The sequence below is a fragment of the Ruegeria sp. HKCCD6647-2 genome, from assembly GCF_057221075.1.
This window is the reverse complement of sequence record NZ_JBWVBD010000004.1, coordinates 332,445-384,715: the sequence shown is the minus strand read 5'-3', so window position 1 is coordinate 384,715 and position 52,271 is coordinate 332,445. Positions and strand designations below refer to the sequence as shown.

66 protein-coding genes (2 of these 66 cut by a window edge) are annotated in these 52,271 nt (G+C 58.4%); 33 read left to right on the top strand and 33 right to left on the bottom strand.

The features are described from left to right. Nucleotides 1-380, top strand: partial view of a GntR family transcriptional regulator gene (locus tag AC2TDJ_RS13400; RefSeq protein ID WP_480842940.1) — the 3' portion only. Its footprint begins 268 nt before the window's first position; 380 of the gene's 648 nt are visible here — the last part of the coding sequence; its start codon lies beyond the left edge, outside the window; the stop codon is at nt 378-380. A 113-nt stretch (nt 381-493) separates the two neighbouring features. Further along, complete coding sequence (locus AC2TDJ_RS13395) at nt 494-1,624, top strand: lytic murein transglycosylase (RefSeq protein WP_480842939.1); 1,131 nt, start codon at nt 494-496, stop codon at nt 1,622-1,624. A 4-nt stretch (nt 1,625-1,628) separates the two neighbouring features. Here AC2TDJ_RS13395 and AC2TDJ_RS13390 read toward each other — a convergent pair whose 3' ends face one another. Then, complete coding sequence (locus AC2TDJ_RS13390) at nt 1,629-2,591, bottom strand: acetyl-CoA carboxylase carboxyltransferase subunit alpha (protein ID WP_480842938.1); 963 nt, start codon at nt 2,589-2,591, stop codon at nt 1,629-1,631. Nucleotides 2,592-2,978: 387 nt separating this feature from the next. On the opposite strand from AC2TDJ_RS13390, the gene AC2TDJ_RS13385 reads away from it, so the two are divergent. Continuing rightward, entirely contained in the window at nt 2,979-3,812 is an 834-nt protein-coding gene (locus tag AC2TDJ_RS13385) for an AraC family transcriptional regulator (protein ID WP_480843037.1), read from the top strand. Nucleotide 3,813: 1 nt separating this feature from the next. Here AC2TDJ_RS13385 and AC2TDJ_RS13380 read toward each other — a convergent pair whose 3' ends face one another. Further along, on the bottom strand, nt 3,814-4,410 hold the full coding sequence (locus tag AC2TDJ_RS13380) for a LysE family translocator (RefSeq protein WP_480842937.1): 597 nt from the start codon (nt 4,408-4,410) through the stop codon (nt 3,814-3,816). Nucleotides 4,411-4,482: 72 nt separating this feature from the next. Between AC2TDJ_RS13380 and AC2TDJ_RS13375 the strand changes: the two genes are divergently transcribed. Both AC2TDJ_RS13375 and AC2TDJ_RS13370 read left to right on the top strand, forming a co-directional pair. After that, complete coding sequence (locus AC2TDJ_RS13375; protein ID WP_480842936.1) at nt 4,483-4,935, top strand: Lrp/AsnC family transcriptional regulator; 453 nt, start codon at nt 4,483-4,485, stop codon at nt 4,933-4,935. A gap of 120 nt (nt 4,936-5,055) precedes the next feature. Then, complete coding sequence (locus tag AC2TDJ_RS13370) at nt 5,056-5,637, top strand: PA14 domain-containing protein (protein WP_480842935.1); 582 nt, start codon at nt 5,056-5,058, stop codon at nt 5,635-5,637. A gap of 53 nt (nt 5,638-5,690) precedes the next feature. On the opposite strand, the gene AC2TDJ_RS13365 is transcribed toward AC2TDJ_RS13370, so the two are convergent. After that, nucleotides 5,691-6,653, bottom strand: coding sequence for an L-malyl-CoA/beta-methylmalyl-CoA lyase (locus AC2TDJ_RS13365; RefSeq protein WP_480842934.1), 963 nt, complete (start codon nt 6,651-6,653; stop codon nt 5,691-5,693). A 295-nt stretch (nt 6,654-6,948) separates the two neighbouring features. Here AC2TDJ_RS13365 and dgcN point away from each other — a divergent pair, with 295 nt between their 5' ends. The 3 genes from dgcN to AC2TDJ_RS13350 all read left to right on the top strand — a co-directional run bounded on the left by dgcN (nt 6,949) and on the right by AC2TDJ_RS13350 (nt 9,927). Continuing rightward, nucleotides 6,949-7,950, top strand: a complete 1,002-nt coding sequence (gene dgcN, locus AC2TDJ_RS13360; protein ID WP_480842933.1) for an N-acetyltransferase DgcN — start codon at nt 6,949-6,951, stop codon at nt 7,948-7,950. Nucleotides 7,951-8,024: 74 nt separating this feature from the next. After that, entirely contained in the window at nt 8,025-8,990 is a 966-nt protein-coding gene (gene dgcA, locus AC2TDJ_RS13355) for an N-acetyl-D-Glu racemase DgcA (RefSeq protein WP_480842932.1), read from the top strand. A gap of 76 nt (nt 8,991-9,066) precedes the next feature. Beyond that, nucleotides 9,067-9,927 (top strand): D-amino-acid transaminase, encoded by an 861-nt coding sequence (locus tag AC2TDJ_RS13350; protein WP_480842931.1) that lies wholly within the window; start codon nt 9,067-9,069, stop codon nt 9,925-9,927. 49 nt (nt 9,928-9,976) lie between these two features. Here AC2TDJ_RS13350 and AC2TDJ_RS13345 read toward each other — a convergent pair whose 3' ends face one another. The 3 genes from AC2TDJ_RS13345 to AC2TDJ_RS13335 all read right to left on the bottom strand — a co-directional run bounded on the left by AC2TDJ_RS13345 (nt 9,977) and on the right by AC2TDJ_RS13335 (nt 11,468). Continuing rightward, complete coding sequence (locus AC2TDJ_RS13345) at nt 9,977-10,291, bottom strand: DUF1244 domain-containing protein (RefSeq protein WP_480842930.1); 315 nt, start codon at nt 10,289-10,291, stop codon at nt 9,977-9,979. Nucleotides 10,292-10,403: 112 nt separating this feature from the next. Continuing rightward, nucleotides 10,404-10,643, bottom strand: a complete 240-nt coding sequence (locus tag AC2TDJ_RS13340) for a DUF6868 family protein (RefSeq protein ID WP_480842929.1) — start codon at nt 10,641-10,643, stop codon at nt 10,404-10,406. Nucleotides 10,644-10,730: 87 nt separating this feature from the next. Further along, nucleotides 10,731-11,468 carry an N-formylglutamate amidohydrolase gene (locus AC2TDJ_RS13335; RefSeq protein ID WP_480842928.1) on the bottom strand — a complete coding sequence of 246 codons (738 nt, stop codon included), beginning with the start codon at nt 11,466-11,468 and terminating at the stop codon, nt 10,731-10,733. 117 nt (nt 11,469-11,585) lie between these two features. Between AC2TDJ_RS13335 and pyk the strand changes: the two genes are divergently transcribed. The 7 genes from pyk (at nt 11,586) to AC2TDJ_RS13300 (ending at nt 17,196) form a co-directional block, all read left to right on the top strand. Then, nucleotides 11,586-13,031: a pyruvate kinase gene (pyk, locus tag AC2TDJ_RS13330; RefSeq protein WP_480842927.1), complete on the top strand. Its 1,446-nt coding sequence runs from the start codon at nt 11,586-11,588 to the stop codon at nt 13,029-13,031. A 245-nt stretch (nt 13,032-13,276) separates the two neighbouring features. Continuing rightward, a complete protein-coding gene (locus AC2TDJ_RS13325; RefSeq protein WP_480842926.1) occupies nt 13,277-13,714 on the top strand; it encodes a universal stress protein in 438 nt (145 codons plus the stop codon). 12 nt (nt 13,715-13,726) lie between these two features. Beyond that, a complete protein-coding gene (locus AC2TDJ_RS13320; protein WP_480842925.1) occupies nt 13,727-15,277 on the top strand; it encodes an alanine/glycine:cation symporter family protein in 1,551 nt (516 codons plus the stop codon). 184 nt (nt 15,278-15,461) lie between these two features. Further along, a complete protein-coding gene (gene rpmI, locus AC2TDJ_RS13315) occupies nt 15,462-15,662 on the top strand; it encodes a 50S ribosomal protein L35 (RefSeq protein ID WP_005981143.1) in 201 nt (66 codons plus the stop codon). Nucleotides 15,663-15,677: 15 nt separating this feature from the next. Continuing rightward, nucleotides 15,678-16,043 (top strand): 50S ribosomal protein L20, encoded by a 366-nt coding sequence (gene rplT, locus AC2TDJ_RS13310; RefSeq protein ID WP_039523695.1) that lies wholly within the window; start codon nt 15,678-15,680, stop codon nt 16,041-16,043. A gap of 256 nt (nt 16,044-16,299) precedes the next feature. After that, nucleotides 16,300-16,467, top strand: a complete 168-nt coding sequence (locus AC2TDJ_RS13305; protein ID WP_480842924.1) for a hypothetical protein — start codon at nt 16,300-16,302, stop codon at nt 16,465-16,467. Between the two features lie 45 nt (nt 16,468-16,512). Then, a complete protein-coding gene (locus AC2TDJ_RS13300) occupies nt 16,513-17,196 on the top strand; it encodes a phosphatase PAP2 family protein (protein ID WP_480842923.1) in 684 nt (227 codons plus the stop codon). Between the two features lie 307 nt (nt 17,197-17,503). Here AC2TDJ_RS13300 and AC2TDJ_RS13295 read toward each other — a convergent pair whose 3' ends face one another. Together AC2TDJ_RS13295 and AC2TDJ_RS13290 are read right to left on the bottom strand one after the other, a co-directional pair. Beyond that, nucleotides 17,504-17,965 carry a hypothetical protein gene (locus AC2TDJ_RS13295; RefSeq protein ID WP_480842922.1) on the bottom strand — a complete coding sequence of 154 codons (462 nt, stop codon included), beginning with the start codon at nt 17,963-17,965 and terminating at the stop codon, nt 17,504-17,506. Between the two features lie 139 nt (nt 17,966-18,104). Continuing rightward, nucleotides 18,105-19,496, bottom strand: coding sequence for an aminotransferase family protein (locus AC2TDJ_RS13290; protein WP_480842921.1), 1,392 nt, complete (start codon nt 19,494-19,496; stop codon nt 18,105-18,107). Nucleotides 19,497-19,715: 219 nt separating this feature from the next. On the opposite strand from AC2TDJ_RS13290, the gene AC2TDJ_RS13285 reads away from it, so the two are divergent. Next, nucleotides 19,716-21,344 (top strand): acyl-CoA synthetase, encoded by a 1,629-nt coding sequence (locus tag AC2TDJ_RS13285; RefSeq protein ID WP_480842920.1) that lies wholly within the window; start codon nt 19,716-19,718, stop codon nt 21,342-21,344. Here the strand turns inward: AC2TDJ_RS13285 and AC2TDJ_RS13280 are convergent. From AC2TDJ_RS13280 to hmgA, 8 genes are all read right to left on the bottom strand, one after another. Then, nucleotides 21,341-21,670, bottom strand: coding sequence for a DOPA 4,5-dioxygenase family protein (locus tag AC2TDJ_RS13280; RefSeq protein ID WP_480842919.1), 330 nt, complete (start codon nt 21,668-21,670; stop codon nt 21,341-21,343). The genes AC2TDJ_RS13285 and AC2TDJ_RS13280 overlap by 4 nt on opposite strands. A 117-nt stretch (nt 21,671-21,787) precedes the next feature. Then, nucleotides 21,788-22,330: a VOC family protein gene (locus tag AC2TDJ_RS13275; RefSeq protein ID WP_480842918.1), complete on the bottom strand. Its 543-nt coding sequence runs from the start codon at nt 22,328-22,330 to the stop codon at nt 21,788-21,790. 5 nt (nt 22,331-22,335) lie between these two features. Further along, nucleotides 22,336-22,533, bottom strand: a complete 198-nt coding sequence (locus AC2TDJ_RS13270; protein WP_480842917.1) for a DUF2783 domain-containing protein — start codon at nt 22,531-22,533, stop codon at nt 22,336-22,338. Between the two features lie 5 nt (nt 22,534-22,538). Next, nucleotides 22,539-24,149, bottom strand: a complete 1,611-nt coding sequence (locus AC2TDJ_RS13265) for an FAD-dependent oxidoreductase (protein ID WP_480842916.1) — start codon at nt 24,147-24,149, stop codon at nt 22,539-22,541. A gap of 134 nt (nt 24,150-24,283) precedes the next feature. Further along, the gene (locus AC2TDJ_RS13260) at nt 24,284-25,234 is read right to left on the bottom strand and encodes an MBL fold metallo-hydrolase (RefSeq protein WP_480842915.1); all 951 of its coding nucleotides are present in this window, start codon (nt 25,232-25,234) and stop codon (nt 24,284-24,286) included. A gap of 10 nt (nt 25,235-25,244) precedes the next feature. Then, nucleotides 25,245-26,504, bottom strand: a complete 1,260-nt coding sequence (gene fahA, locus AC2TDJ_RS13255; RefSeq protein WP_480842914.1) for a fumarylacetoacetase — start codon at nt 26,502-26,504, stop codon at nt 25,245-25,247. Nucleotides 26,505-26,511: 7 nt separating this feature from the next. Continuing rightward, nucleotides 26,512-27,144, bottom strand: a complete 633-nt coding sequence (maiA, locus tag AC2TDJ_RS13250) for a maleylacetoacetate isomerase (RefSeq protein ID WP_480842913.1) — start codon at nt 27,142-27,144, stop codon at nt 26,512-26,514. After that, nucleotides 27,141-28,496 carry a homogentisate 1,2-dioxygenase gene (gene hmgA, locus AC2TDJ_RS13245; protein ID WP_480842912.1) on the bottom strand — a complete coding sequence of 452 codons (1,356 nt, stop codon included), beginning with the start codon at nt 28,494-28,496 and terminating at the stop codon, nt 27,141-27,143. The genes maiA and hmgA overlap by 4 nt, the downstream gene beginning before the upstream one ends. 57 nt (nt 28,497-28,553) lie before the next feature. On the opposite strand from hmgA, the gene AC2TDJ_RS13240 reads away from it, so the two are divergent. The 3 genes from AC2TDJ_RS13240 (at nt 28,554) to AC2TDJ_RS13230 (ending at nt 31,386) form a co-directional block, all read left to right on the top strand. Further along, nucleotides 28,554-29,006: a MarR family winged helix-turn-helix transcriptional regulator gene (locus AC2TDJ_RS13240; RefSeq protein WP_480842911.1), complete on the top strand. Its 453-nt coding sequence runs from the start codon at nt 28,554-28,556 to the stop codon at nt 29,004-29,006. 61 nt (nt 29,007-29,067) lie between these two features. Then, nucleotides 29,068-30,303 carry an adenylate/guanylate cyclase domain-containing protein gene (locus AC2TDJ_RS13235; protein ID WP_480842910.1) on the top strand — a complete coding sequence of 412 codons (1,236 nt, stop codon included), beginning with the start codon at nt 29,068-29,070 and terminating at the stop codon, nt 30,301-30,303. Nucleotides 30,304-30,438: 135 nt separating this feature from the next. Next, nucleotides 30,439-31,386, top strand: coding sequence for a hypothetical protein (locus AC2TDJ_RS13230; protein WP_480842909.1), 948 nt, complete (start codon nt 30,439-30,441; stop codon nt 31,384-31,386). Between the two features lie 68 nt (nt 31,387-31,454). Here AC2TDJ_RS13230 and AC2TDJ_RS13225 read toward each other — a convergent pair whose 3' ends face one another. Continuing rightward, complete coding sequence (locus tag AC2TDJ_RS13225) at nt 31,455-32,264, bottom strand: division plane positioning ATPase MipZ (protein ID WP_480842908.1); 810 nt, start codon at nt 32,262-32,264, stop codon at nt 31,455-31,457. A 217-nt stretch (nt 32,265-32,481) separates the two neighbouring features. On the opposite strand from AC2TDJ_RS13225, the gene AC2TDJ_RS13220 reads away from it, so the two are divergent. The 4 genes from AC2TDJ_RS13220 to AC2TDJ_RS13205 all read left to right on the top strand — a co-directional run bounded on the left by AC2TDJ_RS13220 (nt 32,482) and on the right by AC2TDJ_RS13205 (nt 36,213). Further along, complete coding sequence (locus AC2TDJ_RS13220) at nt 32,482-33,369, top strand: AEC family transporter (RefSeq protein ID WP_480842907.1); 888 nt, start codon at nt 32,482-32,484, stop codon at nt 33,367-33,369. Nucleotides 33,370-33,552: 183 nt separating this feature from the next. Continuing rightward, complete coding sequence (locus AC2TDJ_RS13215) at nt 33,553-35,148, top strand: MFS transporter (protein ID WP_480842906.1); 1,596 nt, start codon at nt 33,553-33,555, stop codon at nt 35,146-35,148. Beyond that, entirely contained in the window at nt 35,145-35,297 is a 153-nt protein-coding gene (locus AC2TDJ_RS13210) for a hypothetical protein (protein ID WP_480842905.1), read from the top strand. Before AC2TDJ_RS13215 ends, AC2TDJ_RS13210 begins: the two co-directional genes overlap by 4 nt. Before the next feature lie 64 nt (nt 35,298-35,361). Continuing rightward, entirely contained in the window at nt 35,362-36,213 is an 852-nt protein-coding gene (locus AC2TDJ_RS13205) for a DUF4396 domain-containing protein (RefSeq protein ID WP_480842904.1), read from the top strand. 97 nt (nt 36,214-36,310) lie between these two features. Here the strand turns inward: AC2TDJ_RS13205 and rpmE are convergent, their stop codons facing one another. Together rpmE and rplS are read right to left on the bottom strand one after the other, a co-directional pair. Next, nucleotides 36,311-36,532, bottom strand: a complete 222-nt coding sequence (rpmE, locus tag AC2TDJ_RS13200) for a 50S ribosomal protein L31 (protein WP_480810483.1) — start codon at nt 36,530-36,532, stop codon at nt 36,311-36,313. Nucleotides 36,533-36,543: 11 nt separating this feature from the next. Beyond that, on the bottom strand, nt 36,544-36,927 hold the full coding sequence (gene rplS / locus AC2TDJ_RS13195; protein ID WP_480843036.1) for a 50S ribosomal protein L19: 384 nt from the start codon (nt 36,925-36,927) through the stop codon (nt 36,544-36,546). Nucleotides 36,928-37,308: 381 nt separating this feature from the next. Here rplS and AC2TDJ_RS13190 point away from each other — a divergent pair, with 381 nt between their 5' ends. Next, nucleotides 37,309-38,109 (top strand): glycoside hydrolase family 25 protein, encoded by an 801-nt coding sequence (locus AC2TDJ_RS13190; RefSeq protein WP_480842903.1) that lies wholly within the window; start codon nt 37,309-37,311, stop codon nt 38,107-38,109. Here AC2TDJ_RS13190 and trmD read toward each other — a convergent pair. The 11 genes from trmD to ffh all read right to left on the bottom strand — a co-directional run bounded on the left by trmD (nt 38,106) and on the right by ffh (nt 44,933). Then, nucleotides 38,106-38,909 carry a tRNA (guanosine(37)-N1)-methyltransferase TrmD gene (gene trmD, locus AC2TDJ_RS13185; protein WP_480842902.1) on the bottom strand — a complete coding sequence of 268 codons (804 nt, stop codon included), beginning with the start codon at nt 38,907-38,909 and terminating at the stop codon, nt 38,106-38,108. The two genes, AC2TDJ_RS13190 and trmD, sit on opposite strands and share 4 nt — an antisense overlap. Then, nucleotides 38,906-39,721: a hypothetical protein gene (locus tag AC2TDJ_RS13180; RefSeq protein ID WP_480842901.1), complete on the bottom strand. Its 816-nt coding sequence runs from the start codon at nt 39,719-39,721 to the stop codon at nt 38,906-38,908. Before AC2TDJ_RS13180 ends, trmD begins: the two co-directional genes overlap by 4 nt. After that, nucleotides 39,721-40,224 (bottom strand): ribosome maturation factor RimM, encoded by a 504-nt coding sequence (gene rimM, locus AC2TDJ_RS13175; RefSeq protein WP_480842900.1) that lies wholly within the window; start codon nt 40,222-40,224, stop codon nt 39,721-39,723. The genes AC2TDJ_RS13180 and rimM overlap by 1 nt, the downstream gene beginning before the upstream one ends. Further along, a complete protein-coding gene (locus AC2TDJ_RS13170) occupies nt 40,217-40,366 on the bottom strand; it encodes a hypothetical protein (RefSeq protein ID WP_480842899.1) in 150 nt (49 codons plus the stop codon). Before AC2TDJ_RS13170 ends, rimM begins: the two co-directional genes overlap by 8 nt. 4 nt (nt 40,367-40,370) lie before the next feature. Beyond that, nucleotides 40,371-41,006: a 5,6-dimethylbenzimidazole synthase gene (gene bluB / locus AC2TDJ_RS13165; RefSeq protein ID WP_480842898.1), complete on the bottom strand. Its 636-nt coding sequence runs from the start codon at nt 41,004-41,006 to the stop codon at nt 40,371-40,373. A 12-nt stretch (nt 41,007-41,018) separates the two neighbouring features. Continuing rightward, the gene (rpsP, locus tag AC2TDJ_RS13160; protein WP_480842897.1) at nt 41,019-41,414 is read right to left on the bottom strand and encodes a 30S ribosomal protein S16; all 396 of its coding nucleotides are present in this window, start codon (nt 41,412-41,414) and stop codon (nt 41,019-41,021) included. A gap of 67 nt (nt 41,415-41,481) precedes the next feature. After that, a complete protein-coding gene (locus tag AC2TDJ_RS13155) occupies nt 41,482-41,778 on the bottom strand; it encodes a chorismate mutase (RefSeq protein WP_480842896.1) in 297 nt (98 codons plus the stop codon). Further along, nucleotides 41,775-42,326, bottom strand: coding sequence for a GNAT family N-acetyltransferase (locus AC2TDJ_RS13150; protein ID WP_480842895.1), 552 nt, complete (start codon nt 42,324-42,326; stop codon nt 41,775-41,777). The genes AC2TDJ_RS13155 and AC2TDJ_RS13150 overlap by 4 nt, the downstream gene beginning before the upstream one ends. Continuing rightward, a complete protein-coding gene (locus tag AC2TDJ_RS13145; RefSeq protein ID WP_480842894.1) occupies nt 42,323-42,874 on the bottom strand; it encodes a GNAT family N-acetyltransferase in 552 nt (183 codons plus the stop codon). The genes AC2TDJ_RS13150 and AC2TDJ_RS13145 overlap by 4 nt, the downstream gene beginning before the upstream one ends. Beyond that, the gene (locus AC2TDJ_RS13140) at nt 42,871-43,383 is read right to left on the bottom strand and encodes a GNAT family N-acetyltransferase (protein ID WP_480842892.1); all 513 of its coding nucleotides are present in this window, start codon (nt 43,381-43,383) and stop codon (nt 42,871-42,873) included. Before AC2TDJ_RS13140 ends, AC2TDJ_RS13145 begins: the two co-directional genes overlap by 4 nt. A gap of 41 nt (nt 43,384-43,424) precedes the next feature. After that, the gene (gene ffh / locus AC2TDJ_RS13135; protein ID WP_480842890.1) at nt 43,425-44,933 is read right to left on the bottom strand and encodes a signal recognition particle protein; all 1,509 of its coding nucleotides are present in this window, start codon (nt 44,931-44,933) and stop codon (nt 43,425-43,427) included. Between the two features lie 268 nt (nt 44,934-45,201). On the opposite strand from ffh, the gene AC2TDJ_RS13130 reads away from it, so the two are divergent. Then, nucleotides 45,202-45,732 carry a prolyl-tRNA synthetase associated domain-containing protein gene (locus AC2TDJ_RS13130; protein ID WP_480842888.1) on the top strand — a complete coding sequence of 177 codons (531 nt, stop codon included), beginning with the start codon at nt 45,202-45,204 and terminating at the stop codon, nt 45,730-45,732. Here the strand turns inward: AC2TDJ_RS13130 and AC2TDJ_RS13125 are convergent, their stop codons facing one another. Next, entirely contained in the window at nt 45,733-46,473 is a 741-nt protein-coding gene (locus AC2TDJ_RS13125; protein WP_480842886.1) for an aspartate/glutamate racemase family protein, read from the bottom strand. A 76-nt stretch (nt 46,474-46,549) separates the two neighbouring features. Further along, nucleotides 46,550-47,131, bottom strand: a complete 582-nt coding sequence (locus tag AC2TDJ_RS13120; RefSeq protein ID WP_480842884.1) for an FMN-dependent NADH-azoreductase — start codon at nt 47,129-47,131, stop codon at nt 46,550-46,552. A gap of 120 nt (nt 47,132-47,251) precedes the next feature. On the opposite strand from AC2TDJ_RS13120, the gene AC2TDJ_RS13115 reads away from it, so the two are divergent. The 4 genes from AC2TDJ_RS13115 (at nt 47,252) to AC2TDJ_RS13100 (ending at nt 49,905) form a co-directional block, all read left to right on the top strand. After that, a complete protein-coding gene (locus AC2TDJ_RS13115) occupies nt 47,252-48,130 on the top strand; it encodes a LysR family transcriptional regulator (RefSeq protein ID WP_480842882.1) in 879 nt (292 codons plus the stop codon). Then, nucleotides 48,127-49,041, top strand: coding sequence for a DMT family transporter (locus tag AC2TDJ_RS13110; protein WP_480842880.1), 915 nt, complete (start codon nt 48,127-48,129; stop codon nt 49,039-49,041). The genes AC2TDJ_RS13115 and AC2TDJ_RS13110 overlap by 4 nt, the downstream gene beginning before the upstream one ends. Before the next feature lie 59 nt (nt 49,042-49,100). Further along, nucleotides 49,101-49,379: a hypothetical protein gene (locus AC2TDJ_RS13105; RefSeq protein WP_480842878.1), complete on the top strand. Its 279-nt coding sequence runs from the start codon at nt 49,101-49,103 to the stop codon at nt 49,377-49,379. A 112-nt stretch (nt 49,380-49,491) separates the two neighbouring features. Further along, nucleotides 49,492-49,905: a universal stress protein gene (locus AC2TDJ_RS13100; RefSeq protein ID WP_480842876.1), complete on the top strand. Its 414-nt coding sequence runs from the start codon at nt 49,492-49,494 to the stop codon at nt 49,903-49,905. Here the strand turns inward: AC2TDJ_RS13100 and AC2TDJ_RS13095 are convergent. After that, entirely contained in the window at nt 49,885-50,241 is a 357-nt protein-coding gene (locus tag AC2TDJ_RS13095) for an ArsR/SmtB family transcription factor (protein ID WP_480842874.1), read from the bottom strand. The genes AC2TDJ_RS13100 and AC2TDJ_RS13095 overlap by 21 nt on opposite strands. Before the next feature lie 231 nt (nt 50,242-50,472). On the opposite strand from AC2TDJ_RS13095, the gene AC2TDJ_RS13090 reads away from it, so the two are divergent. From AC2TDJ_RS13090 to AC2TDJ_RS13075, 4 genes are all read left to right on the top strand, one after another. Beyond that, the gene (locus AC2TDJ_RS13090) at nt 50,473-50,805 is read left to right on the top strand and encodes an AtpZ/AtpI family protein (protein ID WP_170387173.1); all 333 of its coding nucleotides are present in this window, start codon (nt 50,473-50,475) and stop codon (nt 50,803-50,805) included. 2 nt (nt 50,806-50,807) lie between these two features. Further along, nucleotides 50,808-51,566: a F0F1 ATP synthase subunit A gene (locus AC2TDJ_RS13085; protein ID WP_480842872.1), complete on the top strand. Its 759-nt coding sequence runs from the start codon at nt 50,808-50,810 to the stop codon at nt 51,564-51,566. A 48-nt stretch (nt 51,567-51,614) separates the two neighbouring features. Next, nucleotides 51,615-51,839 carry a F0F1 ATP synthase subunit C gene (locus AC2TDJ_RS13080; RefSeq protein ID WP_005981269.1) on the top strand — a complete coding sequence of 75 codons (225 nt, stop codon included), beginning with the start codon at nt 51,615-51,617 and terminating at the stop codon, nt 51,837-51,839. Between the two features lie 86 nt (nt 51,840-51,925). Continuing rightward, a protein-coding gene (locus tag AC2TDJ_RS13075; protein WP_480842870.1) for a F0F1 ATP synthase subunit B' crosses the window boundary here: on the top strand, nt 51,926-52,271 show its 5' portion. It continues 206 nt past the right edge of the window; only the first 346 of its 552 coding nucleotides appear in the window; it begins with the start codon at nt 51,926-51,928; the stop codon falls past the right edge of the window.

The window sequence follows — 52,271 nt, the reverse complement described above, 5'->3', positions numbered from 1 at the left end:
GCGCCTTGCTCGAGGTCGAACTGGCCAGCCGGGCGCTGCCCCGGGCCCATATGGCGCTGATCGACCGGTTGCAGAGTATCAACATGACCGTGGCCGAAATGGTCACCAAACGCGATGCGGTCGGGTATATTCGGACCAATCTGGAATTTCACCGCACGCTTTACCTGCGGGCGCAGGCTCCGGCGATGCTGGCCATGGCTGAAACCGTCTGGCTGCAGCTCGGACCAACAATGCGCGCGCTTTATGGTCGGTTGCGGCGCACAGAGCCGCCCCATTATCACAAGCTGATCATCGCCGCCCTAAAGGCCGGGGACGAGCCCGGGTTGCGGCTGGCTGTGCGCTCGGACGTGACGCAGGGCCTGCGTCTTCTGGTGAGTTGAGCGGCTTATCGCCGACTGCTTCAGAACTTGAATGTGACAGGCTGTCTTTCTGGTCTGGTTGGCGCGGCTGCGCTATTCTGAGGCAAATCACATAACAAGAGCAGATTTCAGACATGATCAATCGACGGACCTTTTCTATTGGGCTTGGGTCAACGGTTCTGGCCGCCTGTTCCGGGGGCAGCGTACCGACGCGAGCGCCCGCATCGCGCATGCAGGCTGTGCCGAACGCAGGGTGGGATGCTTGGGTTGCAAACTTCAAAGGGCGTGCAGCGTCGCAGGGCATCTCGCAGACGACCATCAACCGGGCCTTTCAGGGCGCCGGTTACCTGCCCGAAGTGATCCAGCGCGACCGCAACCAGGTCGAGTTCAAACGTTCGCTTGAGGATTACCTTGCCATCGCCGCCTCGGACGAGCGGATCGGCACCGGCAAGCAGATGTTGGTCCGCCACGCGGGAACTCTGTCGCAGATCGAGGCGCAATACGGCGTCGACAAAGAGGTCATCGTGGCTGTTTGGGGTCTGGAAAGCCGGTATGGCGCCCGACGTGGTGACGTGCCGGTGGTCTCGGCCCTGTCGACGCTGGCCTATGACGGGCGGCGCGGACAGTTCTTTGAAAGCCAGTTGATGGCAGCAATGAAGATTCTGCAAAACGGAGACACCACGCCCGACAACATGACCGGTAGCTGGGCCGGTGCCATGGGTCATACACAGTTCATTCCCACGTCCTATCTGGCCTACGCTGTAGATTTCACCGGCGATGGGCGACGCGATATCTGGTCCGAGGATCCAGCGGATTCGCTGGCTTCGACCGCGGCCTACCTGGCTCGTGCAGGTTGGGCGCGTGGACAACCCTGGGGCGGAGAAGTCGGCACCGTTTGTGGTTCACCCATTGCGGTTTTACAGCCGCAAAAACCGGGTCCGCGTATTGCCGTGTTCCGCAATTTTCAGGTGATCAAACGTTACAACAACTCGGACAGCTATGCGATTGGGGTGGGCCATCTGTCCGACCGGATCGCTGGCGGCGCGCCGTTTCAGGCCTCGTTCGGGCCGGACGCGAACGGGTTGACGCTTGAAGATCGCAAAGAGCTACAGCGCCGCCTGACTTCGGCGGGCTATGACACGCAGGGCGCGGACGGTGTTATTGGCGGTAAGACCACGGCGGCAATCACCGGCTACCAGCGTGCCAATAGGCTGCCTCAGACCGGTGAGCCATCGGTTGCTTTGCTGCGCAGGTTGGGCGGCTGACAGGTTACGCCGCCAGCCCCTTCGAGCCGATATCCAGGAATTTCTGACGGCGGTCCTTGATCAGGGTCGCCGCGTCCATGCCGTCCAGTTCTTTCAACATGAGGGTAATAGCGTTCCGAACGGATTCGACCGTGGCGGGACGATCCCGATGGGCGCCACCTTTGGGTTCTTCGATGACTAGGTCGCAAACCCCCAGCTTTCGCAGGTCCTGCGCGGTCAGACGCAGTGCTTCGGCCGCCTCGCGCATCTTTTCGGCATCCTTCCACAGGATCGACGCGCAACCCTCGGGCGAGATTACTGAATAGACCGAGTGTTCCAGCATCGCCACACGATTGGCGGTGGCAAAGGCCACAGCCCCGCCCGAACCACCCTCGCCGATGATTACCGAGACCAGCGGTACACCGATTTTCAGGCACATTTCGGTGGAACGCGCGATGGCTTCGGACTGGCCGCGTTCCTCGGCACCCTTGCCGGGGTAGGCGCCTGCGGTGTCGATCAAAGTGATGACCGGTAGGTTAAAACGCCCGGCCATTTCCATCAGGCGGACGGCCTTGCGATAACCCTCGGGCCGCGCCATGCCGAAATTCCGTTCGATCCGCGATTTGGTGTCCGAGCCCTTTTCGTGACCGATCACCATCACCGGCTGATCGTTGAACCGTGCCAACCCACCGATCACCGCCAGGTCGTCGGCAAAGTTCCGATCTCCGGCCAGCGGGGTAAATTCCGTGAACAGCGCCTCGACATAGTCCTTGCAGTGCGGGCGTTCCGGATGACGCGCTACCTGACATTTCCGCCACGGTGTCAGGTCCTTATACAGCTCGTCCAGCAACTTGGCGGCTTTTGCATCCAGCGCGGCGGCTTCCTCGGCCACGTCCATCTCTTCATTGGCGCGGGCCAACGCGCGCAATTCCTCGGCCTTGCCTTCGATCTCGGCCAGTGGTTTTTCGAAATCCAGATACTGGGTCATGACGCCTCACTTGCGTGAAATTTCCTAGCTATATGCCGTTGGGCGCTTCCAGATGCAACTATAAGGAAAATCTGTGCCACCCGGAGTCGCGGAAACTGTTGATCACGCAGTGAATATCTTTGTGAAGGCGTTTCAGTACGGGCCAATTCGATTAGCAATAAGGTTCTATCGACGGGGCCAAAACTTGAATGTCAAGCAAAGGCACATTCGCCAAGTCGATCCTGATAGCTGGCAAGCGGCGGGTTCCAAAGCAACCGTCCGGGAGCAAGCTTCATTCTCGATCCAGTGCGCCCAAGCGGTTGAGCGTTTTCACACAACGAAACTTAGCAAGATTTGTGGATAGAGATTATGCAACCACGAAGAGGTAAGGAAAAAGGAAGAATGCCGATGACGACCGGCTATGAAGACCGTGTTTTGCGGGTGCTGGCCTATATCCATGAAAACCCTGCCGGGGACCTGTCTCTGGATGCTCTGTCGGATGTCGCTGCCATGTCACGGTTTCACTGGCACCGGGTCTTTCGCGCCATTACAGGCGAGACCTGCGCGCAGGCTGTGCGTCGTGTCAGGTTGCATCGCGCGGCCTATATGCTGGTCGCGTCCGACAAAGCGGTTCCACAGATCGCAACTGAAATCGGCTATCCGAACCTGAAGTCCTTTGCGCGCGCCTTTTCCGAAGCCTACGGCAATAGTCCCGCCGCGTTTCGTAAGGCGGGGCAGTTTCTGCCAAGTAGACCGCAATTCAGAACAGGAGATTATCCGATGCATCCCGTTGTTACCCGAGAAGAGCCCGTTCGCCGCATTGTCGCACTGCCGCACAAGGGAAACTATGGAGAAATTGGCAAAAGCTTTGAGGCGTTTGGTGCCATGTGCGAATCCCGCAACCTGTGGCCTCAGCTCGGGCCGGTTATCGGCGTTTACCTCGACAGCCCCGAGGACGTGCCCGTCGACGAGCTTCGCAGTTATGCCGGGGCGGAATTCCAAGGTGAAGCTGTGCCTGACGACATGGAAGAGGTGAAAATCCCTGGTGGCAAGACTGCTGTTCTGACGTACAGGGGCCCATACTCCGGAATTCAGGCCGCCTATCAATCCCTGTTCGGCAACTGGTTGCCAACGTCCGGAGAAGAACCGGCGGATCAGCCTTGTTATGAAATCTACCTGAACAATCCGCGCGACACGGCGCCCGAAGAGCTGTTGACCGAAATCTGCCTGCCTTTGAAATAGGTCAGTTCGGCAACAGAACCGGGTAAAGCGAAGCCACCAGAAGGCCTGCCATCGTCCAGTTGAACATCAAAAGGCGGCGTGGGTTCGTCAGTATCCGCGCCATCTGTTGTCCCAAAACCGTCCAGGTACTGACCGATGGCAGGTTGATTGCACCAAATACCAGCGCAACAATGATAACGGCACTCAGCGTCTGGCCGGGGGCATAAGCCGTGGTGGCGGTCAATGCCATGGCCCAGGCTTTGGGATTAACCCACTGGAACGCAGCCGCCTGCAGGAATGTCATGGGGGTTCCTGTTGCATCCGTACGGCTTGCCGGGGCGGCATGGGCGATTTTCCATGCGAGATACAAAAGATAGACGACCGCCACAACTCTGAGCGCTGAGTAGCTTGCCGGGTATCTGTCAAACATCTGAACCAACCCGATGCCAACCAGAAGCACCATGAAAGTAAACCCCAGTCCGATCCCCAGCATATGGGGGATGGTTCGGCGAAATCCGAAATTGGCGCCAGAAGCCATCAGCATCAGGTTGTTTGGACCCGGTGTAATGGATGAAACAAAAGCAAAGGCGATCAGGGCGAGCAGGATGTCGGAGGTCATTGCGGGATATTTCCCTAAAATGCGGCGAATGAAATTGCGATTATGTGCGTAGTCGAGCTAATCTCGCAACTGATGGCTAAAGATGATGAAATAAACCGTCAAATATTGCGGGAGCTGACTCGCGATGGACGCATCAGCAACCTGGATCTGGCGGATCGCGTTGGTTTGTCGCCTTCGGCCTGCCTGCGCCGGGTTCAGGAACTGGAACGGTCAGGTGTGATCTCGGGCTATCGCGCCGTCCTGAACCCCACGGCGATGGGGGTCGGGTTCGTCGCCTATATCGGTGTCGGTCTGGGCGAGCACACAAAAGCCGCACAAGAGGGGTTTGAGCGCGCCTTGCAACTGGCTCCGGAAGTGGTGGAGTGTCACAACATCACCGGAACGATCGAGTACCTGCTGCGGGTCGAATGTGCCGATTTGCCATCTTACAAGACGTTTCATACCGAGGTGCTGGGAACACTGCCGCATGTGACCTCGATCACGTCTTACGTGGTCATGGGATCGCCGAAAGACCTGCGGGCTTGATGGTGGAATTGTGATTTCTAACCATCTTGCGGGCTTAAATCTCAGGCCCTAGTGTCATCTCAAATCCGTCGCCCACATGGTAGAGACTACCGCAAGAGGCGCTCAGTCAGGGAGATGACCATGAAACCTATTCGAACCGGAGCGTTCGCTGCAGCCATGGCGATGGTCGCCAGTGCGGTTTTTGCGGCACCGCTGAAACTGCAACCCGCCAGCCCTCAGCCGTCCAACCCTCAGGCCGGGCTGAACGTCAAATACGCATGGGAGGGTAACCCTCCTCGTAAGATCCAGACCGTGGCCAAAGCCAAGCAGATGATGAAGAAGGCCAAACCCGGAGCGCCGCTGCGGGGATTGGACTACCGCGATACGAATGAAGGCGACCCGGTTCTGACCTACAATGAGGCTTTCAACGTCGCGGCCGAGGTAACCGGTTACATCCGCTTTGATGCGCCCGGAGTCTACGAGCTGGAAACCTGGTCGAATGACGGCATCGATGCATGGGTTGGTGGTCAGCAGATCGGGTATTTCAACGGTCGTCAGGGCTGTGAAGCCAATCAGCGGACGGAAGTCGAGGTGCCTCAGGCCGGATGGTATCCGCTCAAGATCAATTATTTCCAGAAATACGGAACATCTTGCCTGATGATGAAATGGGGAAAGCAGGGGGAACGGTTTACCTGGACCCCCAATAACGTCTTCGGGCGCTGACCGCGTTATTGCCGGACCGCAAGAATGGCGCCCGACCGGGCGCCTTCTTTTTCTCAGCCGTTGGCCGCGATCAGTTCGGCCTGCGCCACGATCACTTCCGCCTGTTTGATCGACGCGATATCGACAAGCCGGCCCTTATAGACAGTTGCGCCTTCACCGTTGGCCTTGGCCTGTTCCATCGCGGCTAGGATCTCGCGCGCTTCCGAGACTGCTTCGTCCGAAGGGGTGAATACCTGATTGGCCAGAGCGATCTGCTTGGGGTGAATCGCCCATTTGCCGACCATACCCAAAGTGGCCGAGCGTTTGGCCTGCGCGATATACCCTTCGTCATCCGAGAAATCGCCAAACGGGCCGTCGACCGGCAACACGCCGTGGGTGCGGCAGGCGGCGACGATGGCGGCCTGTGCCCAATGCCACGGATCGGACCAGTGCTTTTCGCCCTCGCGCAGCATGTAGTAGTTTTCCTGCGTCCCGCCGATTCCGGTAGTCTGCATTCCCATTGATGCGGCAAAATCGGCGGCGCCCAGACTCATTGCCTGCAGGCGCGGCGATGCGGCCGCGATTTCCTCGACATGGGCAATACCCGCGGCGGATTCGATGATGACTTCGAAAGAGATCGGTTTGCTGCGGCCTTTGGCGCGCTCGATTGCCGTGACGAGCGCATCAACTGCATAAACATCCGCTGCGCACCCAACCTTGGGGATCATGATCTGATCCAGCCGGTCGCCAGCCTGTTCCAGCACATCGACCACATCACGATACCAATACGGCGTGTCCAGCCCATTGATGCGGACGGACATGTATTTGTTGCCCCAGTCGACTGTATTCAACGCCTCGATCACATTGGCACGTGCGGCATCCTTATCCGAAGGCGCTACCGAGTCCTCCAAATCGAGGTTGATGACATCCGCTGCCGAGGCCGCCATTTTGGGGAACAGTTTGGTGTTCGAACCCGGGCCAAAGAGCTGACAGCGATTGGGCCTGGCAGGTGCGGCGGGTTGAATGCGAAAGCTCATCTGGACCTCACGAGGGTAATGAAATTACGTTTTTGGTTGTCCATTGGGTATTAAATTGCGCGGATGTGTGCAAGGTGTATTGTGCACCTGCGGCAATGCTTGCGCAGCATCGTTCAATTTGCTGCCTTGCATCGCCTGTCATTACCCGATTTTCCACAAGATGTCGGAGAATCTTCGGCAAAACTAACAAACCTCGCAAGATTATCCCGTGCCCTCGCTTTAGGTGGCGCAAAAACGAGAAACCCTCGTGATACAAAGTCTCTAGCATTGGGCGGAATCACAGGAGTGAAGCGCGATGATCGAGACACCTTATCTGCTATTTCTGGGCGACGCGCCCGACCAGCTGGCCGCCAAGGTTGCGGTCGGAATCAAGGATTGGCGCCCTGAGAACGCCGTTGGCCAGTACCGGATGGACGGATGCAAGGCGGATCTGGGTCTGAAAGACATGGATCTGGTGGAAGCTCGCGAAGCCGGGGCCAAGACGCTTGTCATCGGCGTCGCCAACCGCGGTGGTGTCATCAGCCAGGAGTGGAAGAAGGTTCTGGTGACCGCGTTGGAAGAGGGGTTCGATCTGGCCTCGGGCCTGCACAATCTGCTGCGGGACGAGCCTGACCTCGTGGCCGTGGCAGAGGCGACGGGTCAAAAACTGCACGACGTGCGTATCCCCGAAGTTGACTATCCGATTGCGAACGGCATCAAACGCACCGGAAAACGGTGCCTTGCCGTCGGGACAGACTGCTCGGTTGGCAAGATGTACACGGCCATGGCAATGGACGCCGAGATGCGCAAGCGGGACATGAAGGCAACATTTCGTGCCACGGGGCAGACAGGCATTCTGATTACCGGCGATGGTGTGCCGCTGGACGCGGTAATCGCGGATTTCATGGCCGGCGCGGTCGAATGGCTGACCCCGGACAATGACGAAAATCACTGGGATCTGATCGAAGGACAGGGGTCGCTGTTCCACGTGTCCTACTCTGGTGTGACCATGGCTCTGATCCATGGCGGCCAGCCCGACGCACTGATCCTTTGCCACGAACCGACTCGCGCCCACATGCGGGGTCTGCCGACTTACCAGTTGCCATCGCTGGAAGCTCTGCGGGATACGGCGCTTCAAATGGCGCGCGTAGCAAACCCCGATTGCAAGGTCGTTGGAATCTCGGTCAATACGCAGCACATGAGCGAGGACGACGCGACGGACTACCTGGCAGCTTTGGAAGCCGAGATGGGCCTGCCGGCAACCGATCCCTTCAGGTTCGGATCGGGCAAGTTGGTCGACGCGCTGGCTGCGGTCTGATCTAACGGACACGCCGGTGGCGGGGTGGTCCGCCTCCGGCGGGAGTATTTGGAAAAAGATGAAGGAGCGGGCGCGTGCGAATTGAGGTTTCTCGCGATGTGTTTCGGCTGGCGCAGGTGTTCACGATCTCGCGCGGATCGCGCACCGAAGCGAAGGTGCTGACGGTCCGGTTGTCGGATGGAACGCATCAGGGCTGGGGCGAATGCGTGCCTTATGCGCGATATGGCGAGACACTGGAGTCGGTAGAGGCCGAGATCGCGGGATTGCCCGCGGAGTTTTCCCGCGAACAGTTGATGGATTTGCTACCAGCAGGCGCCGCGCGAAACGCGGTCGATTGTGCCTTGTGGGATCTTGAGGCCAAACGCGCGGGCAAACGGGCGTGGGACCTGGTCGGGCTGGAAAAACCTGGTCCTGAAATCACGGCCTATACCCTGTCGCTGGACACTCCTGAAGCCATGCAGGCGCAAGCGGCTGAAAATGCGCATCGTCCACTGCTGAAAATCAAGCTGGGCACGCCGGACGACATGCCCCGGCTAGAGGCCGTGCGCGCCGGTGCGCCGGATGCAAGGATCATTGTCGACGCAAATGAAGGCTGGTCGGCGGAGGTTTATGCCGATCTTGCCCCGCATCTGGTGCGGCTGGGCGTTGCGCTGGTGGAACAGCCGCTGCCCGCCGGGGAGGATGACGCTCTGATCGGGATGGATCGGCCCGTTCCGGTGTGCGCCGACGAGTCCTGCCATGACCGCACGAGCTTGCCTGCGCTAAAAGGCAAGTATGACGTAGTCAACATCAAGCTGGATAAGACCGGCGGCCTGACCGAGGCGTTGAAACTGCGCGCGGCGGCATTGACCGAAGGCTACGATATCATGGTGGGATGCATGGTCGGCAGTTCCCTGGCGATGGCACCTGCGACTCTGGTGGCGCAGGGTGCGATGGTGACAGACCTTGACGGCCCGCTGCTTCTGGCCGAAGACCGCGACAACCCGCTGATTTTTGATGACGCCGGAGTGCACCCGCCCAAAGCGGGCCTATGGGGGTGACGAACGCCCGGAAAATGGTCCGGCGGATCATTTTCAGTGAGGAACGGGCGAAGCCCTGAGACGAAAAGGATATGACATGACCCGCACCGTTTACGTGAATGGAGAATACCTGCCCGAGACCGAAGCCAAGGTGTCCATCTTTGACCGTGGTTTTCTGTTTGCAGACGCGGTTTACGAAGTCACCAGCGTTCTGGGCGGCAAGCTGATCGATTTCGAAGGCCATGCCGTGCGGCTAAAACGGTCACTGGATGAGCTGGAGATGGCAGAGCCTTGCAGCAAGGAAGAGCTGCTGAGTATTCACCGCAAGTTGGTGGTACTGAACGGGATCGAAGAAGGTTTGATCTATCTGCAGGTCTCGCGCGGCAGCGATGGAGACAGGGATTTCGTGTTCCCGGACGCGGCCACCAAGCCGTCACTGGTCCTGTTTACGCAGAACAAGCCCGGTCTGGCCGACAGCCCCGCGGCCAGGAAGGGCGCCAAGGTCATCTCGATCGAGGACATCCGCTGGGGTCGCCGCGATATCAAAACGGTGCAGTTGCTGTATCCGTCGATGGGTAAGATGATGGCGAAGAAAGCGGGCTGTGACGATGCGTGGCTGGTTGAAGACGGGTATGTGACCGAAGGCACCAGCAACAACGCCTATTTCGTCAAGAACGGCAAGATCGTCACCCGGCCGCTGTCCAACGACATTCTGCATGGCATCACCCGTAAGGCGGTGCTGCGGATGGCGGCCGAGGCTCAGATGGAAATCGAAGAACGCCTGTTTACCATCGACGAAGCCAAAGAGGCGGACGAGGCCTTCACCACCTCGGCCAGTGCTTTTGTCATGCCGGTGGTCGAGATCGACGGGGTAGCGCTGGGCGATGGCACTCCGGGTCCGATCGCAACGCGTTTGCGCGAGATTTATCTGGACGAAAGTCGCAAGGCCGCAATCTGATCATGAAAGGCCCGCCGGAATCGCGGGCCTTTCGCTTTCCGAGTAGGCGTCAGTCCTTCTTGCCCACGTTTTCTTCGAAGGCGACCTTGAAGGCGGCCTGTTTTTCTGGGCTCGCCTCGGTCTGATAGTTGGATTTCCATTCATCCATGGTCATGCCATAAAAAATCTCGCGGGCCTCTTCCTTACCCATCTCGATCCCTTTTTCGTTGGCGGCCTCCTGATACCAGCGCGACAGGCAGTTTCGGCAGAACCCGGCGAGATTCATCATATCAATATTCTGCACGTCGGTGCGGTCTTCCATCAGGTGTTTCTGCAAACGGCGGAAAGCAGCGGCCTGAAGTTCGATCTCGGTTTGCTGGTCCATTGTCGGGCTCCGAATGATTGTCTTGCGTTCGGTGCATGACCTAACAATCCGAAAGCTCTGTTACAATGAACAGGAGGGCCCCAGAGGCCCCTCGGGTATCCAGATTGGGATGCTATGCCAGTTTCAGGGCCAGCCATGGCATCATGCAGAAAATGATGGTCAGGATCTTGTAGTTCGCAAGATACCGGAAATAGGCCCGTTTTACGTCTGCCCGATCCATTTGGAACATTCTGCCGTGAATGCCTGCTACCCAGTCCTGCAGTGCCACGATCATCACCGTGCTGAACAGCAATACCGCGATGTTAAGGACCGTCATCCAGCCGAAGACGGTCGTCAGGAATTCCTGAGTCATGGTCGTCTCCTTTCCCTTAATATATGGGTATCGGAGAATTCGCTCACAATAACGTGAGGCCTGAAAACGCCTGGCCGTGACCCTACGTCACAAACCGCTTTCAGCAAGGGCGTCCTGCAAAATGGTGGCCAGGCGTTCTGCCCACTCTCGCTGCCCTTTGTGATCCGCGATCAGGTCATTCCGCAGCTCAATCAGCGCGTTCGGGCGCCCAAAACTCGTGCAATGCTTGTCGATGGCATCACCGGGCAGAACACCCGTATAGGGTTCGTTGATGCCGACACACAAGTCGCCTTCGGCTTCGAGGCGATTGATCAGCGGGCGCGAGAAACGCTCGTCCGCCGTATGCAGAATTCCGATATGCCAGGGCCGGGGTTCGCGTCCTCGCAATTGCCGGGTGAAAGAGTGCATCGACACGATCACCGCATGAGACAGCGCCGCCATCCTGGCCAGCGCATCATGATAGGGGCGGTAGCACATGTTCAGACGCCGTTCGCGCTCGGCTGCGTCGGCGTGGCGGTTTCCGGGGATGATCGACCCGTCATAGAGCTTCATCAGCAGGGTCGGGTCATCCTCTCCCCGGTTTGGATCGATCACTAGGCGCGAGAAATTGGCGGCGATAACCGGCGCGTTCATAATCTCACCCAAATGCTTCGAGACCTCGTAGGCGCCCACGTCATAGGCAATGTGGCGTTCCATATCTTCGCGCGGCAAGCCAAGGTCGCCGCCGTTGACCTCGGGCGGGACAGTGTTGGTCGCATGATCGCAGGTAATCAACCAGCGCGAGGGGCGATCCGCGCCGTGAACAAAAAACGGAGTGTATGTCATCAGCCTGTCATCTAGTTTGCCGCAGGTGTAGGACAGTTGCTTCGGAAAGGGAATTGCGCAATAAGCAGCTCAAGCACTGTTTGCGGTAACATCGACTGTTTGAGGAGAGCAATACCAATGCGACGCCTGAGAAATGTGAAAATCGTGGCGACGCTGGGTCCCGCGTCCAATGACTATGACACCATCCGCGCATTGCACGAGGCGGGGGCGGATGTTTTCCGTCTGAACATGAGCCACGGCAGCCACGATGAAATCCGCGAACGCCACAGGATCATCCGGCAAGTTGAGAAAGATCTGGACAGCCCGATTGCGATACTGGCGGACCTGCAGGGACCCAAGCTGCGCGTAGGCGTTTTTGCCAATGATGCTGAGGAACTGGAAGAAGGGGCTGCATTTCGACTGGATCTTGATCCCGAACCTGGTGACATCAATCGTGTCTGCCTGCCTCACCCGGAGATTTTTGCCGCGCTGGAGCCCGGCGCCCGGTTGCTGGTGAACGATGGCAAGATTCGATTGATCGTGCAGGACTGCGGTCAGGATTTTGCAAATTGCACGGTCGAGGTTGGCGGAACGATCTCGAACCGCAAGGGCGTGAACGTCCCTGACGTCGTTCTGCCGCTGGCGGCGCTTTCGGCGAAAGATCGCGACGATCTGGAGTTTGTTTGTCAATTGGGTGTGGACTGGTTGGCACTTAGCTTCGTGCAACGCGCAAAGGACGTGTTCGAAGCCCGCGCCTTGGCCGATGGCCGCGCTTCGATTCTGTCCAAGATCGAAAAGCCCGCTGCCGTTGAGGCGTTTGAGGACATCCTGGATGCTTCGGACGGGATCATGGTGGCGCGGGGTGACTTGGGTGTCGAACTGCCGGTTTCGGCGGTGCCGCCGATCCAGAAGCGATTGGTGCGCAAATGCCGTGCGGACGCCAAGCCGGTGATCGTGGCAACGCAAATGTTGGAAAGCATGATCGAAAGCCCGATGCCGACACGGGCCGAGGTGTCGGACGTGGCGACCGCAATCTATGAAGGTACGGATGCCATTATGCTCAGCGCGGAATCGGCGGCGGGTTCGTATCCGATCGAGGCTGTCCAGACCATGAACAAGGTTGCGATCGAGGTCGAGGCCGACCCAACCTACACGCAGATCATTGCGGCATCGCGGTCGGCACAAGGAACGACCATAGCCGATGGCATCGTTGCCGCTGCCCGCGAGATCGCCGAAAAGACAGACATCAAGGCCATCTGCTGCTTTACGCAAAGCGGCACGACGGCGCTGTTGACGGCGCGTGAGCGCCCGGGCGTTCCGATCATCGCCATGACCCCCGCCAAAGGTACCGCACGGCGGCTGTGCCTGAGCTGGGGATGCCATTGCGTCATGACCCCCGAACTAGAGCGGTTCAAGGGCGCGGTCGTCGCCGCCGCCCGTGCTGCCCGGTCCGACGGTTTTGCGTCTGAATCGGACCAGATCGTTGTCACTGCAGGCGTGCCGTTCAACGTGCCGGGAACCACAAACATCCTGCGGATCGCGCCTTGTGACGAACGCCTGATATACAACACCGATCCGGGTTGAGTCTGACATGCGGGCATAGTGTTTCACGGTGATACTTCACGAGAATGCCTAATTTTTAATCGAAAAATATCATTAAAAATCAATATCAAGCCGAATTCTGGGTTGAGTTCGGCGATATTCTCTCTGTTTTTTGGTGTTTTTGTCGGATACTTCACCCCAGGGCAGTCTACTCAAAAAGTTCCAGGTTCCGGCTGCCCTGCCGGGGGCGAGGGCTCCGGACAGATAAACGATAACGGAGGAACAAGATGACAACGAAAATTGTCATAGGACTGGACGGGACAGAAACCGGAGAACACGCGATCGCCTTTGCCAAAGACCTGGCAAAACGGATCGGGACGTGTGAATTGCTGGTGGTCTATGTCATCGAATGGTCCCCATTCACTTTTCAGACGCCCGAAGAAAATGCCTTGCGCCACAAGCGACGTGAGGAAGAGGTGGAACTGGCGACAACACGGATCGTGACACCGGCTGTGGACGCTTTGACCGCAGACGGGTTCACGGCACATGGCATAGTTCGCCACGGCGATGTGGCCGAGACGCTGAACGCCATAACCGTCGAAAACGGCGGCACGCAGATCATCGTTGGCCGCGCATCGGCGGACGGGTTCAAGAAACGCCTTTTCGGTAGCTCGACCCAAAATCTGGTCATGCATGCCGATGTTCCGGTCACCGTTGTGAACTGAGGGAGGGACGAGATGAATATGTTGAGAAATCTGGGTCTGGCCGCGACCGCCGCCCTGATCGCCAGCCCCGCAGCGGCGCAGGATTCGACCGGTCTGGACGACAAGATCAATCAGGCCTTTGCCGACTTTACCGGACCTTTCGTCAGCTTTATCTTTGCGCCGTTCCCGGGCACCAGCGTGCCGTGGATCGTGATGTGGCTGGTGATCGCGGCGACTGTTTTCACCCTGTATTTCGCCTTTGTGCAATTCCGGTTCTTTGGCCATTCCATCAGCCTGGTCAAAGGCGACTATTCCGACCCCAACGACGCGGGCGAGGTCAGCCACTTTCAGGCGCTGGCAACGGCGCTGTCCGGTACGGTTGGTCTGGGTAACATCGCCGGTGTTGCAGTGGCCGTCGGGATCGGGGGGCCGGGTGCCACGTTCTGGATGATCGTGGCCGGCCTATTGGGCATGGCGTCGAAGTTCACCGAATGTACCCTGGGTGTGAAGTATCGGAACGAATACGAAGACGGCACCGTTTCCGGTGGTCCGATGTATTACATGTCGAAGGGCTTTGCCGAGCTGGGTCTTCCCGGTGGCAAGATCTTGGCTGTTCTGTTCTCGATCTTCTGTATCCTGGGCGCGTTGGGCGGCGGAAACATGTTCCAGGCCAATCAGGCGCATCAGCAGATCGCGGGCATCACCGGAGACTATCCGGGCTGGATCACAGGGCTTGTCTTTGCGGCTATCGTGTTCGCAGTGATCGTGGGTGGCCTGAAGTCGATTGCGCGTGTGACCGAGAAGGTCGTGCCCTTCATGGGTGTCATGTATGTGGCGGCAGCTCTGGTCATCATCATCATGCATGCGGATCAGATCGGGTGGGCCTTTGGTCAGATCTTCGCCGGTGCCTTTACCGGTCTTGGCGTTGCTGGCGGAATGGTCGGGGCGCTGATCCAGGGCTTCCGTCGTGCGGCGTTCTCGAACGAAGCAGGCGTTGGTTCCGCGGCGATTGCGCACTCGGCCGTTCGGACCAAGGAGCCGATCACCGAAGGGTTCGTGTCATTGCTGGAGCCGTTCATCGATACGGTGGTGATCTGTACCATGACCGCGCTGGTGATCATCATCACCCAGCAGCTCGTCATTGACCCGGCAACCGGCTTGTACATGCTGACCGAAGACGGCAGCGCGATCGCGACCGTGGACGGTAATTCGGGCGTCAGCCTGACTTCGGCGGCCTTTGCCAGCGCCTTTGGCTGGTTCCCTTATGTGCTGGCCGTTGCGGTGGTCCTGTTTGCCTTCTCGACCATGATCAGCTGGTCCTACTACGGCCTCAAGGCTTGGACCTATCTGTTCGGCGAAGGCCACACCAAAGAGCTGGTGTTCAAGATCATTTTCTGTGTCTTCGTTGTCATCGGCGCGGCGGCCAACCTTGGTCCGGTCATCGACTTTTCGGATGCGGCGATCTTTGCGATGGCGGTCGTGAACGTCTTTGCGCTCTACTTCCTGATGAAAGTGGTGCGTCAGGAGCTGGCCAGCTACGCCGCACGGCTGAAAAGCGGCGAAATCCGCAAGTTCAGCCACTGAGCCATTCCACCGGGGCGGCCTGCGTCGCCCCGGTGTCCGATCAGCCTAGCAAAAAGCTCAGATTCTGGTCGAAACCCCCTTGCCAGTATGACCGAACTTGCGTAAACGGCGCATCTGATCGCGTGACCGGCCGAGATGGCATGCCGAGTCGCGTTTGAAACCGAACCCGAAAAAGGAGACGGAAATGCCTAAGATGAAGACAAAGTCGAGCGCCAAGAAGCGCTTCAAGGTGACTGCGACCGGTAAGGTCATGGCAGGCCAGGCCGGTAAACGGCACGGCATGATCAAGCGGACCAAGAAATTCATCCGCGACGCCCGTGGCACCACCACCCTGTCCGCCCCCGACGCCAAGATCGTCAAGGGCTACATGCCCTACGACCGCTAAGAGGAGATTTGAGAGATGTCCCGCGTTAAAGGTGGAACCGTAACTCACGCCCGTCACAAGAAGATCATCAAGGCCGCAAAAGGCTATTATGGTCGCCGCAAGAGCAACTTCAAAGTTGCGACCCAGGCCGTCGACAAGGCCAACCAGTACGCAACCCGCGACCGCAAGAACCGCAAGCGCAACTTCCGCGCGCTGTGGATCCAGCGTATCAACGCGGCCGTGCGTTCGCATGACGAGGCTCTGACATATTCCCGCTTCATCAACGGTCTGAACCTGGCCGGTATCGAAGTGGACCGCAAAGTTCTGGCCGACCTGGCCGTGCACGAACCGGAAGCGTTCGGCGCGATCGTCGCCAAAGCACAGGCCGCTCTGGCTGCCTGATCCTCTTTTCAAGAGAGACAGTGAATGACGGGCCGTTCCAAAAGGAACGGCCTTATTCGTTTGGGCGGTTGGATACCTGATTATCTGCTTTGCGCGGTTTCAGCGATAAGTCATCTATACCAACCGCTCAGGGGCATTCCCGAACCGGCGGTGTGGCTGGCCAGATTGTCTGCGCATTAAGCAGATTTAATCGAAACACAATGCACGCGGCTAAGAACCATCAACACATGAGACTCACCAAATAGGAGTGAGTACCATGAAATATGCTGCCTTGGGTTTGGTGGCCCTGAACATAGCTTTCCTAAGTGGTCCGGCATTGGCGGATTGTCACTTCGGAACCGATGCGGTGACTGGCATGGAGACTATCATCTGTGAAACGGATGGCGGCTTTTCCAGTTGGGGCACCATGATCACCGAAGCCTGAATTTCTCCGACAATGCCCGTCGTGTAGTCCGAAAAGGAAACTGTCGTGTTTAAGAATGCCGTTGCGGTTGTTGCCCTCGTTGCCCTTGCCGGGCCTGCCATATCAGCCCAGTTCTACCCGGCGAACAGTCTTGACAGTGTTGCACTGATTGGCCCCCCGGCCAAACCCGGCACACCGGAGTTCGACAAACAAATGTTCGCGGTCATGTGGCTGCAGGAAAGCCGCACTTCTGAACAGGTGGACTTTGTCCGAAAATCCGTCGATCTGGAACGCTTTGCACCTGTCGTCGCTACAGGGTTGTCGACTGTCGACACACATGTTCTGAGTGAAACGCTGGATCAGATTATCGACGAAGTTCGCGAAGACTATAACCTGGTTAAGGCGAACTACGATATTCCACGCCCCTTTGTGATCAATGACGCTGTTGAGCCCGTCGCGACAGCGTTCCCCGTAACCTCATACCCGAGCGGACACACGATCCGAGCCATAGTTTACACTTCGGTTCTCTCGGATATCTTCCCCGAGCATTCCGACGCACTTGAAGATCTCGGGCGCGAAATTGGTTACGGCCGCGTTATAGGTGGCGTGCACTACCCCATGGATGTCGTGTCCGGGCAAGTGCTGGGCAATGCTTACATGGATGTGATCCGCGACCAGCCTGCCTATCACGAAGCGTTGAATGCCATTCTGAGCGAAAAGGACGACGGAGCCGTGCCGGTTAACCAGTAGGCAGCCGTAACCTCCGGATATGGAAGCAAGTCCGATTGGTTTGAAGTGCCAACAGCGGAGCTATTGACGATTTGCTGTAGTTTTCCGCGAAGGCATCGTATCGATTGTGTTTCAGAGCCGGAGCGTTTGCAAAACACAACGTTGTCCTCTTGGCTGAGCATTCAATAGCCCTTGGGATCGGCAAAAGTACCGAAGCCATTGAGGCACCAGCTTCAACCTCCTTTAATCGTTGGGCTTCGCACTGCACATCACCGCAGGTGCTGTCAGCCACATCGGTGATCCATCCGTTCTTGTCGTGAGTGTTGGCCTACTGATCATCCTTCTGTTTTACCAACTGCGCAGCAAAAGCGACGCCAGTGCCCGGACCGGCATAGGTGATCATCAGCACGTCATCCAGGTAGACCCCATTGAATATCCCCGCTGAAACGTCCTCGCCCGATATTCCGGCTTCGGCCAATACAAAGCGGGTGGGATCATCCAGGCTGAAGGTTCCCATTGCCTCTTCCACGATCCACTCTTTGTCGCCAATCCGCCGCCAGCGGTTGGTGGCAGTGATCAGGTTGCCGTCCAGCTTGCTGATCTCCAATTCCATTTCGGTCTTCAGAAGACCCTTTTCATGGTTCGGGTTCGATTTGGCGAAAGCCACCAGATAAGTACCTGTCCAGGTGCCGACGATCTGGGGGAAACCGCTGCCGTCTTCGGCACTGGTCGGGGGAGCGATGGAAAGCGCAAGGAATGTGGCTATGATACGGAGGAAATTGAATTTCATGGTCGGATCTCCTGAATAGAATGGTCACAGGCTATCTGAGATCAGGAATTACGCAAATTGATGGGTCCCAACGGAAAAACCGGCGCGGGGTGCGCCGGTTTTCTTGTCTCTAGTCGGACCGAGAAGTGTCCCGATCAAATCATCCAAACACTCGCCCCAGGGCGCCGTCGACTGCATCGGTAATTTGGTCAATATCCTCGGCAGTCGCGATCAGCGCGGGCGAGAAGCACAAAGTGTTGTTCTTGCCGGGAACCGAACGGTTGGTGACACCGATAATCACGCCCTGCGCCATGCAGTCGGCGACAACGGCCTGTGCCAGCTTCTCATCCACAGGTTCCTTGGTCGCGCGATCCGCAACCAGTTCGGCACCCAGAAACAGGCCCTTGCCACGGACGTCGCCGATGACCCTGTGTTTCTCCATCAGTTCCTGCAGGTTTGCCGTCATGCGGTTGCCCATGTCGGTGCAGTTCTGCAGCAGGTTTTCTTCCTCGATGATCCGCATGTTCTCGATGGCCGCCGCCGGACCGGCCGTGCAGCCGCCAAAGGTCGAGATGTCGCGGAAATAGTTCAGCGGATCGTCTGCATTGTCCTTGAACAAGTCGAACACCTCTTCGGTGGTCACCATGCAGGCAATCGCCGCATAACCCGAAGCGACACCCTTGGCCATGGTCACGAAATCGGGCTTGATGCCGTATTGCTGATATCCGAACCAGGTGCCGGTCCGGCCGACGCCGCAGACGACCTCGTCGATATGCAGCAGGACGTCGTACTTCTTGCAGATTTCCTGCACGCGCTGCCAATAACCCTCGGGCGCCTCGATCACGCCGCCACCCGCAGTGACGGGCTCAAGGCACAGGGCGCCGACTGTGTCGGGGCCTTCGCGCAGGATAACCTCTTCGATCTGGTCTGCGGCCCATTCGCCAAAGTTCTCTTCGGGCGCACCGTCCAGTTCGTGCTTGCGGTACTCCATGCAATGAGGCACGCGCACGAAGTCGGGGGCAAACGGCCCATACTGCATGTTGCGCTCGTCCTGACCACCCGCGGACATCGCCGCAAGGGTCGAGCCGTGATAATCACGGTCGCGATACAGGATCTTGGTCTTCTTGCCGCCATAGCGTTTATGCGCGATCTGGCGAACCATCTTGAACGCCTTCTCGTTCGCCTCGGAGCCCGAGTTGGTGTAGTAGACGCGGCTCATGCCCGGCATCTTGGCGATCAGGTTCTCGGCAAAGATCGACCCCGGGATCGACCCTGCGGAGTTTGCGAAATAGCACAGCTTCATCAGCTGGTCATAGACCGCCTTGCAGATGGATTCGCGGCCATAGCCCACATTCACCGTCCACACGCCACCGGAAACGGCGTCCAGATGTTCCTTTCCTTTCTGGTCCCAGACACGCATGCCCTTGCCTTCGACGATGATGCGCGGGTCGTTTGTCTCAAATGGTTTGTGCTGGATCAGATGGTGCCAGATGTGGGCGCGGTCAGCCTCGACCACGCGGGAAAGATCGTTTTCGTTGAACGTGCCGTCCATGACATGTCCTTTCAAGGTAAGGCGCGCGGGAATCAAGATGACCCAGCGGGCGCGCTGTGACGTGATGATGTAGATCAGCGTGAATATAGCGCGGGAAGTAGGGCCAGATTAACCCATAGAATAACGCCAGTGCATCATTTCCGCGTATTTATACGGGTTTGTTTTGATGCAAGCTTTGTGCTCAATACACGAACTTGGCGAGATTGGGAGGAGCATCGGATGACAGCCCGCACAATATATCAGCAGCATCTGGACAAGACCCCAGCGAATTTTACACCCCTTTCCCCGCTCAGCTATATCGAGCGAACCGCCGCGATCTATCCCGACTACCCGTCTGTAGTCTACGGCGCGCGCAGGTATACCTGGTCGGAAACCTATGACCGCTGTCGCCGTCTGGCCAGCGCGCTGGCCGCGCGCGGAATCGGTGATGGGGATACAGTGTCGATCATCGCCGCCAACATTCCCGAGCATTACGAGGCGCATTTTGGCGTTCCCATGGCCGGCGCCGTTCTGAACGCGATCAATACCCGGCTGGACGCACCCATCGTTGCCTTCATCCTCAACCACGCCGAGGCCAAGGTTCTGCTGGTCGATCCCGAGTTTTCGGGCGTTGTGAAGCAGGCTTTGACGCAAGTGGATCATGACCTGCTGGTAATTGATATCGAAGACCCCGGCTTCGACGGGGGTGAGCGGCTGGGCGAATTGACCTACGACGCGCTGCTGGCCGAAGGTGATCCGGGCTTTGATTGGCCGCTGCCTGCAGATGAATGGGATGCGATCACGCTGAACTATACGTCGGGGACAACCGGCAACCCGAAAGGTGTCGTCTATCACCACCGAGGGGCTGCGCTGAATGCAACGTCGAACATTCTGACATGGGGCATGCCGCAGCACTCGGTGTATCTGTGGACGTTGCCGATGTTTCACTGTAACGGCTGGTGTTTCCCATGGACCATGGCAGCCAACGCGGGCACGTCCGTTTGCCTGCGTGCGGTGCGGGATGAACCGATCTACCGTGCCTTCCGTGAGGAAGGCGTCACGCATTTCTGCGGCGCACCCATCGTGCTGAACATGCTGGCAAACGCACCGGATCACCTCAAGGATTTCAGCCAGCAAATCAAGGTGATGACAGCAGGTGCACCACCCCCCGCCAAAGTGATTCAGGCGATGGAAGGAATGGGTGTCGAAGTGACCCACGTGTATGGTCTGACCGAGACCTACGGGCCATCGGTGGTCTGTGCATGGAAGGAAGAATGGAATGACAAGGCGCCCGAAGAACAGGCGGCGCTGAAAGTGCGGCAGGGTGTCAAATACGTGGCGCTGTCCGGCCTGATGGTTGCTGATCCCGAGACGTTACAGCCTGTGCCCGCTGATGGTGAAACCATGGGCGAGATTTTCATGCAGGGCAATATCGTGATGAAGGGTTATCTGAAAAACCCCGATGCGACGGACAAGGCGTTCAATGGCGGCTGGTTTGCTTCGGGTGATCTGGGCGTAATGCACCCCGATGGCTATATCGCGCTGAAAGACAGGTCCAAGGACATCATCATTTCCGGTGGAGAGAATATCTCGTCAGTCGAGGTTGAGGATGTCCTTTACAGGCACCCGGCCGTGATGGAGGCCGCCGTGGTGGCACGGCCCGACGAGAAATGGGGCGAAACGCCCTGTGCCTTTGTCGAGCTGAAGCCGGGGGTGGAGGCAACCGAGGCTGAGGTGATCGCGTTCTGCCGGGACAATATGGCTCATTTCAAGGCGCCAAAGACCGTCGTGTTTGGCGCACTGCCCAAGACGTCGACCGGCAAGATCCAAAAGTTCATTCTGCGTGACCAGGCCCGAGAACTGGATTAGTCGAAGATCGAAAGGTCAAGCTCCAGCATCTCACCCATCCAGATGGCGTGGTCCCTGTGATCGGGCAGATGGTGGCCGGTATCGGGGTGGGTAAAGATCGTCAGACCCTGACGGTTGAGCATCAGCCAGGGGATAACCTGATCAAAGACTGTGGGAGCAAATCCCAGCTGACAGCTCCAACGCGGGTGCGGGCCGACGTTTCGGTCATGCATCCGCCCCATCTGAACGGGAAACAGGCGCGCGGCCTCCTCGCATACCCATTGGGCCGTACTCTGCGTATCGGCGTCGAAATAGACATGAGCATGGTAGCCGGAAATTTCAGGCATCGCGTTCCCCTTCATCTGTTTTGCTCAATCTAAACAGATGAGGCCGCCGGTGGCACCCATGCCGACACACAGGCCGTGTGCGCTGGGTATATGGTCAATCCCAGCGCAACGAAGCCGTCAGCCCTTGTTCAGTTCCTTGGCATGCAACCAGTCCGCATGCTGGGGGGCTTTCTTGGTGCGCGACCACTCTTCCAGCATATCCCACTTCACGCTGTCCAGCCGGGCCAGCATCTCCTCCTCCTCGGGATCCGGGCAGGCCAGTTCAACGCGGTGCCCATTTGGATCGAAGAAGTAGATCGAATGGAAGATCGAATGGTCGGTGACGCCCAGAACCTCGACCCCGTTGGCTTCGAGGTGTTCCTTGAACGCAACCAGCGCGTCGCGGTCTTTGACCTTGAAGGCGATGTGCTGAACCCAGGGCGGTGTATTCTCGTCGCGACCCATTTCGGGTTTGGTCGGCAATTCGAAAAACGCCAGCACGTTGCCGTTCCCGGCATCCAGAAACAGATGCATGTAAGGATCGGGCTCGTGGGTCGAAGGCACCTTGTCTTCGGCGATGGCAAGAATGAAATCCATATTCAGCATCTTGCCGTACCATTCCACCGTCTCTTTTGCATCCTTGCAGCGATAGGCGACGTGGTGAATCTGTTCGATTTTCATGGCAGTCACTCCTGCTTCAGCGCGGCTGCGTTCAGCGCTTGTTTCAGTATCTCGGTGTCTCCGATATGGTTTGCCAAAATCAGCACCAGCCGCGCGTTCAGCGCATCGCTGTCGGCATCTTCCAGGCCTTCATGTGCCGAAAGCAGATCGGCATAAAAATCGTCAGCCCGGTCGATATTTGGTGAGAGGATAAGGTCGGCCATGGCGTTTACTCCTTCCCAGTGGCGCGGAGGACCGCGTGCCGGATTGCATTTTCTTCATAACTGTCGCGCCGTGCAGCCACGTGCTGATCGGGGCGGATCAGGTAAACGGCGCTGGTTGCGTCACCCAGATAGCGGCGTTTCAGCTCCATCGTCGGGTCGTCCTTGACAGACAGGGCCAGTCGCCTGACTTTCACGCCTTCGACCTCGATCTCATCTGGCGCGTCTGCGTCAATGGTCATCAGGATGAAATCATCCCCGAGTTTGGACAGCAGGAACTCATCGCCCAATGGTGCATCAGGGCAAGGCGATCCCGGTCGGGTACGCGCCGGGCCGTTCAGGGCGTCGGCGGAATTCAGGGGCGAGCCGAAATAGGTGCAGGGAAGGCTCAACCGGCCGGAATTGACCAGCGGACGCGCAAACTCGTAATGTTCGCTCAAGTCCAGAACGGCATCACGCAAAAGGCGGGACATCCGGGATTTCGGCGTAATGAAATCGGTCGAGCGGCTGGAATTCAGGATGTTTTCGTCCGCACCCTGAATTCGTTCGACATCATAACTGTCAAGCAGGGTCTCGGGTGCGGTGCCATCGATGACCATTTTCAGTTTCCAGCACAGGTTGTCAGTGTCCTGCAGTCCCGAGTTTGCGCCCCGGGCGCCGAAGGGGCTGACCTGGTGTGCGCTGTCGCCGGCAAAGATCACACGACCATAGCGGAACTGTTCCATGCGGCGACACTGGAAGGTGTAGATGCTGACCCATTCCAGTTCGAATTCGACGTCTTCGCCCAGCATCGCCTTAAGGCGGGGGATCACATTCTCGGGGCGCTTTTCGCGTTCTTTGTCAATGTCCCAGCCCAGTTGCAGGTCGATGCGCCAGACATTGTCGGGTTGCTTGTGCAACAAGGCTGACTGGCCCTTGTTGAACGGCGGGTCGAACCAGAACCACCGCTCGGTCGGGAAATCGGCGTCCATGATCACGTCAGCAATCAGGAAGTTGTCTTCGAAGACGCGACCCACAAAGTCTTTGCCCAACATGGATCGCATGGGTGACCCGGCGCCATCACAGGCGATAACCCAATCGGCTTCGATGGTGTAGGAACCTTCTGGTGTTTCCACTTCAAGCTTGACGTGATCGGGATGGGTGCCGACCGCTTCGACCTTGTTGCGGCCGCGGATTTCAATGGGCGCGCCCTCTTCCTGCAATTCGCGAACCCGTTCGACCAGATACTGTTCGAAATAGTATTGCTGCAGATTGATGAATGCCGGACGCTTGTGCCCTTCCTCGGGCAGGAGGTTGAACTCATAGACTTTCCGGTTGTCGAAAAAGACTTTGCCCAGATTCCAGACGACACCCTTATCCACCATGGGCTGACCGCATCCCAGCCGGTCGAGAATTTCCAGCGGTCGTTTGGCAAAACAAATGGCTCGGCTGCCAAAACTGACCTTGTCGTTTTCGTCCAGAACAATAACCTCGACCCCATGCTGGGCCAGATCGATGGCCGCGGCCAGACCCACGGGCCCGGCACCAACCACGATCACCTTATGGCGTACCGGAGCGGGCGCGGACTGGTCCGGGCTGGGCTCGTAAGCATAGATCGGTGTTTCAAATATCTTGTTCACAGTCTCTCTCCCACGTTCTGCGCGCAGGGCGCACCTCGTCCGCGCTCTGACGCGACCGCGTCAAAGGTCAGGTTCATCCTCTCATCGTTTGGTCCGGGCCAACACGATCTGGATCAAATCCGGCCCGGATATTCTCAGCCCTGCAGGGCCTCCCACATTTCCAAGTCGCGCTGAGCGGTCCAGATGCGAGGCGTGTCGATGCCCCGCGCCTCGTCATAAGCGCGTGCAACATTGAACGGCAGGCAGTGTTCATAGATCGCGTAATCGGCAAATTTCGGGTCGCATTCGGCCCGAACCGCGTCCCAGGCTTCTTTCAGGCTGCCACCGCGCGCCGCGACTTTGGCCACCGGGCGGAAGGTGCTTTCGACAAAGTCCCGGGTGTTTTCGATGGCCGCGTTGACCATGTCCTTTCCAACCAGTGCGTCGCCACGGCCCGGAGCGATCGCGTCCACGTCGAACCATTTGATCTCGTCCAAGGTGTCGCCCCAGTCGCTGAAATGCCCGTCGCCGCAATAGCAGGCCGAGTGGTATTCAACGATGTCGCCGGTAAACATGACGTTCTGATCCGGGACGTGAATGACGATGTCTCCGGCGGTGTGGGCACGGCCCAGATGCATCAGATCAATGCGGCGATTGCCCAGATAGACGGTCATCGTGTCGCTGAAGGTCGTTGTGGGCCAGGTCAGGCCGGGGATGCTTTCGTGTCCTTCGAACAGGCGCGGGAAACGCTGGAATTCGCTGTCCCAATCCTCTTGCCCGCGTTCCACGACCATGGCGCGGGCCATGTCGGACATCAGGATCTGCTGCGCGCCAAAGGCGCTGGCACCCAGGACGCGAACGGCGTGATAATGGGTCAGCGCCACATGCGTGATCGGCTTGTCGGTCACCGAGCGGACGCATTCGATCACCTTGTTCGCCAGACGCGGGGTCGCCTGCGCCTCGACGATCATCACGCTGTCATCTCCGATAATGACGCCCGAGTTCGGATCACCTTCGGCGGTGAAGGCATAAAGCCCTTCGCCAACTTCGGTGAACGAGATTTTCTTTTCCGTCATGTCCCCCTGGGACGCGAATGCTTTGGCCATGGTGAGTTCCTTATCGTGCGTAGGGGTTTTCGAAAGCAGGCAGAACGGTGCCGACGCAATCGCCAAAACCGATGGTGTATCCGTCGCCTTTGGCTGCACCCGTCAGGGTCAGCGTGTCACCGTCCTCGATAAAGCTGCGGGTCTCACCGGTGTCCAGCGTCAGGGGTTCCTTGCCGCCCCAACTGAGCTCCAGTAGCGAACCGCGTTCCGGCTTGGTCGGGCCAGAGATTGTGCCCGAGCCCAGCAGGTCGCCGGTGTTCATAGGGCAGCCCGAGGTCGTGTGATGTGCCAACTGCTGCGCGGCAGAGTAGTACATCTGGTTGTAATTCGTCTCGGCAATGGTTGTCGGAGCTTTGCCGGCAGGCGCCATCGTGATCGACAGGTCGATGTTATACAGCATCGGACCGCAATCCTTGAGGTGATCAAGTAGCTCGAAATCGCGTTCGGGCGTATCACAGCGAAAGGGTTCCAGCGCAGCCTTGGTGACGATCCACGGTGAAATCGAGGTGGCGGTCGCCTTGGCCTGAAACGGGCCAAGCGGCTGGTATTCCCATGCCTGAATGTCGCGCGCGGACCAGTCGTTCAGCAGGACGTAGCCGAAGATATTGTCGTCGGCCTCCTGAACTGTAATCGGTCCGTCCGACGGCGTGCCGACAATTGCGCCCATCTCAAGTTCAATGTCGAAGCGGCGGCTGGGCTGAAAGGCGGGCAATTCCTGATCCGGAGACTTCAACTGACCCCAGGGACGGCGGATATCGGTGCCCGAGACCACGACGGACGACGCGCGCCCGTTATAGCCGATGGGGATGTGCAGCCAGTTCGGCGGCAAGGCGTTTTCGGGCCCACGGAACATGGTGCCAACGTTAAAGGCGTGGTTCCGACCCGCGTAAAAATCCGTGTATTCACTGACGGCGAAGGGCAGGTGCATCTCGGCCTCGGCCTGCGGCACCAGAAGGGGTTCGACCCTGTTCTGTTCTTCGGACCCTTCGGACAGCAGATCGGTCAGCCGTTCGCGTAGCGCCGCCCAAACGGCAGGACCTTCTTCCATCAGCGGGTTCCAGAAGGGCAGATCGAATAACGGCTCATCGGTTAGTGTGACCAACCCTTCCGCCTCGGCGGCCGTGAGGTCAAGGATCATGTCGCCGATCGCCACACCGCAGCGAGGGTCAGTGCCTTCGGTCGAAAAGACGCCGTACGGCAGGTTGTTCAATGGAAAAGGGGTGTCGGCGGAATTGGCCGAGATCACCCAGGATTTTTTCAACTGGCTCATGCGTATCTCATTTTGCGTCAGGTTGGGCCTCGGGCACCGCATTCGAAAAAGCAGGCAGGTCAAGGCAGTTTTGTTCAATTTCGCTCAGGCGCGGGTAGGGTGTCAGATCCAGCCCCCAGCGTCGCGCGTTATAGAGTTGCGGCACAAGGCAAATATCGGCCAGACCGGGTGTATCCCCCATAGCAAAGCGTGTGCCGGATGCAGCCAAAGCTTGAAACGCAGTGAAACCGCGCTTCATCCAGTGGCACATCCATTCAATGGCCTGATCGCCATCTGCGCCCAGTGCCGTTTTTAGGTGGCTGACGACGCCAGAATTCTGGATCGGATGGGTGTCCACGGCAATCATGTGCGCCAAGGCACGGGTCTGGGCGCGCTTCAACGGGTCAGACGGCAGAATAGCCGGATCAGGGTAGGTCTCTTCCAGCCACTCCAGTATCGACAGGGATTGCGTCAGTAGCGTGCCGTCATCCAGTTCCAGAGTCGGCACCAGACCAATCGGATTCTTGGCCAAATAATCGGCTGTCTGCTGTTCGCCGGTGATCAGATTGATGGGCATGTCTTCCCACTCGAGCCCCTTGAGCCCGAGCGCAATGCGCAATCGATATGCCGCAGAAGACCGCCAATACCCGTAGAGCCTCATTTCTTGCCCGGCGTCCCGTCGAATTTCTTCTCAAGATCGCTCCAGCAATCAATGTAGTCGTCCTGCAGGGGCGCTTCGTTCGCGGCAAAGGCCGTCAGGTGTTGCGGGAACCGGGTTTCGAACATGAAGGACATTGTGTTGTCCAGCTTGTCCGGGCCCAGATTGGCGTTTGACGCTTTTTCGAAGGCTTCCTTGTCCGGCCCATGGGGCAGCATCATGTTGTGCAGGCTCATGCCGCCTGGGACAAAACCCTGAGGTTTGGCGTCGTACTGGCCATAGATATTGCCCATAAGCTCGGACATGATGTTCTTGTGATACCAGGGCGGGCGGAATGTGTCCTCCATCACCATCCAGCGTTCGCGGAACAGGACAAAGTCGATATTGGCCGTGCCGGGATGGCCCGAAGGCGCGGTCAGCACGGTAAAAATCGACGGGTCCGGGTGGTCGAACAGGATGGCGCCGACCGGGCAGTAGTTACGCAAATCGTATTTGTAAGGTGCGTAGTTGCCGTGCCACGCGACCACATCCAGCGGCGACTGGCCGATCTGGCTGCGATGGAACTGGCCGCACCACTTGATGGTGATGGTCGACGGCACGTCGCGATCCTCGAAAGCTGCCACCGGCGCCTTGAAATCACGTGGGTTGGCCATGCAGTTGGCGCCGATGGGGCCACGGCCCGGCAGCTCGAATTTCTGCCCGTAGTTCTCGCAGACAAAGCCGCGGCACGGCCCGTCGAGCACTTCGACGCGATAGACCAGACCGCGCGGGAGGATGGCGATCTCTTTGGGTTCCAGATCTATGATGCCCAGTTCGGTCGCGAAACGCAGGCGGCCTTCCTGCGGGACCACCAGCAATTCGCTGTCGGCGGAATAGAAATACTCGTCCACCATCGATTCAGTGACCAGATAGATATGGCTGGCCATACCGACCTGAGTGTTCACATCCCCTGCGGTGGTCATCGTGCGCATACCGGTGATCCAGTTCAGCCCTTCCTCGGAATGGGGCACCGCGTCCCAGCGATACTGGCCCAGACTGATCACGTCCGGATCTACGCAGGGCGCGGATTTCCAATAGGGTACGTCGATCTTTTCATAGCGCGTCGAATGCTTGACCGATGGACGAATGCGATAGCACCACGTCCGCTCGGGCGGGTTTGCGGTGAAGGCCGTGCCGCTAAGCTGTTCGCCATATAGACCATAGTTACATTTTTGCGGGCTGTTCATACCCTGTGGCAGCGCGCCAGGAAGGGCCTCGGTTTCGAAATCATTCGCCCAGCCAGGCATATACCCCGGATGGGTGCCAACAGGCGTGTCTGCTTGGATCATTTCACGTGGGTGAGTCGGGTGATTCATGGATGATACCTCGCGTTTCTGCTTGTCGGATAATAGTTGATTTTGTAACTAACAAGCATGACACGGGAAGAATCTGACAAAAAAGCTGACTTTGATCTGCGAGATTTCCTGCCTTTTCTGTTGAATCAGGCGGCCGAGGAAAGTTCGCTCGAGTTTCAGCGCGTCTATAAGGATCGCTATGGCATGTTGCGAACCGAGTGGCGCGTGCTGTTTCACCTGGGCAATTACGGCGAGATGACCGCCAAGGATATCGGCCTGCGGGCCAAGATCCACAAAACCAAGATCAGCCGTGCCGTGCGCAAACTGGAACAGCGCCGCTTTCTGCAGCGGCTGCGCGATGAAAACGACCGCCGCGTCGAAAGGCTGTCCCTGACCCAATCCGGTCAGGCCGCTTACCGTGAACTGCGCGGCATCGCACAGGAATACGACGCGAAACTGGCTGCGCATTTCACCAATGGCGAAGTGGTATTGCTGCGTATGATGCTGCGACGTCTGGCCGGAATGGATTAATCGCTGGTAATCTGGCCCCGGTGTTCCCAGATGAATACTTGAACGGAAGCAGGTATCAGACATGACGTCCACGGACACAGACACCGCAAAAGCAATTGACCTCATCGACTGGCTGGTGACGCGTGGCCTTGAGGGGGCGGGCAAGCAAGAGCTTCTGGACGGTTATTGCAAAAGACTTGTTGATATGGGCGTGCCGTTGATGCGCTTCCACGCCGCGCAGTCGGCGCTGCACCCGGTCTATGGCGGAACAGGTTACAGCTGGTATCAGGACAAGGGCGGTGATTATCAGACTTTCGAGTATTCCGAGACACCCAGTGAGGTCTGGCAGCAAAGCCCGATGTTCGCATTGCTGAACGAAGATATCGATGTCATCCACGAACGCCTGATCGACAAGAACGAGGCCAGCCGCTTTCCCTTGTTGAACGAACTTCGCGAGAATGGGGCGACAGAGTATTACGCGACCGGGGTATCCTTCGACAGCCCGACGCATAACGGACCAAGAGATGCAAACAAGCCGGTCGACGGTGTTTTGATGTCCTGGACCAGCGACGCACCTGACGGGTTTCGTACCAGCGATCTGGACCTGATAAACACTGCCTTGCCGCATCTCGGGCTGGCGCTGAAATCGGCCTCCAGCACCCGGGTGGCGCAGGATCTGATGCGGGTCTATCTGGGTCGCGATGCCGGGCAGCGCGTGTTGTCCGGGGAAATTCGCCGCGGTTCGTTGCAGCAGATCGACGCGGTAATCTGGAACTTTGACCTTGAGGGCTTTACCAGCCTGTCAGAAGAATTGCCCGGTTCCGAAATCATCGAGATGCTCAACGACTATCTGGCCGTAGCCGTGGAAGTGGTTCACGAATGCGACGGTAGCATTCTGAAGTTCATGGGCGACGGGCTGATGGCGATGTTCGATGTGGGCGAGATTGACGCTGACGCCCGCGCCGCGCTGGGCGCAGTGGCGGTCTTGCAGGATCGTATGGTCGAGTTGAACGAACAGCGCAAGGCCCGGGGCCTGCCGGTCTCAAACTATACTCTGGCCTTGCACTCGGGTGAGATTCTCTACGGCAATATCGGCGCGGAAAGCCGGCTGGATTTCACAGTGATCGGCCCGGCGGTAAATCAGGCTGCGCGTATTGCGGGCATGCACCGTTCGCTGGGGCAGCGCATTCTGATCTCGGACGACGTGGCCCGCGCGGCTCAGCCCAGCGATCACGAGCTGATCTCGGTAGGGCGCTACATGCTGCGCGGAGTACCCGAGCCGAAAGAGCTGTTTACGGTATATCGGACGGGTCAATAGGACCATTGGCGGCAAGTACCTTCCGAAATCTCTCAATCTTCACGTGGTTTACAGCCGGTTGAAGATGAGGAATTCGCGCCACAAGCGCCAACGATGTATGATGACCCAGCAAACTCAGCTCAGAGGATATGCATCATGCAGAACTCATTCGTGCGGCGCAGCGCCAATTTCGCCGTAGTTTTGGGCATAGCTTTTCTTTTTTCTTCGACAAACGCGCCCGCCGATCAAGGTGACGCCGACAAAGCTGTGGAGACCTTCAATCACGCCATGCTCTCGATCTTTCATCGCGGCCAGGACGCGCTGACGGCAGATATTCGACCGATCATGGTAATCGCGCGGGACGTCACCGTGATCTCGGAAGATGGGGAAGCAACGTATTCCAGGGACGCTCCGGGTTATCAGCACCTCAAGTCGACATCTCATGTTCTGCTGGGAATTATTGGCGCGGTCACCCCTTGGCCTGAAGACGAAGACAACGCGCGCTGGAAGAGCGAGTTTTCGAGTATCGCGGCCGAGATCGATGCGCTACTCGCAGCAATTGATGGTTTGGGATTGCCGACAGAGTCACTGACCCGTCAACGCGAAATGCTTGAACAGGCACGAGCTTTCACCAAGCACGCGGTGAGCCAAGATGAGCTTACGCGCGAAGCCGTGTCCAAAGTCATTAACGACATGCGGCCAATATGGGTTCAGAATATGCGTGAAACCGCACGCGCCGAATTGACCGCACTGCACTCCGTCGTTTCAAAGGCCCGCGCCGCGATGAATGAAGAAGACTGGGCCAGGATGTACATCGTGCATCACGGCGGTTCCAGCGTCGAAGACGTCAATGTCGTGCTTCTGTACTTGCAGCGCGTGATGCCCGAAAAAGTCGCAGCCGGACAAGTTATGTTCGCGGAAAACGCGCATGGGACAGATGCGCTGGCAAAGCATGTTGGCTATGTGATTATGCAGCGGAACGTCGGGGCGTGGGCGTTCGGAGATCCCGCACGAATGGAAGTCGATCTTTTGGGTTATGAGGCCGGCGCAGTTCTTGACGAGATGATCCCGGCTCCACCACCTAAGGCAACGGCCTCAAAGTGAATATGATAACGTCATGCCAAAGGCCGAACAGACGCGGCAAGGCAGCCCATCAGCTGTAAGCGGGTAGTTTAAAAATCGATCTCCACGCCCGGCAGGTTCAGCTCTTTCATCATGTCTCGCAACTCCTGCCGCGCCGCGATGTTCGAGATGTTGAGCTGTTTCACCCCGATATCCTTGAGGTCCAGCAGAGTCAGGCCGCGTGGGAACAATTCGCGGAAGATCACGCGTTCGGAAAAGCCCGAGGCCACACGGAAGCCGATGCGCTGAGACAGCATTTCGATCGCGCGCTGCATCTTTTCCTTGTTGACCATGCGCTGGGTCCCGACCCGGTTGCGCACCACGACCCAGTCAATCGGTTTCAGCCCGGCCTGCGCCCGCAATTGCCGGGCATTCCAGACCATCTCGGAATAGACCGACGGCCCGAGAATCTTCTCTCCCTTCGAGTCGATCCGAGCCAGCAGGTCAAAATCGATGAAACTGTCGTTCAGCGGGGTGATCAGCGTATCGGCCAGTGAGTGCGCCACCTGGCTCAGTCGCGTGTGAGAGCCGGGGCAGTCGATCAGAATGAACTCACTGTCGCTTTCCAGCTCGGCCACTGCGGCGGACAGACGGTGGTCATAGATGTTTTCGCCCGGCTTCAGTTTGGTCGCGTCGATTTCGGGCAGGTCGTGGTGACGCGGACTGGGCAGAGCCAGTTCAGCGCCATTCATGAAGTTTCGGCGATTTTCGAAGTATCGACCCAGACTGCGCTGCCGCAGGTCCAGATCCAGGGTGCTGACCCCGTGGCCCAGGCGCGCCAGTGCGGTTGCCACATGCATGGACACGGTCGATTTGCCTGCGCCGCCCTTCTCGTTCCCGACAACTATGATATGTGCCATGCCTGTATTCCCAAGTCCCGCCGTGTTTACCCACAGGTTGTTGCGACCCACTATATGTTGTGTAGGCCGGGAAGGGAAGAACCTCAGGCACGGCTGAGGGTCATTTACAGTCTCTAATTTGGAAAACCACATGACTGGCGCGGGTTAGGTCCTGCCATTGCCAAATCCGGTGCCCTGTTTCAATGTCCTGATCGAAAAACGGTTATTGAGGCGCTTGTTGGATCATCTGTTTCTGAACGTTCTGAACGTGGTGCTGCCGGTGCTGATCTGTGCCGGAATCGGCTATTGCCTGGCTCTGATCCGGGCTCCGTTTGACAACAAGGTGATCGGCAGCATCGTCTCGAAGGTCGGATACCCGACATTGATCATCTCGCACCTGTCCTCCACCCAGATTGCCGTTGGAACGTTTCTGGACATGATGGCGGCCGCAGCTTTGGCCATTGCGGGTTTCGGCGGGCTGGGGTTTGCGGCTCTGAAGCTGTTGCGCATGCCCGTGCGGGCGTTTCTGACGCCCTTGATGCACGGCAATGTCGGCAACATTGGCCTGCCAATCACATTGCTGGCGCTGGGCGATGCCGGGATGGCTTACACGATGGCCTTCGTTGTCGTTGTCCTTGTCAGTATATTTACGGTAGGCATGTGGATACCGGCAGGTGAGTTTTCTCCCAAAAAGCTTGCCACATCGCCGATAATCTACGCGGTGGTCGTCGCGTTGGTACTTATGGCGACCGGAATTGCGCTGCCGCAGCCGATTGCAAAATCCTTTGATATATTGGGTGGGTTGTCGATCCCATTGATGCTGCTGACGCTCGGCCACACTCTGGCAACTCTGAAGATCAGCAGTCTTGGGCGCGCTGTGCTGCTGACGGGGCTGCATCTGTTGATGGCAGTTGCGATTGCCAGTGCCCTAGTCTGGACCTTTGGCTTTACCGGGGCAGAACGCGGTGCCCTTATCCTTTGTTGCCTTATGCCGTCTTCGGTGGCGACCTATCTGTTCATTGACCAGCACGTTCCGGAATACGGACCCGAGGTGGCGGGATTCATTCTGGTATCGACCCTGACGACAATTGTCGTTTTGCCCGTGGCGTTGTCCTACTGGTTTTGACTGTGTCCGGATCACCGGGCATGGCCTGTTGAGCGACGACGCCAATGGGTTTGCTGTAAACCCTATACGTGGCGCCAAAAAAATTGTTTAATTCGGACATGTTATCTTAATACGCCGCTGAGCTGAGGCCGTTGGTTCATTTGCCCGCTCGGAAAGGCCCGCTCGGGAACTGGGGGCAAATTGATGACGACGGCAAACTCAAACGGCACTTCGGGCATGGCCGGCGCGCGCGTTGTTCTGGCGATGACAGCGATTTGCATGATGGTCGTGGGGTTCAACACAACGGCCGTCGCGACCATCCTGCCCAATCTAAAGTCCGAGTTTGATCTGACCCCATCCGGCCTGCAGTGGGTCATGGCGATCTATACTGTCGCAAGCGCGACTTTGGTCACTATCGTCAGCCGCCTTGGGGACATCACCGGCAAGATGGGCGTTTTCTTCTTCGGAATGATCGTCTTTGCCGCCGGGTCGGCCTCAGCGTTGCTTGCGCAGGATGGTACGATGTTGTTGATCGGCCGCGGAGCGCAGGGCGCGGGGGCCGCAGCGCTGTTCGGAACTTCGCTGTCGATATTGACGGCGGCCACCCCTGATGAGGAACGCGCAAGCGTCACCGGAGCATGGGGTGCCATTGTCGGTTTAGCAATTGGCGTCGGCCCAATCGTGGGCGGCGCGCTTGGCCACTACATCAGTTGGCGGGCTGTATTTGCTGTTGACCTTGTCCTTCTGGTTGCAGCGTTCCTGATCGGTTTGCGGGTGAGCAAGCACAACTACGTTCCCGATACTCGTTTGGCAGATGCCCGGTTCGATTATCCCGGTGCAATCGCGATGATGCTTCTTTTAGGGCCCTTGTCGTTCGCGCTCAGCAATGGCGAGAGCAAGGGGTGGGAGTCCAGAGAGACCCTCGTTCCCCTGTGCATATCCGCAATTGCCGTGGTTGCGCTGGTCATGACCTCTCGGCGCAGCGAAGATCCTTTGATAGAACTGCGGTATTTCCGTCATCCGCGCTATTTCATGGCGGCGGTTGGCATGTTCTTTACGGGGTTCACCCTGTTCAGCTTTTTCGTCTACTTCAACGTCTTTGTTCAATCGCCGGACACGTTCGGCTATTCGGCGATTGCTGCGGGGCTGGCGATCCTGCCGCTCAGCGTGACCATGTTCGTCGTATCCGTCACCGCGCCCCGGATCCTTGCGCCATACAGTTTCCAGTGGCCGGTTATCATTGGCATGGGCGTGATGGCGTGTGGCTTCCTGCTGCTGACAACCACCACGAACACCACCAGCTATGTCGGTCTTTGGTGGAAGCTTGCCATCATCGGCATCGGGATGGGCATCGGCTTTTCGCTTTTGCCCCGGCTTGCCCTGCGCCTACTGCCGGAAGAGCATGTCGGGCAGGGTTCGGGCGTAATCAACGCGTTCCTGTATTTCGGCGCAACCCTGGGGGCCGTTATCGGCGGGTTGGCCGAAGCCGTCACAATCCGTTGGGGTTTGACCGAGGTCATCAACGCGCTTCCCTCCGGCTCGGAACAACGTACCGATCTGGCCCATGCACTGACCCACGGAACGCCCGGCCAGGTTCAACAGTTGATCGCGGGTCTGGACCCGGAAACCGGAAGCGCCTTGGCTGTGGCTCTGCGCGAATTGCAGGACAACGCCTTTGACAGCGCAATGTTTGTTGCCGCCATGGCTGCGCTGATCGCGATGGTGCTAGCGATCCTTTTGCTGCGCGGACCGGTTCCGCCGGTGCACAGCGCTACGGAATTGACGAAAAAACGGCGATGAGCCCTGACGATCTGAACGGGCTTGAGCGTGTGGTATCGGAGAATTTGCAAGCCCGTTTTGCGCAGCACAGCGGACAATTAAATGATTTTGACAGTGAACGGAAATTGAACCCGGCAACCTCGCAGATAGCGACCTGCAGCCCGTGGTGATATGAATTGGTCGAGCGCCGAGGCTCTGCCTCGCCAAGCCAGAAGGTGTTCTAGGGAGGTCGACATGCTTTATGGAGCCATGCTTGTCTGGTTTGTCCTGACCGGCGCCAGTGTCGGATTCGTCGTTTGGGATTCTCTCACAAATGGTGTCACCAGTTGGGTGCAGAGAGCAGCGTGGATTCTGGTAACCGTCTATACAGGTCCGGTCGGCCTGTTCTTTTATTTCATGACCTGCCGCCGTCCCTTCCCTGGCGGGCATGAACGCTTCACGCGTGCCACGTGGAAGCAAGGCGTAAACAGTGAAATGCACTGCGTAGCAGGCGATGCGACGGGGATCATTCTAGCGGCCATCCTGGTTCACTTTCTCACCCTGTCAAATGGCTGGGATATTGTCGTCGAGTATGTTTTCGGGTTTGTTTCGGGTTTGTTCATATTCCAGGCGCTTATGATGTTTCCCATGTTCGGCAGCTATGCGAAGGCCGTCCGGAAGACGGTCTTCGCCGAAACCGTATCCATGAACATGGTGATGACAGGCATGATCCCGACAATGGTTCTTCTCGCAGCGGCCTGGCCCGGATCCGAGGATCCGCTCAACCCGCAATTCTGGTTTCGTATGAGCCTGGCGACGATCGCAGGTGCGATAGTTGCGTTTCCTATTAACCGGTGGCTGGTCGCCAATCACCTCAAACACGGATGCATGACCCTGCCTGGGGTCGACGGACCAGCGAAGGGTATTGGACATACTTCGCCCGAAATGGAGAATATACCCGGCGAAGAAATGGAGCATGTGGAGGGTCAGGCAATGAACATGAAGTCGTTGCCGATGAATACCATGATCCTTTGGATCACTGGCAGCTATGTGGTTCTGCTGGTTGCGCTCTGGCTAACATCACGCGTCACACCCATAACATTTTGATGCCCGTATTGGGTGCAGCCCAGACACTGACATCGTTGGATGAAACAAAAAAGGCCGCCCCATCGGAGCGGCCTTTCGAATTCGAATGAGGTCAGGTTCAGAAGCCCAGACCTTCGTATTTCTTCTTGAACTTCGACACGCGGCCGCCAGCGTCCAGCAGGCGCGACGAACCACCTGTCCATGCGGGGTGCACGGAGGGGTCGATTTCCAGAGCCAGCTGGTCGCCTTCGCTGCCCCAGGTGGATTTCATCTGAACCACGGTGCCATCGGTCATTTTGACGTCGATGAGGTGATAATCGGGGTGGATGTCTTTTTTCATCTTTCCGCTCCTTACGCCTCGGCGCCAGCCTTGGGCTTGTAGTTGGTGACCTCTGCGATACGTGCGGACTTACCGCGGCGCGAGCGCAGGTAGTACAGTTTGGCGCGACGGACGCGGCCACGGCGGACAACGGTGATGCTGTCGATGTTGGTCGAATACAGCGGGAACACACGCTCCACGCCTTCGCCGAACGAGATTTTGCGGACGGTGAACGATCCGGCGATGCCGTCGCCGTTCTTGCGCGCGATGCAGACGCCTTCGTAGTTCTGCACACGGGTGCGCGACCCTTCGGTCACCTTATAGCCGACACGGATGGTGTCACCGGCTTTGAAGTCGGGGATGTCTTTCCCCAGGGCGGCAATCTGTTCCGCCTCAAGCTGTGCGATCAGGTCCATCGCATTTACTCCTATCTGCTCGTGGTTGGTCCACGAAGTTTGGGCACGGCCTGAGAGCTCTTGGTCTTCACCGGGTCCTGCGTGCAGCCCGCCAGAGGTCAGATCGAATGTTCCTTTGGTCTGGTCTGTCACACCGCGTCTTGGCCGAAGAAAGCCCGACGTCACGCTGCGAAACAAACCAAAACACCGGAGTCGCGCACACGCGGCTCCGGATTGGGCTGCATTACGGTCTTTGAGGGTCGGAATCAAGTCAAAATTGCCGGTAAATTCGGTTTCGGGCGGTGAGAAACCGCCGTTCCAAAACTGCGGCGTTGCCTTGTGGCCCGGATCAGGCATTCTGGTTGCAATTATACGAGCAGAAATTTGATACAGGAATGCATGATGCACAGAGCACTTATGCTGGTCCTCGTGGCCATCGCGCTGGTGTCTTGCGGGCGCCGAGGGCCCGCACCACAAACCGTTGAACCGCTTGCTTTTGCCGACACAACCGCGCCTTCAGTGATATTCCCGAAATTCGGGGATGCCGACCCGCATGAGTGGGAAGGACGGCACCCCGGCCATTATCCGGTGCATGGGTTGGATGTCTCGCGCTGGCAGGGGCCGATTGACTGGCGCACAGCGCGTGCCTCGGGTGTCAGCTTCGTTTTCATCAAGGCGACAGAAGGTGGTGATGTGGCCGACCCGCGGTTCGACGATCACCGGCGCGGCGCTCAGGCCGCAGGGGTGCCTTGGGGGGCATATCATTACTACTACTTCTGCCGTCCGGCCGCCGAACAGGCCCGTTGGTTCATCCGCAACGTGCCAAAGGGGGCTGATCTGCCACATGTGCTGGACATGGAATGGACGCCACATTCCAGGACCTGCACGCTGCGTCCCGATGGCAAGACTGTCCGGTCCGAGGCACAGAAGTTTCTGAATATACTCGAACGCCACTACGGCCGCCGTCCGATCGTGTACACGACCGTGGACTTTTACGAAGACACCGATATCGGGCGCCTGCCAAAAACGGAGTTCTGGCTTCGGTCCGTCGCGGGCCATCCCCGCAATGTCTACCCTCGGGCGGTATGGCGGTTCTGGCAATACACCGGCACCGGTTTGGTGCCAGGTGTGCAGGGTAGGGTAGACATCAACACATTTAACGGTACGCCGGAGATTTGGGCGCAGTGGAGGGCCGGGGGTTAGTCCTTGTCGTGCGATTTCTGGAATATTTCCCAAAGATCGGGTCGTCTTTCGCGTGTGATCCGTTCCGACATCTCGTGGCGCCATTCGGCGATACGCCCGTGGTGGCCCGACATCAGGATGTCCGGGATCGGGCGGCCTTTCCAATCAGCGGGGCGGGTGTATTGCGGATGCTCCAGCAGGCCCGAAGTAAAGCTTTCTTCCTCTGCCGACGCCTGATTGCCCAGCACGCCAGGGATCAGCCGGACCGTGGCGTCGATGAGGGCCTGCGCGGCGATCTCACCGCCGGTCATGACGAAATCGCCCAGGGAAACTTCCTGAACGCCATAATGTTCCAGCACGCGTTCGTCGACGCCTTCGAAGCGACCGCAGAGCAAGGTCATGCCGTCACAACGTGCAAGGTTCTGCATCATGGATTGATCCATCCGGCGGCCGCGTGGGCTGAGATAGATCAGTGGCCAGTTGCCCCGTATCCCTTCCATCGTATGTTCGATGGCTGCGCCCAACACATCGGCCCGAAGAACCATGCCGGCTCCTCCACCGGCGGGCGTGTCGTCCACGTTGCGATGCTTGCCGATTCCGAACTGGCGCAGATCGATCGTTTCCAGCTGCCATAGCCCTTCTTGCAAGGCTTTTCCGGTCAGACTTTCCCCCAGAACACCGGGAAACGCCGAGGGAAACAGAGTGATGATCTTGGCCTTCCAAACCCCATGCAAATCCGGTGTCTGGGTCATCAACTCACGCGGCTTCAGGGTCGCGCGGACGGCTTTGCGGCCATGAGATTTCGCAGGTTTGTCTGTCATGTGCTGCCGATCAGATCGTTTTGAGCGCTTTCAACCAGGGCCGCCTTTTGTCGGATCAGCGCATCTTCGTCCAGAGCAGAGCGGTTGAGGTCCAGCAACTCCGTCAATACTTCTTCGGGCAGGCGAGGGTTGACGCGGGTCGGACCCACCAATTGGGCGGACCGCTCGTGGGGCAAGTCCAGAAACTCTGCGAATGGCGCTCCGGGACCGAAAGGACGGCTTTGCAAGTCTTCCAGCCACTCGGTCAGTACAGTGACGCCTGATAGCCGCTCGCGGATAGCCGTGGCCGCGGTCTGCGGCGACGGCACCGAATCAAGACGGGCTCGATAGGTATCAAAGTCCTGCACCAGGCGCATACGCTGTAGGTCATGCGCCCAAAGGCTGCGCAGCCAGCTTCCGCGCTGTCGCAGCGACAGATATAATGTGATGTTGACGGGCTCATTCGCAAATCGGTCCTGAACAAGCTCAACCAAACGCGCCGCAAGCTCAGGTGCGGCTTCGTAGCCGACGGCAACATTGCGGCTGGGACGCAGACCCGAGAAGTTTTCCTCGCTAAGGATCAGGCCCCGTCGCTTGCCAAAATCCAGAGACGCCAGAAATGCCCGAATGCCATCGCTGAAATCGATCAGCGCGCCGGGCGTACCATAAACCGAGAACCGAGTGGCCGCTTCGGACAGGCCGGATTTGCGTGTGCGATAAGGCAGAACCAGCGCGTGGTCAGGCCAGATCAGTTTTCGGTTTTCAAACAGAAAGGATTGCGCTGCGGTCGTGCCGGTCTTGTGCAGACCCAGATGCAGCATGACCTTTCGCATCAGAACAGGCCCTCGGGCGGGTCGGCTACGATGCGGCCTTGTACCAGATCGACCGTGGGAACGACTTCCAGCGTGAAGGGCAGCAGAACCGTGGATTTCATACCCGGTCCTTGCAGTTCCAGCAGATCGGCCGCGCCGTGATTCTGCACTGCTTTCACGCGGCCAAGCAGGGTGCCGCCGGTATCGTAGACCTGCAACCCGATCAGGTCAGCGTGATAGAATTCATCATCGGGCAGCGACGGCAGTTGTTCACGTCGCGCGAAAAGGCGTAGCCCCTTGATGGCGTCCGCCTCTTCCTTGGTCTCGATCCCGCCAAGCCTGGCGGCAAACCCGTTCTTGATCGTGCGGGTCAGAACCAGCGGATACCGCTCGGCGCCGCTCTCGTCGGTCAGCGGAGAATAGGCCTCGATGTCCTCGGGAACGGCGCAATAGCTTTTCAGACGCACTTCACCGCGCACACCGTAGGACCCTGCAATGCTGCCGACACAGATCAGATCACTCATTTGGATTTTCCGTTGTCACACAAACCCCATCCACCCAGTCGCCGCGCGCTACACAGGCCTCGCGCTGGTTGCTGCGTTCAAAGAACACGCCCACAATAAAGGCGATCAGCAGCAGGATGGGAAGTCGTAACAGCCCGAACATCTTCCTATCGCACCTCGACCGGCAAGCTGTCTTCGCGGGTTTCCCAGCCAATGCGTTCCAGTTCGGGCGTATCCGAGAGCTCTTCGGGCCACCCGATACAGAAATACCCGATCAACTGCCAATTGTCCGGCACATCCAGATCGCGGCACATCCGGTCGGGATCAAGAATCGACACCCAGCCCAACCCCAACCCTTCGGCCCGCAGGGCCAACCAGAACAGTGTGATGGCTGTCACGACCGAGTAGCGGCGCATTTCAGGCATTGTGCCTGCGCCAAGGCCCTGTCCCTTATCGGTTCCATCATCACAGAAAACCGCCAGTTGAACCGGTGCCTCCTGCATGCCAGACAGTTTCAGGGTGCTGTAAAGCCGCGCCTTGTCTCCGGAATAGCCAGCAAGAGCCTGTGCATTGGCCGATTGGAAATTCTCAAGCGCAGCGGCGCGTGCCGCGTCGCTTTCGACGCGGATCACGCGCCAGGGCTCGCTGAGCCCCACCGAAGGGGCCAGTCGAAACGCGTCGAGGCAGCGCGACAGCACTGCCTCGTCTATCGCGTCGGTGCGGAACCGGCGCACATCGCGCCGGAGCCGCATCAACAGATCGAACTGCGTGCGGAATTCGTCACTGAAGGTCTGATCCTGCACGCGCCCGCCTGCTTATTCTTCTGCAGCAGCAGCTTCTTCTTCAGCCGGTGCGGCAGCCGCTTCGGCAGCTTCAGCAGCCTTGGCGGCTTTCTCTTCCGCGCGCTCCTGAGCTTTCTTGCCGGGTGCACCTTTCTGCGGGTTGTTTCGCTCGGCTTTCTCACGGGTGCCGGCAGCTTCCAGCATGCGTGCGATCCGGTCGGTGGGCTGTGCGCCCTGGTCCAGCCAGTACTGAACGCGCTCCATGTCCATTTTTACGCGCTCTTCGCTGTCTTTCGGCAGCAGCGGGTTGTAGGTGCCCAGTTTCTCGATGAAACGGCCGTCGCGAGGCATGCGGCTGTCGGCGGCCACGATGCGGTAGAAGGGACGTTTTTTCGAGCCGCCGCGGGCGAGACGAATTTTCATTGCCATGGTGGTATCTCCTTTGAATGGCTTCACGCCAGAGGCGCGTCTTTGTTTGAGCCGGGTTCTTTTCCGGCTATTCCTGGTGTTTCTTGTGGTGTCGGATGACTTCCTGAATGATGAAATTCAGGACAGCCTTGGCAAAGTCGGGGTCCAGATCCGCCGTCTTCGCCAGGTCTTCTAACCGTGCGATCTGCGCAGCCTCGCGCGAAGGATCGGACGGGGGAAGGTCGTGTTCGGCCTTGAGCTTGCCAACGGCCTGCGTGTGTTTGAACCGCTCGCCCAGCGTATAGACGAGGATCGCGTCCAGCCGATCGATGCTTTCGCGATGCTCTTTCAGCAGCGTGGCGGCACGCGTCACGGGGTTGTTCATTGGCCGGTCCTCTCGGTGGTCAAAGCGGTGTCGGTGAGGTCGAGTGTCGGGTGACGCCAGATTTGAGCTTTCTTGCCAAGCAATTCACCCTCGCGTTCGTAGGTCGCGCCAAGGCGTTCGGCCAATGCGCGCGAGCGGTCGTTGGCGTGGGCTATGTATGAAATCACCCCGTTCAGCCCTTGGTGGCGGGCGGCATAGGTGCGGGCAGCCAGTGCCGCCTCAAAGGCGATACCTTTGCCTTCGAACTCTTCCATGATTGCCCAGCCGAGTTCCGGTTCATCCCAACCCGGTGCATCGATGATGCCTGTCCAACCTGCGAATTCGCCGCTAGCCTTTTCGGTGATGTGCCAGCCACCGTAACCCCGCACGGCCCAGTGACCGAAGCGTCCCATCAGCGACCGCCAGCACTCGAACTCGTTCTTCGGCCCGCCAACCATATGGCTGCGTTCGCTTGCAAAAAAAACGGTCATGGCGGGCAGATCGCTTTCGTGCGGCGGCCGCAGGATCAGACGCTCAGTCTCGACGGTTGGTATGGTGTACGAAGTCACGCGTAGGCCTCCATTCCACCATTGACCAGATCGGACGGGGCTGGGTGCCGCCAGACCTGCATCGCGCCGTAAGCCGGGTGTTCAAATGTGTAATCGAACCGCGCGCCCAGACGTTCGGCCACGGCCTTGCTGCCCAGATTGTCCGGATCGATCAGCGAAATTGCCGTTTCCCAACCCAGCACATCATAGGCATGCGCACGCGCGGCCAGCGCGGCCTCGGTCGCATAGCCCTTTCCGGTTGCGTTGTTCATCAAGGTCCAGCCGATTTCGGGCTCGGGCCAGCTGTGGGGGAACCAGAGGCCGACGTGGCCAACATAGGCGCCAGTGTCTTTTTCCTCGACGCCCCAGAACCCATAGCCGCGCATTGCCCAATGGCCCAGCAGCATTGCGAGCGAACGCCATGTCTCGTCCGGCCGCAGGGGGCCGCCTACGAATTTTGAGGCGTCGCTGGCGAAGAATTCTGCTTCGGCCTCGAAATCGGCTTCGCACGGTGCCCGCATGATCAGGCGTTCTGTTTCCAGCTTCGGGATCGCCATGGAGATGGTCATGCCTGCACCTCGCCATAGCGCCAGACATGTTGATCCGCGTCAAAGGCACTCTCAGCTACGGCATCACGCGTAGCACCCAACCGTTCGGCCAAAGCGTTCGACCGAACATTGGATGCTGATACATAGCTGACGAACTGGCCCGACCCGAGCAGGTCGAAACCAAAGTCGCGCACAGCAGCACCGGCCTCAGTGGCGTAGCCTTGCTCGCGATGTTCGGCGCTGAACAAATAACCAAGTTCGGGTTCGTGGTCGTCCCATTCCATCCCTAGCAGAACGAATCCAGCGACCTGTTCGTCGTCCTTCAGGGCGACCGTGAACAGACCATGCCCGTGCAAAAGCCATCCCGACGTATAGAAAGAGAACTCGGTCCAAGCCTCCTGTTCGGAACTGCCAAAGCTTTCCCGGCAGATCACGGTCCAAACCGGCAGGTCGTCCAGACGCGGGGCACGCAGAACCAGCCGCCGGGTCTCGATGAACGGCAGGGCAGCGCGATACTGCGCTGCTGCCATCGCCGCCTTTCCGGACGGGGGCTGGGTGCACCGTGCAGGCGTCACTTTTTCTTTCCAAACCCGCTGAGGCCCGGAGGCAGAGCCATGCCGCCGCCCATACCGGGCAGGCCACCGGGCATCTTGCCGCCCATCGCCTTGGCCGCTTGTTCCAGCGCCTTGGGGTCCATGCCTGCCGCCATTTCTTCAGGCGACGGGCCGCCCTTGCCGAACATGCCCTTCATGGCCTGTTTCAGCATCTTGCCTTTGCCCATCTTGCCCATCTTTTTCATCATGTCCGACATCTGTCGGTGCATCTTAAGCAGCTTGTTGAGATCGCTGACCTCCATTCCTGAACCGGCTGCAATGCGCTTCTTGCGGCTGGCTTGCAGCAATTGGGGATTGGCGCGTTCGCGTTTGGTCATCGACTGGATCATGGCGATCTGCTGGCGCAGAATCTTATCGTCCAGCCCGGCCTGATCCATCTGCTTGGCCATTTTGCCCATGCCCGGCATCATGCCCATCATGCCCTGCATGCCGCCCATCTGGATCATCTGTTCCAGCTGCATCTTCAGGTCGTTCATGTTGAACTGACCTTTGACCATGCGCTTCATCATGCGCTCGGTCTGTTCCATCTCCATCGTTTCCTGGGCCTTTTCGACCAGGGCAACGATGTCGCCCATGCCCAGAATACGTCCCGCAATCCGGTCCGGCTCGAAGGTTTCGAGCGCGTCCATCTTCTCACCCAGACCGACAAAACGGATCGGCTTGCCGGTGACCGCGCGCATCGACAGCGCCGCACCGCCGCGCCCGTCACCGTCCATCCGGGTCAGGACTACGCCCGAGATGCCGACCTTGGCATCGAATTCTTCGGCCACTTCGACGGCGACCTGGCCGGTCAGGCCGTCGACCACCAGCAGTGTTTCGCGCGGGTCGACCGCGTTGCGGACCTGCTCGACCTCGTCCATCAGGACTTCGTCAATGTGCAGACGGCCTGCAGTGTCGAGCATATAAACGTCGTAGCCACCCAACGTTGCCTGCTGCTTGGCGCGTTTGGCGATATCGACCGGTTTCTGGCCCGGTACGATCGGCAGCGTATCGACGCCGACCTGCGTGCCCAGAACAGCCAGCTGATCCATCGCCGCCGGGCGGTAGACGTCCAGTGAGGCCATCAGGACCTTCTTGCCCTCTTTCTCTTTCAGGCGCTTGGCGAGCTTACCGGTCGTGGTCGTCTTACCCGAGCCCTGCAGGCCGACCATCAGGATCGGAGCGGGCGGGTTGTCGATCTTCAGCTTGCCGGGGTCTTCCTCGCCGCGCAGGGTATCGACCAGCGCGTCGTGCACGATCTTGACGACCTGCTGACCGGGGGTGATCGACTTGGTGACCGCCTGACCGGTCGCCTGTTCCTGAACCTTCTTGACGAACTCGCGCGCCACCGGCAGCGAGACGTCGGCCTCAAGCAGGGCAACCCGGACCTCACGCAGGGCGGTTTTGACGTCTTCTTCGGACAGGGCACCTTGTTTGGTTAGCCGGTCAAAGACGCCGGAAAGGCGTTCGGATAGATTTTCAAACATGCCTTCGGCCTCCTTAGCCGGTTATCTGGTGGCGTGCCCTAGATAGGACGCGCCGGTTAAATGCACAAACGCCCCCACGGGCGAAACTCGCTGGTGGGGGGCGATCCCTGAACGACTCAAGGGACCGGAAGTTCAGATGCTTCCGGATGTTTGATGGGGTGTTACCCGAGGCGCCCTTGGATGTCAAACGAGACGTATCTGTAGCAGCCTCAGCCTCTCTTGCGTTCAGTCACGGTTCGCTGCATGACCAACACAAAAGGAGTCTTCCATGGATGCATCATCCGCCTTTCAGGATACACTACCGCTCAGCTCTGATGCACTGCTGGCACAGTTGGACGAATGGGGGCTGAACTACCGCCTCCACACTCACATCCCATTGCGCACCGTCGAAGACGCCAAAGGGGTCGAGGATCAGTTTATGGTGCCCGGCGAGAATGTTCTGCGGCTCAAGAATCTGTACCTGCGCGACAAGAAAAAGCGGAATTATCTGGTGACACTGGAACAAAGTCGCGAAATCGACCTCAAAGCGCTGGGGGCCGAACTTGGGATCGGAAACCTGTCCTTTGGTTCGGCAGATCGACTGATGCAAAATCTAGGCATCCGCCCGGGCGCGGTCAGCCCGCTGGCGATGATCAATGGCGTGGGCAACAACGTGCGATTTATTATGGATTCGGCGGCACAACAGGCGGATGTGATCAACATGCACCCTCTGGTCAACGACCGGACCGTCGCCATGCCGCGCAGCGACTTGATGGCGTTCTTCGACCGTATAGGGTGCGAGGTTGCCTGGCTGCCCTGATCAGCCGGCCAAAGCTTCCTTCAACGCCGCCGCAACATGGGCGGCGGATGGATTGACGAACAGGTGGCCGTCCGCCTCGAATACCGCGTCGTCCAGGTGGTCAGGGAATGCAAGCGGCAACTCTGTACAGGCGAGCAGAATGGCCGTTCCCGGGGTGGCGTGGCGATTGCAGTAGGCCAGCAGGCGCGCATGCGCCACATCAGACGCGCCGCCATAGAAGTCGGTGTCGATCATATCCTGCATTTCGGCAATCTCTGCCTCGGGCAGCCGATCATTGGCGGTAATACCTTTGGCAGAAAGGTGCTCGGCATAATGGGGGGCCTGCATTGTGACTGTCGTTCCCAACACCAAAGCATTGGACGCCGCAGTGGTCGATGTGACCTGCGCGGTTGCGTCAAAGATGCTCAGGATCGGCATCGAAACGCCCTGGCGGATTGCGTGCAATCGGGCGTGCGGCGTGTTTGACGCGATGATGCCAAATTCGCAGCCGGCGTGTTGAAGGGTGAGCAGTGCTTCACGAAAAACCGCGTCAAAAGCAGCCCAGCTTTCTTCGTCTCCGGCCACACCGCGCAGAGCGCGGGTTTTGGCCTGCGTGACAGATTCGATCGTCATCGGAGGGACTGGCAACGGGGCCTCATGACCACGCTCGGAATAATACCGGCCCGCGCCTTCGGCGATAGCTCGGTAATAATCCACCGTCGAGGCCCAGCCGACGCCGCCCAGGATCCCTATCTTCTTCATATGAAACGCCCAATCCGAATTTGCTCGATAAGGTCCAGATTGGACGTTTCAAAGTGGATTGACCAGAGGGGGGTGATCAAGCCGCCAGTTCGGATACTGCCTTGCGCGCGTTGCTCAATGCCGCCTCGGCGTCGATAGCCATCTGATCCGCAGCAACTACGTCGACATCAGAGATGCCGATGAAGCCCAGAACGTGGCGTGCATAATTGGTGGCAAAATCAGCCTCGGACCCGACAGGAACACCGCCCGAGGCAATTGCCAGAACAGCCCGTTTGCCTTCAAGCAAACCCTTAGGGCCGTTTTCCGTGTAGGCAAAAGTCAGGCCGGCGCGGGCGACGAGATCGATCCAGGCTTTGAACGCCGCAGGTACCGAGAAGTTGTAGATCGGTAGTCCGATCACAAGTGTGTCGGCCTTTTGCAGCTCACCGACCAGTTCGTCGGATAAGGCGAGCAAGTCGCGCTGAACCGCGTCGCGCTGATCGGCGGGGGTAAAATTGGCGTTAATCCAGTCTTCGGTCAGCAGCGGAAGCGGAGTCGCCAGATCACGGCGAATGATTTTACCGGCGTTCAGATGCTTGACGATCCGGTCGGACAGTTCACGAGTAGCGGATCCATCACGACGGGCCGAGGCATCGATGTGCAGAATGGTCTTGATCATTTCAGCTAGTCCTTTGGTCAGGGAGATTTGAGTTCGGCTTCAATATGAACATTGCGCTGGCGAACAAAACTCGGATATATCAACACACATTGTTAGAAATTGCACAATGGAAGCGATGCAATGGACAATTGGGACGAAGTGAGAACGGCCTATCAGGTGGCGCGCATGGGCACGGTCAGTGGCGCGGCCGAGGTTCTGGGCGTTCATCATGCAACGGTCATCCGCCATATCGACGCGATCGAGGCACGCTTGGGCGTGAAACTGTTCCAGCGTCACGCGCGTGGTTACACTCCGACCGACGCAGGCGACGACCTGTTGCGGGTTGCGCAGGCGACCGAGGATCAGTTCAACCAGTTGGTTGGACGTATGAAGGGTCGCGGCGACGATGTGTCCGGCGAACTGGTGGTGACGTCGCTGGCTTCGTTCGCACCTCTGATCGTACCGGTTCTTGGCGAATTCCAGAACGCACATCCCGGTCTGATCGTTCGCTATCTGACCGGCGACCGTCTGTTCCGCCTGGAGTATGGCGAGGCCCATGTGGCCATTCGCGCGGGCGCCGCCCCCGATCAGCCCGACAACGTCGTACAACCCTTCGTTCAGCAAGAAGTCGGGCTTTATGCCAGTACGTCATATATTGAACGTCACGGCAAACCCTCCGGGACCGAGGATCTTGCCAATCATTACTTTGTCAGCACCGATGACGAGAACAGCCGAGCGCCGTTTTCAAGATGGTTGCGCGAGACAGTGCCTTCCGAGGCGATCACCTTCCGCTGCACAAACAACTTCTGCATGCGCGAAGCCGTTCTGGCCGGTGCCGGCATCGGTTTCCTTGCAAGATGGGAAGCGGCCCGCGACGCAAATTTGATCGAGGTTATCGAGCCTCTGCCAGAGTGGTTCGGCAAGCTGTGGCTGGTGACCCATGTGGACCTTCACCGCACAACCAAGGTTCAGGCCTTTCTCAAGTTCCTCAAGGAACATTCCAAAGGCTGGACGACATGAGCCAACAGGCTCGTGGCCATCTGGCCATGCTTGTCTTTTCGGCATTGGTCGCGGGCAGCTTTTCACTGGGCGCGATGGTGGCCAATCAGATTGCACCTTCTGCGATCACGGCGGCGCGCTTCGCTATCGCGGCGTTTGTCATCGGTGGCGCCGCACTGATGACAACCGGTGTGCCGCGCAGCGCGTTTCGGGCGCCCTGGCGTTATCTGATCCTCGGCGGGCTGTTCTCGACCTATTTCGTGTTGATGTTCTACGGGCTGAAAACGGCAGCCCCGGTCAGCGCGTCTGCGGTCTTTACCCTGACGCCGGTCATGTCGGCACTGGCCGGATGGGTACTTCTGCGACAGGTTACAACGCCGCGCATGGCGCTGGCCTTGACCATTGGGGCGACGGGGGCCCTGTGGGTGATTTTCCGGGCGGACTGGCTGGCCTTTCGCGCATTTGAGATTGGCGGGGGAGAGATCATCTATTTCTGGGGCTGTGCTGCCCACGCGATCTATACGCCGATGGTACGCAAACTGAACCGGGGGGAGTCCGCAGTTGTTTTCACTTTTGGAACCTTGCTCGCGGGCTGCCTGATCCTGACGGTATTCGGCTGGTCGGACATCCGCGCCACGGATTGGACCAACCTTCCCGCCCTTGTCTGGGTCAGCCTGTTATACCTGGCATTCTTCGCAACGGCGGCGAGCTTTGTGCTGGTGCAATTCGCGGCACTGCGCCTGCCGTCTGCCAAGGTCATGGCCTACACTTATCTGATACCCAGTTGGGTCATCCTGTGGGAAATCGCGCTTGGGCGTCCCGCCCCGACCGTTTTGGTTCTCGTCGGGGCTGCGCTGACGGCGATTGCGCTGGTTCTTCTGTTGAAAAGCGAAGAGGCGCCACCGAATACCGCAAGTCCGGCTTTGGACTGAGCCTTGCGTTCCGCCGGAGATATGTCAGCCTGCGTCAGGAACTGGTAAGGAGGCTGAATGTGAAATTGCCAATCGCGTTGGGCGTCATTCTGGTGTTCTCTGCCTGCGCGTCAGGTAGATCAGAAGGCGCATCGGATGCAGAACTTAAGGCCAATTGCGAGGCGTTGATCTCGGCGGAGACGGAAACCCGGCCGGATGACGTCAAGGCCATTTCGACACAGTCGGATCCGACCGGAACCACCGTCACTGTTTCGGTTGCGGGGTCCGAAGTGCCCTGGATCTGCCGCGCGGACCCCGCAGGAGTGATTGAAGGGATCGGCTTCCAAACGGAAAACTAGAATCCCGTCGTGGCCTTAAGGGTTGTCTCTAAATCGGTAGCGACCATTGAGGCAGGTCAAGGCGTTCATGCCGGTCTTCAGCTATGCTTCTCTTCAAGAAGAGGAGGGTACAATGTTTACGCACATTATGGTTCCTGTCGATTTGCACATGTCACCCGAAATCCGCAAGGCCGCTGAAGTTGCTGCGCAATTGGCCAAATGGCAGGGAGCAAAGGTGACGATCGTCAGCGTTACGGGAACGCAGCCGGGCGACGTGGATTTGACGAAAGAGGCAATTGAAGAAAAAATGGCGGTTTTTGCCGGTCAGATAGCCTCGGAAAGCGGCGCACAGGTTGGTACACGCAATATCCACTCGGTCGATGTGGCTGCAGAAGTCGACGGTGATCTGACGCGGGCTGCAGAAGATATTGGCGCCGATCTGATCGTCGTAGGCACTCATGCGCCCCGGATTACCGATTACATCTTTTCGAGCCACGCGGGGTATTTGGCGAAACACGCCACGATGTCAGTGTTCGTCGTTCGATAACGGTCTGCGGTCCTCGGATGGCAATTCAACCTCCAGAAACCGTTCGAAAGCGTCCAGATTGACCGGTTCAAACTGCCCGAACCCCTGCATCCAAACCGACGCGTTCCGTAGCGCGTCCGGTTCCAGCTTGCACCATTTCACGCGTCCGCGTTTTTCCTGAGAAATCAGCCCGGCCTTGGTCAGGATGACCAAGTGCTTCGAGATCGCGGCCAGCGACATCTCGAAAGGCTCGGCAACATCCGTGACCGCCATGTCATCCTCCAGCAACATCGCCAGAATGGTGCGGCGTGTGGGGTCGGCGAGGGCCGCGAATACGGTGTCAAGATCATTGGACATGCAATCGCTGAACCACAGCCTCCGGGTTTGGTCAACCATTTGGTTGAATATGCGGATTCAGGGGTTTTGAGGTGAGCCGTAGCAAGAGCGCTGATTTTTGGATGGCAGGTTTCGGCAAAAAATACCATAAAATCAATACCTTGATGCGCGGGAATTCGGTCTCTCAATACCGTTGACTCTGTGCGTCCAGCCCCTTAGCACCGTGCCCAAGACTGTGCGAGGGAAACGCCCGTGACCGATGATGACCAAAAGCAGCGTATGGCGCAGCTTGAGGCCAAGATCGAGGCGGCGAAAAAGGCGAAAGAGCCCAAGCCTCGTGCGGATGCTGACGTGTCCGGGGGCGAGCTTGCCTGGCGGATGGTCATCGAAATGGTATCCGGTCTGGGGATCGGATTTGGCATCGGATACGGGCTGGACAGCCTGCTCGGGACGATCCCGATCTTTCTGGTGCTGTTCACATTACTGGGCCTTGTCGCAGGCGTGAAGGTTATGCTCCGCAGCGCGAAAGAGGTTCAAGAGAAACAAGCGGCGGCTGAGGCGGCCGAGAAGGACGAGAGGGACTGAACGTGGCGACCGAGACCACCGCAGAAGAAGGCAGCAGCCTGGTTTTCCACCCAATGGACCAGTTCATCGTCAAGCCGCTTTTCGGCGACGGTGCAATTGCATGGTACACGCCGACCAACGTGACCCTGTGGCTGTTCCTGGCGATTGCGGCGATCTTTGGCTTGCTGGTCCTCAGCACCTCGAAGCGTGCCATCGTCCCGACCCGGATGCAGTCGATTGCCGAGCTGGCCTATGGCTTCATCTACAAGATGCTGGAAGACATCTGCGGCAAGGAAGGCGTAAAATTCTTCCCCTATGTCATGACTCTGTTCATGTTTATCGTGACCGCGAACTTCCTCGGCATGATTCCGGCCTCGTTCACTACGACGTCGCATTTCGCCGTGACCATCCCGCTGGCGCTGGCCGTGTTCCTGACCGTAACCATTCTGGGTTTCGTCAAGAACGGTGCCGCGTTTTTGGGCCTGTTCTGGGTCTCCAGCGCACCGCTGGCGCTGCGTCCGGTTCTGGCGATCATCGAGCTGATCTCGTACTTCGTGCGCCCTGTCAGCCACTCCATTCGTCTTGCTGGCAACGTCATGGCGGGCCACGCCGTGATCAAGGTGTTCGCAGGCTTTGCCGCGATTGCCGTGATCTCGCCCGTGTCGGTTCTGGCGATCACCGCTATGTACGGCCTCGAGGTCCTCGTGTCCTTCATCCAGGCCTACGTATTCACCATTCTGACCTGTGTTTACCTGAAAGATGCGCTGCATCCTTCGCACTAAGGTCTGATACCCCAACATCGAAACTTCCAATTCGTAAGGAGATACATCATGGAAGGCGATCTCGCACACATCGGCGCAGGCCTGGCAGCAATCGGTTCCGGCGCAGCCGCAATCGGGGTGGGCAACGTTGCAGGCAACTTCCTGGCCGGCGCCCTGCGCAACCCTTCGGCGGCTGCTTCGCAGACCGCAACCCTGTTCATCGGTATCGCGTTCGCAGAAGCTCTGGGGATCTTCGCATTCCTGGTCTCGCTGCTGCTGATGTTCGCCGTATAATCTGCGGAACCTGATCCTTACGCGCAGGTGGGTCCAAGCCATAGTGGCCCACCTGTTGTAAAGACAAGTTTCCGACGGAGGATATCATGGCGACTGAACCCCTTACAGAAGAGGTAGCTGGCTCGTGCGTCGACTCCTATGGCTCTGCCATCGGGATGCCGCAGCTCTGCTTCGATTGGTTCCCCAACCAGATTTTCTGGCTGGTCATAACGCTGGTCGTCATCTTTCTGGTCCTGTCCCGCGTGGCTCTGCCCCGCATCGCGGCAATCCTGGCTGAACGTCAGGGGACCATTACAAATGACCTGGCTGCGGCCGAAGATCTGAAGGCCAAGGCGGTCGAGGCCGAAGAGGCCTATAACAAGGCGCTGACCGATGCCCGTGCCGAAGCGCAGCGTATCGCTGCCGAAGCACGTGCGGAAATCCAGGCCGATC

What these genes read in the sequence shown, in the direction of transcription:
- AC2TDJ_RS13395 (WP_480842939.1), top strand. Translation starts at nt 494, where the DNA reads ATGATCAATCGACGGACCTTTTCTATTGGGCTTGGGTCAACGGTTCTG.
- AC2TDJ_RS13390 (WP_480842938.1), bottom strand. Translation starts at nt 2,591, where the DNA reads ATGACCCAGTATCTGGATTTCGAAAAACCACTGGCCGAGATCGAAGGC.
- AC2TDJ_RS13385 (WP_480843037.1), top strand. Translation starts at nt 2,979, where the DNA reads ATGACGACCGGCTATGAAGACCGTGTTTTGCGGGTGCTGGCCTATATC.
- AC2TDJ_RS13380 (WP_480842937.1), bottom strand. Translation starts at nt 4,410, where the DNA reads ATGACCTCCGACATCCTGCTCGCCCTGATCGCCTTTGCTTTTGTTTCA.
- AC2TDJ_RS13375 (WP_480842936.1), top strand. Translation starts at nt 4,483, where the DNA reads ATGGCTAAAGATGATGAAATAAACCGTCAAATATTGCGGGAGCTGACT.
- AC2TDJ_RS13370 (WP_480842935.1), top strand. Translation starts at nt 5,056, where the DNA reads ATGAAACCTATTCGAACCGGAGCGTTCGCTGCAGCCATGGCGATGGTC.
- AC2TDJ_RS13365 (WP_480842934.1), bottom strand. Translation starts at nt 6,653, where the DNA reads ATGAGCTTTCGCATTCAACCCGCCGCACCTGCCAGGCCCAATCGCTGT.
- dgcN (WP_480842933.1), top strand. Translation starts at nt 6,949, where the DNA reads ATGATCGAGACACCTTATCTGCTATTTCTGGGCGACGCGCCCGACCAG.
- AC2TDJ_RS13350 (WP_480842931.1), top strand. Translation starts at nt 9,067, where the DNA reads ATGACCCGCACCGTTTACGTGAATGGAGAATACCTGCCCGAGACCGAA.
- AC2TDJ_RS13345 (WP_480842930.1), bottom strand. Translation starts at nt 10,291, where the DNA reads ATGGACCAGCAAACCGAGATCGAACTTCAGGCCGCTGCTTTCCGCCGT.
- AC2TDJ_RS13340 (WP_480842929.1), bottom strand. Translation starts at nt 10,643, where the DNA reads ATGACTCAGGAATTCCTGACGACCGTCTTCGGCTGGATGACGGTCCTT.
- AC2TDJ_RS13335 (WP_480842928.1), bottom strand. Translation starts at nt 11,468, where the DNA reads ATGACATACACTCCGTTTTTTGTTCACGGCGCGGATCGCCCCTCGCGC.
- pyk (WP_480842927.1), top strand. Translation starts at nt 11,586, where the DNA reads ATGCGACGCCTGAGAAATGTGAAAATCGTGGCGACGCTGGGTCCCGCG.
- AC2TDJ_RS13325 (WP_480842926.1), top strand. Translation starts at nt 13,277, where the DNA reads ATGACAACGAAAATTGTCATAGGACTGGACGGGACAGAAACCGGAGAA.
- AC2TDJ_RS13320 (WP_480842925.1), top strand. Translation starts at nt 13,727, where the DNA reads ATGAATATGTTGAGAAATCTGGGTCTGGCCGCGACCGCCGCCCTGATC.
- rpmI (WP_005981143.1), top strand. Translation starts at nt 15,462, where the DNA reads ATGCCTAAGATGAAGACAAAGTCGAGCGCCAAGAAGCGCTTCAAGGTG.
- rplT (WP_039523695.1), top strand. Translation starts at nt 15,678, where the DNA reads ATGTCCCGCGTTAAAGGTGGAACCGTAACTCACGCCCGTCACAAGAAG.
- AC2TDJ_RS13305 (WP_480842924.1), top strand. Translation starts at nt 16,300, where the DNA reads ATGAAATATGCTGCCTTGGGTTTGGTGGCCCTGAACATAGCTTTCCTA.
- AC2TDJ_RS13295 (WP_480842922.1), bottom strand. Translation starts at nt 17,965, where the DNA reads ATGAAATTCAATTTCCTCCGTATCATAGCCACATTCCTTGCGCTTTCC.
- AC2TDJ_RS13290 (WP_480842921.1), bottom strand. Translation starts at nt 19,496, where the DNA reads ATGGACGGCACGTTCAACGAAAACGATCTTTCCCGCGTGGTCGAGGCT.
- AC2TDJ_RS13285 (WP_480842920.1), top strand. Translation starts at nt 19,716, where the DNA reads ATGACAGCCCGCACAATATATCAGCAGCATCTGGACAAGACCCCAGCG.
- AC2TDJ_RS13280 (WP_480842919.1), bottom strand. Translation starts at nt 21,670, where the DNA reads ATGCCTGAAATTTCCGGCTACCATGCTCATGTCTATTTCGACGCCGAT.
- AC2TDJ_RS13275 (WP_480842918.1), bottom strand. Translation starts at nt 22,330, where the DNA reads ATGAAAATCGAACAGATTCACCACGTCGCCTATCGCTGCAAGGATGCA.
- AC2TDJ_RS13270 (WP_480842917.1), bottom strand. Translation starts at nt 22,533, where the DNA reads ATGGCCGACCTTATCCTCTCACCAAATATCGACCGGGCTGACGATTTT.
- AC2TDJ_RS13260 (WP_480842915.1), bottom strand. Translation starts at nt 25,234, where the DNA reads ATGGCCAAAGCATTCGCGTCCCAGGGGGACATGACGGAAAAGAAAATC.
- fahA (WP_480842914.1), bottom strand. Translation starts at nt 26,504, where the DNA reads ATGAGCCAGTTGAAAAAATCCTGGGTGATCTCGGCCAATTCCGCCGAC.
- maiA (WP_480842913.1), bottom strand. Translation starts at nt 27,144, where the DNA reads ATGAGGCTCTACGGGTATTGGCGGTCTTCTGCGGCATATCGATTGCGC.
- hmgA (WP_480842912.1), bottom strand. Translation starts at nt 28,496, where the DNA reads ATGAATCACCCGACTCACCCACGTGAAATGATCCAAGCAGACACGCCT.
- AC2TDJ_RS13240 (WP_480842911.1), top strand. Translation starts at nt 28,554, where the DNA reads ATGACACGGGAAGAATCTGACAAAAAAGCTGACTTTGATCTGCGAGAT.
- AC2TDJ_RS13235 (WP_480842910.1), top strand. Translation starts at nt 29,068, where the DNA reads ATGACGTCCACGGACACAGACACCGCAAAAGCAATTGACCTCATCGAC.
- AC2TDJ_RS13230 (WP_480842909.1), top strand. Translation starts at nt 30,439, where the DNA reads ATGCAGAACTCATTCGTGCGGCGCAGCGCCAATTTCGCCGTAGTTTTG.
- AC2TDJ_RS13225 (WP_480842908.1), bottom strand. Translation starts at nt 32,264, where the DNA reads ATGGCACATATCATAGTTGTCGGGAACGAGAAGGGCGGCGCAGGCAAA.
- AC2TDJ_RS13215 (WP_480842906.1), top strand. Translation starts at nt 33,553, where the DNA reads ATGACGACGGCAAACTCAAACGGCACTTCGGGCATGGCCGGCGCGCGC.
- AC2TDJ_RS13210 (WP_480842905.1), top strand. Translation starts at nt 35,145, where the DNA reads ATGAGCCCTGACGATCTGAACGGGCTTGAGCGTGTGGTATCGGAGAAT.
- AC2TDJ_RS13205 (WP_480842904.1), top strand. Translation starts at nt 35,362, where the DNA reads ATGCTTTATGGAGCCATGCTTGTCTGGTTTGTCCTGACCGGCGCCAGT.
- rpmE (WP_480810483.1), bottom strand. Translation starts at nt 36,532, where the DNA reads ATGAAAAAAGACATCCACCCCGATTATCACCTCATCGACGTCAAAATG.
- rplS (WP_480843036.1), bottom strand. Translation starts at nt 36,927, where the DNA reads ATGGACCTGATCGCACAGCTTGAGGCGGAACAGATTGCCGCCCTGGGG.
- AC2TDJ_RS13190 (WP_480842903.1), top strand. Translation starts at nt 37,309, where the DNA reads ATGCACAGAGCACTTATGCTGGTCCTCGTGGCCATCGCGCTGGTGTCT.
- trmD (WP_480842902.1), bottom strand. Translation starts at nt 38,909, where the DNA reads ATGACAGACAAACCTGCGAAATCTCATGGCCGCAAAGCCGTCCGCGCG.
- AC2TDJ_RS13180 (WP_480842901.1), bottom strand. Translation starts at nt 39,721, where the DNA reads ATGCGAAAGGTCATGCTGCATCTGGGTCTGCACAAGACCGGCACGACC.
- rimM (WP_480842900.1), bottom strand. Translation starts at nt 40,224, where the DNA reads ATGAGTGATCTGATCTGTGTCGGCAGCATTGCAGGGTCCTACGGTGTG.
- AC2TDJ_RS13170 (WP_480842899.1), bottom strand. Translation starts at nt 40,366, where the DNA reads ATGTTCGGGCTGTTACGACTTCCCATCCTGCTGCTGATCGCCTTTATT.
- rpsP (WP_480842897.1), bottom strand. Translation starts at nt 41,414, where the DNA reads ATGGCAATGAAAATTCGTCTCGCCCGCGGCGGCTCGAAAAAACGTCCC.
- AC2TDJ_RS13155 (WP_480842896.1), bottom strand. Translation starts at nt 41,778, where the DNA reads ATGAACAACCCCGTGACGCGTGCCGCCACGCTGCTGAAAGAGCATCGC.
- AC2TDJ_RS13145 (WP_480842894.1), bottom strand. Translation starts at nt 42,874, where the DNA reads ATGACCATCTCCATGGCGATCCCGAAGCTGGAAACAGAACGCCTGATC.
- AC2TDJ_RS13140 (WP_480842892.1), bottom strand. Translation starts at nt 43,383, where the DNA reads ATGGCAGCAGCGCAGTATCGCGCTGCCCTGCCGTTCATCGAGACCCGG.
- ffh (WP_480842890.1), bottom strand. Translation starts at nt 44,933, where the DNA reads ATGTTTGAAAATCTATCCGAACGCCTTTCCGGCGTCTTTGACCGGCTA.
- AC2TDJ_RS13130 (WP_480842888.1), top strand. Translation starts at nt 45,202, where the DNA reads ATGGATGCATCATCCGCCTTTCAGGATACACTACCGCTCAGCTCTGAT.
- AC2TDJ_RS13125 (WP_480842886.1), bottom strand. Translation starts at nt 46,473, where the DNA reads ATGAAGAAGATAGGGATCCTGGGCGGCGTCGGCTGGGCCTCGACGGTG.
- AC2TDJ_RS13120 (WP_480842884.1), bottom strand. Translation starts at nt 47,131, where the DNA reads ATGATCAAGACCATTCTGCACATCGATGCCTCGGCCCGTCGTGATGGA.
- AC2TDJ_RS13115 (WP_480842882.1), top strand. Translation starts at nt 47,252, where the DNA reads ATGGACAATTGGGACGAAGTGAGAACGGCCTATCAGGTGGCGCGCATG.
- AC2TDJ_RS13110 (WP_480842880.1), top strand. Translation starts at nt 48,127, where the DNA reads ATGAGCCAACAGGCTCGTGGCCATCTGGCCATGCTTGTCTTTTCGGCA.
- AC2TDJ_RS13100 (WP_480842876.1), top strand. Translation starts at nt 49,492, where the DNA reads ATGTTTACGCACATTATGGTTCCTGTCGATTTGCACATGTCACCCGAA.
- AC2TDJ_RS13095 (WP_480842874.1), bottom strand. Translation starts at nt 50,241, where the DNA reads ATGTCCAATGATCTTGACACCGTATTCGCGGCCCTCGCCGACCCCACA.
- AC2TDJ_RS13080 (WP_005981269.1), top strand. Translation starts at nt 51,615, where the DNA reads ATGGAAGGCGATCTCGCACACATCGGCGCAGGCCTGGCAGCAATCGGT.